The organism is Kitasatospora sp. NPDC043950 (assembly GCF_056435345.1).
Genome location: NZ_JBWKER010000008.1, coordinates 80,678 through 138,348 on the forward strand (window position 1 = coordinate 80,678; position 57,671 = coordinate 138,348).

A 57,671-nucleotide genomic window follows, 5' to 3' on the forward strand; every position below is an offset into this window, starting at 1 on the left:
TATCTCAGGGAGACCAACCACACCGACAACCAACCGAGGGAGGGACAAAAAAAGACAAGACAAAAAACCCCAGACCCCCCCCCCCCCCCCCCCCCCCCCCCCCCCCCCCCCCCCCCCCAGGACGGCGTCGTCCATCGCCCGGGCCGGCCACTGCGGTGGCGCGTTCGACGGGCGCGCTCGACGGTGCGCAGGTAGTCGGCGAGGACAGTTCCGCGGTCGGCGCCGACGGCGTGCGCGCAGCGGGCCGAACTCGTCGGTAATGACATGGTTCAGGCCATCACTGCACAGGGCCGCGGCGCCCGCCCGCCGACCGTCCAATAGCCGTCGGGATCACGGTCGTTGAGCGCACCGCGCAGTCCGGGACTGCGCCCGACCAGCGCCGTTCGACCGGTTCCGGCGCCGCTTTCCGCCCGGCCCCGATTGCACCGGACTCGGTCCGCCGATCGGCCGCACGAGCACCTCCATTGCATATTCGGACTGTCACATGGCACAGCGGTGCCCGATATTGCATGAACCTGCCCAAGGCGTCGGCAAGATGTGCAAGAGTGTCATGCGCGACGACGACAGTGTAGGTGTCCGGTGGTCCGCCCAAGCCGCACGGGCGGTAACCAGGTGTAGCTCTCAGCTTCCGCTTTTTCATTCTCAATTCATTATTTGCATGGCCGGTCCGGTTCCGGTCACAATCGGCGCCTTCATGGCTTCGCCATGAACGTTGGTAACAGGTTCGCTGCACTCTCGCCCAATTGGTCCCTCGCAGAGGCCCCCCTCGACCAGGATGGGCGCCGGGCAGCCTGCTGCCCGCGAACAGCTACAGGGCAGGCGAGCGCTGAGCAGCGAGGCGCCTACCCAAGGGGAGGATCACCATGGGTCGAGCGACCCGAAGAGTTGCCGCGTGCGCGGCGGCAGTTCTGCTGGCCAGCGGCCTGCAGACCACCCTGGCCCACGGCGACACGCCGCCCAGGATCGACCTCACCATCCTGGTCATCGACGACGGAGGCCCGTCGGTCGCGGCGATCACCGCCGAACTCAAGAACCAGGGCACCCCGTACAAGGTCGTCAACCTCAACGACACCAACCGTCCCATCATCAACTCCGCTTTCCTCAGCGACACGGTGAACGGCCAGCCCCGCGGGAAGTACCAGGGCATCGTCCTTCCCAACGAAAACCCCTTCCCCAACAGTGCGGCCGAGATGACGGCCATCGCGGGCTACGAAGCCGCATTCGGAATCCGGCAGATCGACGCGTACACGTTCGCCAGTCCTGCGGTGGGGCTGAACTACGCGGTGAATCCCGGTTACTACGGCACGCTGGACGGATTCCAGGGCGCCACCACCACGGCCGGCACTTCGGGCCCGTTCGGGTACCTGAAGGGCAGCGTTCCGTTCGAGGACAACGACCCGACCGTCAGCGAGAGTTACGGTTACCTGGCCACGCCACTGGCCAACCTGCCGGCCGGCGCCTCGTTCGTCCCGCTGGTCGACGCCGCGATCCCGAGCACCACCTCGCGCGGTTCGCTGGTCGGCGAGTACACCCACGACGGCCGCAAGGAACTGGTCGTCACGTTCGTCTACAACCAGTACCAGCAGCAGTACCGCCTGCTGGCCCGCGGCATGGTCGACTGGATCACCCAGGGCGTCCACCTCGGCTACGACCGCAACTACTTCGCGGCCCACGTGGACGACGTCTTCCTGGCCGACGACCGCTGGGACACCGTGCTCAAGTGCACCCCCGGCGACGTCACCTGCCCGCCCGGCACCCCGGACACGGCCAGCCCGATCCGGATGACGCCGGACGACGCCCAGCACCTCAAGCAGTGGCAGACCGCCAACAACTTCACCCTGGACATGGTGTTCAACGGTGGCGGCAGCGAGGACTGGAAGGCCGACCACCAGACCACGGTGGACCCCACGGCCAACCAGATGATCGCCGACCAGAACAGCTACCGCTGGGTCAACCACACCTACACCCACCCGTACCTGGGCTGCGTCCAGGACGTCACCGTGGTGCCGTGGCGCTGCACCAAGGACTCCTCGGGCAAGACCGTCTGGACCGACCAGAACACCATCTCGGGCCAGATCAAGGACAACTTCGACTGGGCCGCCAAGAACGGCCTGAAGGTCGACCCGCAGGCCCTGGTCACCGGCGAGCACTCCGGTCTGCTGACCGCCCCGCAGGAGACCAGCGACAACCCGAACCTGGCGCCGGCGCTGGCCGCCAACGGCATCAAGTTCACCGGCAGCGACGCCTCCCGCGAGCCCGCCCAGCGGACCGTCGGCTCGTCCACGCTGACTGTGCCGCGCTACCCGATGAACGTCTTCTACAACGCCGGCACGGCGAAGGAGGAGGCCGACGAGTACAACTGGATCTACACCAGCAAGGCCAACGGCGGCAGCGGCGTCTGTGAGAACAACGCCAACTCCACCTGCCTGACGCAGCCGCTGGACGTCAACACCGGATTCCAGTCGTACATCGTGCCGCTGGAGGCCCGGATCGACCTCGGGCACGTGCTGAGCAACGACCCGCGGCCACACTTCATCCACCAGTCGAACCTGTCCGAGGACCGGATCCTCTACCCGGTGCTGGAGAAGATCCTCGGCACCTACCGGTCGCTGCACGCCGACAACACCCCGATCGTGAACCTCGGCGAGCGCGAGATCGGCCTGGAGTTCCAGCGCCGCGCCGCCTGGAACTCGGCCATCTCGGCCGGCCAGGTCACCGGCTACCGGGTCGGCAACACCATCACGGTCAACGCTCCGGCCGGTGTTCAGGTCCAGGCCACCATGCCGACCGGAACTTCTCAGAAGCTGGTCATCGGATCGACCGCCTTCGGTTCGTCCTACGCCGGTACGCTCTCCGGTTGGGTGTCCCCGGGCACCCTGCAGAGCAGCGTCTCCCTGCAGCTCCCCTCGGCCGGCACCCCGGCCGCCCCGGCCGCCGTCGCCCCCGGCGTCGCGGCCAAGTCCGTCCCGGCCCCGGCCCCGGCGGACAAGAAGGTCGTCCCGCAGGGCGTCGCCACTCCCGTCCCGGTGGGCCCGAGCGACACCGGTCGTACCAGCGCCCCGACCCTGGTCCCCGGTAGCGGAACCCCGGTGCCCGGCAAGGGCGTCGCCACCGACGGCAGCGACGGCACCGCCGCTGCCGCCAAGAGCGGTAAGGCCACCGGGGGGGCGGCCTCGCTCGGCACCAGTACCACCGGACGCTCCGGCAACCGGTAGCCCGCAGCACCCGATGGCGGGGCCGGGCCGGTCGCCCGGTCCGGCCCTGCCTCGGGTCCCGTTCCGGCCACCCAGACCGGACACCGAAGCAAGGAACAGGAGGGGGGACAGGAGATGCGCGTCACCCTGCTCACCGAGGGGACGTATCCGCACCAGCACGGCGGTGTGAGTGTCTGGTGCGACCAGCTCGTTCAAGGCATGCCGGACGTCGACTTCGACGTCATCGCCGTCACTGGTACCGGCCAGGAACCGCTGGCCTGGGAACTGCCCGCCAACGTGCGGTCGGTCACGACCGCACCGCTGTGGGGTCCGGCCTCCGAGGCCGGACCGCCCCGCGGCAAGGAGATGCGGCGCTTCCTCAACGCGTACGAGCGCTTCCTCCACTCCATCCTCGATCCGGTCTACACCACCCACTTCGGCACCGAGCTGTACGGCTTCGCCGACCTCGCCCGGCGCGGGCTGCTCAGCCCGGCGCTGCGCAGCGAGCGCGCCCTGCGCACCCTCCAGCACGTCTGGACCCGTGACTACCTGCCCACCGCCGTCTCCCGGCCCACCATGCACGACGCCCTGAACGCCACCGACCTGCTGGAGCACGCCCTGCGGCCGCTCTCGGTCGAACCGCCCACCGGCGGCGTCGCGCACGCCGCCAGCGGCGGGCTGGCCACCCTGCCGGGGCTGATCGCCGCCCAGCAGTACGGCGTACCGTTTCTGCTCACCGAGCACGGCATCTACCTGCGCGAGCGCTACCTCGGCTACCGCACCGGCCCGTATCGCTGGCCGGTCAAGGCGCTGCTGCTCGGCTTCTACCGGATGCTGGCCGAGGAGAGCTACCGGCAGGCCGCGCTGGTCACCCCCGGCAACCGGTACAACCGGCGCTGGGAGGAGCGCGGCGGCACGCCGTCCGCCCACATCCGCACCGTCTACAACGGCGTGGACCCGGCGGCCTTCCCGCCCGCCGGGCCCGAACCCGAGACGCCGACCCTCAGCTGGGCCGGCCGGGTCGACCCGATCAAGGACCTGGAGACGCTGATCCGGGCCTTCGCCATCGTCCACCGTGAGATCCCCGAGGCGCGGCTGCGGCTCTTCGGCGGAACCCCCAAGGGCGGCGAGGCCTACCGGGACGGCTGCATAGCCCTGGCCGCCGAACTCGGCATCGCCGACTCGGTGGCCTTCGAGGGCCGCGTCGCCGACATCACCGACGCGTACGCGGCGGGCAACGTGGTCATGCTCTCCAGCATCAGCGAGGGCTTCCCGTTCACCCTGATCGAGGCGATGTCCTGCGGCCGCGCGACCGTCTCGACCGACGTCGGCGGCGTCCGCGAAGCCGTCGGCGACACCGGACTCGTCGTCCCTCCCCGCGAACCCGAACCGATGGCGGCCGCCGCGATCGAGCTGCTGCGCGACGCCGAACGGCGCGCCCGCCTGGGCGAACAGGCCCGGCTGCGGGTCATCGAACAGTTCACGCTCCGCCAGAACATCGACGGCTTCCGGGGCATCTACACCGAACTCCTCGGCACCGCCCGCTGGATGCCGGACGGCGTGGCGGCCGTCACCGACCAGACCCCCACCACCGACTGGGACCAGCAGCTCGCCGCCGCCCAGCCCCAGCACAGCGAGGTGGGCGCGTGAACGAGCGGAGCGAGAGAACCATCGACAGGCGCGTGTACCGCGAAGCGGCCGCCGAGCGCAGCGGGGGGCGCGTGAACGAGCGGAGCGAGAGAACCATCGAGAGGTGCGTGTACCGCGAAGCGGCCGCCGAGCGCAGCGAGGTGGCAGCATGAGTGGCCCCCTGCGGCTCGTGGAGGACGAGGGCGGCTCCGAGCGGACGATGCAGCTGCGCACCCTGCCGCTCAAGCGTCGCCGCCCCGCCCTGCCGGCCCAGCCCGAGCCCGAGGAGCAGCTCGACCTCTCCGCGGACCCGCTGGACGAGCTCGCCGAGCGGCTGCACGACATCTGCGCCGATGCCGTCCACCCGTACGAGATCGCCGCGTTCCTGGAGTCCGACGGCCTTTCCGACGAGCAGGCCGCCCTGCTGTACGGCCGCCCCGACTCGTTCACCCTCGCCGAGGAGCTGTTCGAGAAGGTCGAGCGCCGCTATCCCGGCCCGAGCTCCGAGTTCGCCAACCCGTGGCGGGCCGACCCCTGGCGCTGCGTCGTGCGCGGCCTGGTGTTCGCCCTGCCCGGGCTCGGCTACCTGCTCGGCGCCAACCTGTTCGCGGCCACCCGGATGCGGTTCGGCCTGCCCTCCGGCATGCTCGCGCTGTCCGTCGCGACGCTGGTCAGTTGGGGCTTCAACCAGGCGCTGGCACACCGCTCGTACCGCTGGCTCGGCCGGCTGCGGCGCCGCGAGGCCGCGATCTGCCTGGCCCTCGGGGCGCCGCTGGGCGCACTGGTCGCGTCCACCGCGGCGTACGTGGTCGGCGGGCCGCTGGGCGCGCTCTTCTTCGCCGCCGGGCAGTCGCTGTACCTGGGCGCGGCCACCGTCCTGCTGGTGCTGGGGCGGGAGAAGTTCCTGCTGCTGGCCCTGGTTCCGGCCTCGGTGGGCGCGGGCGTGGTGCTGGCCGCGGACGTCCCGCAGGTCGTGCGGACGGTCGTGCTGCTCGTCTCGCTGGTGCTGGCGGTCGGCCTGGCCGCCCGGGAGCTGCTGTTCTGCATCCGCGGCGGCGAGAAGGAGTCCGTCGAGCTGAAGCTGCCGATCCGCCAGGAGGTCCCGCACCTGCTGTTCGGCCTGGCCTGCGGCACCCTCACGCTGATCGCCGGCCTCGGCGAGACCATCCACCAGGCCGTGCAGACCGGCGCCGCGCACGGCGCGAAGGCCACCCCGACCGGACCGGCCATGATCGCGCTGACGCTCAGTCTCGGCCTCGCCGAGTGGCTGCTCTTCCGCTACCGGGCGATGGCCGTGGCCGCGCTGCGCACCAGTCACACCAGCGGACAGTTCACCCGCCGCACCGGCGGGATCCTGCTCGGCTGCCTGTTCATCTACCTCACCACCGTGGCCGCGCTGGACGCCGCCACGACCGTGCTGTGGCCCGGCGCCCCCGCGCTCGGCGTGCCGCAGCTCGGCGCGATGCTGCTCCTCGGCGGCTCGCTCTGGCTGGCGCTGCTGCTGAACGCCTTCGGGTTCAGCTGGAGCACCGCCCTCATCTGTCTGGCCGCCGCGGGTGCCGAGAGCGCCGGGCTGCTGACCGGTGCGGATCCGATCGTCCTGCAGCTGATCGGCTGCGGGGCGGCCGCCTTGCTCCTCACCGCCATCGCCGGGCCTGCGCTCGGCCGCACCACCCAGCACCGCTGAACACCGAAATCACGCACGCCCAATTCGCGTGCACCGCTGGACCCGCTCCACCTGAACACGCTCCACAACGCGCTTCACCGCAACACGCTTCACCCGCACACGCTTCACGGCACAGCTGAACCACCACCGGCCGGTCGCCACCGGGAGTCCGGCCGTTCCCAAAATCGAGAGAGCGAATCACGCATGAGCAGCGTCGCGGTCACCGGAGCCGAGGGCTTCATCGGCTCCCACCTCGTCGAGTCCCTGGTTGCCGACGGGCACCAGGTCCGGGCCATGGTCCAGTACAACTCCTTCTCGTCCTTCGGCTGGCTGGAGACCCTGCCCAAGGAGGTGCTGGACTCGGTCGAGATCGTCCTCGGCGACGTCCGGGACCCGGGCTCGGTCAACGGCCTGGTCAAGGGCACCGAGGCGGTCTACCACCTGGCCGCCCTGATAGCGATCCCGTACTCCTACCGGGCCCCGCACTCGTACGTCGACACCAACGTCACCGGCACCCTGAACGTGCTGGAGGCGGTGCGCCACCAGGAGATCCCGCGCCTGGTGCACACCTCCACCAGCGAGACGTACGGCACCGCGCAGACCGTGCCGATCACCGAGGACCACCCGATCAACACCCAGTCCCCGTACGCCGCCTCCAAGGCCGGCGGGGACCGGCTGGCCGACAGCTACCACGCCAGCTTCGAGACCCCGGTCGTCACCCTGCGCCCGTTCAACACCTTCGGCCCGCGTCAGTCGATGCGCGCCGTCATCCCGACCGTGATCGCCCAGGTCGCCGCCGGCGAGACCGAGATCACCCTCGGCGACCTGCGCCCGACCCGCGACTTCACGTTCGTCAAGGACACCGCGCACGCGTTCCGCACGGTCGGCACCGCTCCCGCCGAGACCGTGGTCGGCAGGACCTTCAACGCCGGCACCGGCGGCGAGATCTCGGTCGGCGACCTCGTCTCCCTGGTCGGCAAGCTGATGGGCGTCGACCTCCTGGTGAAGGAGGACGAGCAGCGCATCCGCCCGGCCAACTCCGAGGTCATGCGCCTGGTCGCGGACGCCACCCGGCTGCGCGAGGCCACCGGCTGGGCCCCCCAGTTCACCCTGGAGCAGGGCCTGGAGCAGACCATCGAGTTCTTCCGCGACCCGGCCAACCTGGCCCGCTACAAGACCGACATCTACAACGTCTGACCGCCGTAGCGATCAATGCCCGTCCTGGTAACCAAGGTTCGTGTCCTGCACATCCTTTCCGTGGGGGAAACACCATGCATGCAGTGATCCTGGCCGGCGGTAAGGGCGTCCGCCTCCGCCCGTACACCACCGCGCTTCCCAAGCCGCTCGTCCCGATCGGCGACCAGCACGCGATCCTGGAGATCGTGATGCGCCAGCTCGCCGCCGCGGGCTTCAAGACCGTCACCCTGGCCATCGGCCACCTCGGCCACATCATCCGCGCGTACGTCGGCAACGGCTCCCAGTGGGGGCTGCGGGTCGGCTACGCCGTCGAGGACAGCCCGCTCGGCACCATGGGCCCGCTGCTCACCATGCAGGACCGCCTGCCGGAGCACTTCCTGGTGATGAACGGCGACATCCTCACCGACCTGGACTTCGCCGGGGTGCTCAAGCACCACGAGGCGTCCGGGGCGCCGCTCACCATCGCCACCTACGCCCGTCAGGTGAAGATCGACTTCGGTGTGCTGACCGCCGAGTCCGGCAGCATCACCGGCTTCCAGGAGAAGCCGAGCATCGACTACCGCGTCTCGATGGGTGTGTACGGCGTGTCCCGTTCGGCACTCGCCAAGTACACCCCCGGCCTGCCGCTGGGCTTCGACGAGCTGGTGCTGGACCTGCTCGCCGCCAAGACCCCGCCCGCCGCGTACGACTTCGGCGGCTACTGGCTGGACATCGGCCGCCCGGACGACTACGACCGGGCGAACGCCGAGTTCTCGTCCATCCGACCGGTGCTGATGCCCTTCGAGTCGGCCGCCGCCGGCCAGGGCGTGGCGGAGCTGCCGATCCCGGCCGCCCGCACCGCCCCGGACGACACGGCCGAGGCTCCCGCCACCGCGGGCGCCCAGAGTGACGGACGGGCCGCGTGAGAATCCTGCTCCTCGGCGGCGACGGCTTCCTCGGCCGTCACGCCACCGCCGTCCTGCGGTCACTGCCCGGTGCCACCGTGCTGACCGCGGGCCGGCGGCCCGCCCACGACCTCCGGCTGGACCTGGCCACCGCCCAGGCCGGCCCGCTCGGCGAGGAACTCGCCGCGCTGGCACCCGACGTGGTGGTCAACTTCGCCGGCGCGGTGGCCGGCAGCGCGGTCAAGCTCGCCGAGGTGAACGCGCGCGGCCCGGCCGTGCTCTGCGAGGCGCTGCAGCTCGGCGCCCCGAAGACCCGGCTGGTGCACATCGGTTCGGCCGGCGAGTACGGCGTCTGTCCGGCGGGCAGCTCGCTGTCCGAGGACTCCGACGCCCGCCCGGTCGGCGTGTACGGCGCGACCAAGCTGGCCGGCTCCCTCGCGGTGGCCGGCTCGGCGCTGGACGCCGTGGTCCTGCGGGTGTTCAACCCGGTCGGCCCGGGGGCACCGGCGGGCTCGCTGCCCGGCCGGCTGGCCGCCGAGCTGCTCCGGGTGGCGCCCGAGGGCGCCGACGGCGTGATCACGGTCGGCGACCTCTCCGCCTACCGCGACTTCGTCGACGCCCGGGACATCGCCCGCGCGGTCGGCCTGGCCGCCGCCGCGGACCGTCCGCTCCCCCGGGTGCTCAACCTCGCCTCCGGGCAGGCCCGGCAGGTCCGGGCGATCGCGGACGGGCTGGCCGCCGCGGCCGGCTTCACCGGCCGGATCGACGAGAGCGGGGCGGGCTCCGAGCGCTCGGCCGCGGTCTCCTGGCAGCAGGCCGACGTGTCGGCCGCCGCCCGGGAGCTCGACTGGCACCCGGAGACGGACCTCGCCGACACCCTGCGCGACCTGTGGCTCAGCACCGCCGAGCCCGCCTCCCCACCGGTCGTCGCATGACCGGCGGGATCATCCCCGACGGCCGCCTGCTGGTGCCGCTGTACGTCCACCCCGCGGTGGACCCGGCGGCCTGGCAGGCGGTCGCCGCCGCCGACCCGGGCCGGATCGCCGCCGTCGTGCTCAACCTCGCCGACGGGCCCGGCGAGAACCCGGACAACGTCTTCGCCGAGGCCGCCGACCGACTCCGCGCGGCCGGAGTGCCGTTGGTCGGCTACACCGACACCGACTACGGCCGCCGACCGCACGCGGCGGTGGTCGCCGACATCCTGACCTACCGTCAACGCCACGACATCACCGGCGTCTACCTCGACCAGGTGGCCACCCACCCGGGCGCCCTCGCGCACTACCGGCGGCTGGCCACGGCCGCGCGCGCGGCCGGCTGCGGCACCGTGGTCTTCGGCCACGGCGAGCACCCCGACCCGGGGTACGCCGAAGTCGGCCTGGCCGACCTGCTGGTCACCTTCGAGGGCGACTGGGACACGTACCGCGCGATGACGCTCCCGCTGTGGACCGGCCGCCACGCGGCCTCCCGCTTCTGCCACCTGGTGTACGACGTCCCCGCCGAACACGCCGAGGACGCCACCGCGCTGATCGCCGCCCGCCGGGCCGGCGTCGGCTGCGCCGTACCGGGCGCCGGGGAGAACCCCTGGCGCACCCTGCCCTACGGCCTGACCGCTGCTGAACTGACCTGACCCGATCCGGAGTTCGACTACCGTGAACCGCCGTACCCGGCTCCTGCCGGCCGCCATCACCATCGCCGCCGCCCTGCTGGCGACCTCGTGCAGCAGCTCAGGCTCGGACGACGACGGCTCCTCGGCCGACGGCTCCCCGAGCAGCCCGCCCGCGGCCACCGCCCCGACCACCCCGGACGGCAGCGCAACCCCGGGCACCCCGTCGGACGCCGGCACCACACCCCCGGCCCCCGGCACGCCCAGCGCCCCCGGCTCGCCCACCGCGCCCGCCGCCACCACGCCCCCGGGCGCCACCACCGCCCCGGGCACCCCCGGGACCCCAGGCGGAACTCCCGGCGGCACCACCGCCCCGCAGCCCGCCGGCGCCCGCTGGCAGCCCACCCCGGGCCTCGCCTGGCAGTGGCAGCTCGGCGGCACCGTCGACCAGTCCGTGGACGTCCCGGTCTACGACATCGACGGCTTCGAGAACGACGCCTCGGTGGTGGCCGCGCTGCACGCCAAGGGCCGCAAGGTGATCTGCTACATCAACGCCGGCTCCTGGGAGAACTTCCGCCCCGACTCCGCGGCCTTCGCCAAGTCCTTGCAGGGCTCCGACACCGGCTGGAAGGGCGAGAAGTGGTTCGACATCCGCAAGCTCGACCAGCTCAAGCCGCTGATGGCGGCCCGCTTCGACATGTGCAAGAGCAAGGGCTTCGACGCCATCGAGCCGGACACCATCGAGGCCTACAACCAGAACAGCGGTTTCCCGCTCACTCCTGACGACCAGATCAAGTACAACCGCATGCTGGCCCAGCTCGCCCACGAACGCGGCCTGGCCATCGGTCTGAAGAACGACCTCGACCAGATCCCGGCGCTGCTGCCGGACTTCGACTTCGCGGTCAACGAGGAGTGCTCGCAGTTCGACGAGTGCGACCGGGTCGCGCCGTTCGTCAAGGCGGGCAAGGCGGTCTTCCACGTCGAGTACAAGCTCGGCACGGACCAGTTCTGCGCCAAGGCCAAGTCGCTCGGCTTCAGTTCGATGCAGAAGAAGCTCGACCTGGACGCCTGGCGCAAGCCCTGCTGAGCACCGGCGCACCGGTTCTCGGCGCACCGGTTTCCGTCGCGCGGGTGACCCTCGTCCGGGTCACCCGCGCGAGGATCACTTGACCGCCAGCCAGATGACGCCGCCCAACACGGCCAGCACGATGACGGCGACCAGCGCGATCACGCCGGTGCGGCCACCACCACCGCTGTTGCTGCGGCCGTAGGTGGAGACGGTGCCCGGCGCCTGCGGGGCCGCCGGGGTCTCGTCGACGAACGCCCGGAACATCTGGGTGCTGCCGGCGGGGTCGTAGTCGTTGTCAGCCATGGCACGGACTCTAACGAATCCGCCCACCTCACGGACACCCCGGACCCCTCCTGCGCGACCCCCACCACCCGGTCGCGCAACGGCGGTACGACATCCTCGTGAAGTCCGCCCGACACGCGGAATGCCGCCCAGTGCGATCCGGTTGAATCCGACCATGACCGGAAACCACAGCGACGCCCCGGGCCGGGTCCGCCTCGGCGCCTCCGACCTGTCCGTCTTCCCGCTCTCCCTCGGCGGCAACGTCTTCGGATGGACGGCCGACGAGCAGCAGTCCTTCGCCGTCCTGGACGCCTACGCCGCGGCCGGCGGCAACTTCGTCGACACCGCCGACGTCTACTCGGCCTGGGCCCCGGGCAACACCGGCGGCGAGTCCGAGACCGTCCTCGGCAACTGGCTGCGCAGCCGCGGCAACCGCGACGACGTCGTGATCGCCACCAAGGTCGGCATGCATCCCGAGGCCGGCGGTCTGGGCGCGGCCAACATCAAGGCCGCGGCCGAGGGTTCGCTGCGCCGCCTGGGCGTCGAGCGGATCGACCTGTACTACACCCACCGGGACGACGACACCCCGGTCGAGGAGTTCGTCACCGCACTGGACGAGCTGGTCCGCGAGGGCAAGGTCGCCGCGGTCGGCGCCTCCAACATCGGCGCCGAGCGGCTGTCCGAGGCGCTGGCCTTCGCCGACCGCGAGGGCCTGGCCAAGTACGTCGCCGTCCAGCCGCACTACAACCTGGTCTCGCGCGGCACCTTCGAGGGCCCGCTGGCCGACGTGGTCGCCGAGCACGGCCTCGCCACCGTCCCGTACTACGCGCTCGCCTCCGGGTTCCTCACCGGCAAGTACCGCCCCGGCGGCCCCGGCGTCGACAGCGCCCGCTCCGAGGGCGCCGCCCGCTACCTGGACGACCCGCGCGGCCCGAAGGTGCTGGCAGCCCTGGACACCGTCGCCGGGGAGCACGGCGTCGCCCTCGCCACGGTCGCCCTCTCCTGGCTGGACGGGCGGCCTACGGTCGCCGCCCCCATCGCCAGCGCCCGCACCGTCGAGCAGCTCCCGCCCCTGCTGGCAGCCACCACGCTCCGACTCACCCCCGAACAGACCGCCCTCCTCGACGCCGCCTCCGCCTGACCCCGCCCCACCCGCAGGCTGCGAACCCGCCCCCACCCGGGCCCGTTCGCAGCCTGCGCCCGTTCCCGGCGAACCCCGCCCGGTTGGGAACGCCGTCCGCAGTGATCAGACTTGGTCCACGAACGACCTGACGCGGAGCGGGACTTCAACGCCGAATCCACCACGGCGGCGGCATCGCCGGGAATCCCGCCCGGGACGGGCTCTTCGACGACGAGGACCGGAAGAAGTACGCGCGCCCGGCCCTCGATTCCGCAGACAATCCGGGCCCGGGCGGTAACACCCGCAGGATGACCGTCGGCCCCGCCGATCTGAGGGCCCGCGCCGGCACCGTCGACGAAATCCGGGCGATTTTCCGGGCGGTCGGCGAATCGGCCCGGAAAAGGACGGCCAACGCGCTTGGCGCACCGGCCCATTGGCAGATCGGGCCCGAACTGCGCACCCGATGTATCCGCGGGGACGACCAGGTGGCCACGGTCACGCTTCGGGCCCCCGACAGCGGCGTGCCGTCGGGGGCCCGGTGCGCCCCGGCGCTACGGCCGCCCGAAGTGGGTCGGGTAGTAGCCCGAGTTGAGAGTGGAGACCCGAACCGTCTTGCCGGGCCGGGGCGCCTCGACGAACTTGCCACCGCCCAGGTAGATCCCCACGTGGTGGATCCCGGAGGCCCGGCCGCTGTCCGACCAGAACACCAGGTCGCCGCGGCGCAGCTGCCCCGCGCTGATCGGCGTGGTGGCCGCGTACTGGTCGTCGGCCACCCGCGGCAGGCTGATCCCACTGCGCCGGTAGGCCTGCTGGACGAGCCCCGAGCAGTCGTAGCCTGACGGGCCGTTGCCGCCCCAGACGTACGGCTTGCCCAGCTGGGCGAGCGCGTAGTCGATGGCCGCCTCCATGCTGCCGGAGGCCGGTGCCTGGTCCGCCGACGGCGTGGCCGCGGGCCGGGCGGGAGCGGGATCAGCGCCGCCGCCGGACTGGCCGGTGCGGCTCGCGTAGACGTCGTAGTGGCTGGTCCACCGCCACTCGCCGCTGCCGTTCTTGAACCAGTACTTCGACCCGTCCCAGCCCTGGCGCAGTCCGGAGGAGGAAGCGGAGGAGGCCGAACCGTTGGACACGGCGGCCGCCTTGCCACTGGCACCGCCCGAGCCGCCCGAGCCGCCGGACTGGCCGGTGCGGCCCGCGTAGACGTCGTAGTGGCTGGTCCACCGCCACTCGCCGGCGCCGTTCTTGAACCAGTACTTCGACCCGTCCCAGCCCTGCTTCCCGGCCGCGGCGTGCGCGGACCCGGCACCGGCCGTCAGGCCGACCACGCCGGCGCCCGCCAGCACGGTGGTTGCCAGGCAGGTACTTCGCACGGCGCGGTGTATTCGGCTGCCGCCGGTCCCCGCCGCGGGGCGGGCGGTGCGCGGCCGGGCCGCGCAGTTCGGGCAGCCGCACCCCGCGATCGCGGGGATGCTGCCGGTGCTCTCCTCGAAGCCGATCAGGCCCCGGTCGAGGGCGGCGTCGAAATCGGCGTCGAGGTCGAGGCCGGGATCGGCGTACGCGCCGGTGGCTATCCTCATGCGGGTCGTCCTTCCTTCCGCCCGGCCCGTGCGGCCGGGGGCGGTACCGAGGCGGCCACTCCGGCCGGGGCGACGAAGGCGACCAGCAACTGCTCCATCAGCGCGCTGCGGGCGGCCTCGTCCAGTTCGTGGGCGGTGGCGCGCTCCAGCCGCCGGACGGCGAGCGCCGCCGCCTCGACCGCGTCGTCCACCAGCACCGTCCGCAGGCCCGCGTCCAGGTCGGCCAGCCGGCGGCGGCGCATCGACTCGGCGACCTCGGGCGCGTAGTCCAGCGCCAGCGGCTGCGCCGAGTAGACCTCCAGGCCCGCCGGGGCGACCTCGGCGGCCAGTGCTCTGGTCAGCTCGTCGGCGAACCACTGCCCGTCACGCAGCGCGGGCCCGGGCGCCGCGTTGCTGTCGCACGGCAGGATGGACGCGGTGCGGGTGAGTACCGCCTGGACCTGCTCGCGCAGGTAGCTCTCGTGGTCCTCGATCGCCAGCAGCGCCCGCGCGGTGTCCTTGACCCGCCAGACGATCAGCAGCCGGACGACGATCGGCGTGCCGGTCCGGTCGACCGCCTTGACCGGCTCGCTGCGCCAGTGCCGCAGTCGCACGTCCACCCGGCGCCGGCGCAGCAGCGGGTTGACCCAGACCAGGCCGGTGCGGCGGACGGTGCCCCGGTAGCGGCCCCAGCGGGTCAGCACCCGGGTCTCGCCGCCCGCGTTGGCCAGCAGCCCGGCAAGCGCGAACACCACGAGCAGGCCGACCGCGCTGACCGCGGCGACCGACTTGGCGTCCACCTCGGCCTGGCCGCTCGCCTGCGCGGCGGCGCTGCGCAGGTCGGGCAGCGCGTCCCAGTACGGGATGACGCCGTCGCGCAGCAGCATCAGCAGCACGCCGGCCACGCCGACCAGCACCACCAGCAGGGCGATCCAGCCGGGCAGGGCGGTGGCGCCGTGCTCGCGGACCGCCTGGTCGGCGCGCGGGGGGCGGCGGGAGGTGGCGGCCGCGGGGGCGCCGACCTGGATGGCTTCCGGGATCTCGGCGGTCTCCGGGGCGGCCGCCTCCAGCGGATCGCGCAGGTCGGCGGAGGCGCCGGAGGCCGGGCCGGGGACGACGACCAACGGAGTGGTCGCGGGGCCGCCGTCGACCGGGCCGAGCAGCTTGGCCGTCTTGGCGGCCGTGACGGTGGCTGTGGCGGTGGCCAGCGGGCTGGCGCCGGAGGCGGAACGTTCCGGCAAGGCCGGTGGGAGCGCCTTGGGCAGGTGGTCGGGTCGCTGCGAAGAATCGCGGGTGACGTCCATGCACGGATCCTCGGGGTCGGTGTGTCGCGCAACGGGCGGCCCGGATCTGACGGGCAGTGCCAAGATCAGGCTAAGTTCATACGTCATCAAATGCGACATTTGAGGTGAGGTGTGTCGACATTTGCTGACGAATCGTCCGAAGCCGACCTGACGCGCAGGCACATGAATGGATGGTCGGGATGGTTCAGCGCAGGTCAGCGCCGCCGGACACCGCCATCACGGGCGAACACCCGGCGGGTGATCAGCCCGATGGCGGCGAGCACCAGCAGGCCACCGGCGACCCCACCGCGCCAACCGCTCGCGGTGGACCGCGCGGCCGCCGCCTGCGAGGCCTCCGCGGCCGCCCCCACGGGCGACGCACTGGGCGGCGCCGGCAGCTGCCCGGCACTCTCCCCGGCGGACCCGAGCGGTTCGGCCGCCACCGGCGTCGATGACGGTGACAGTGACGGAGGCAATGACAGGGGCGGTGGCAGTGACGGTGACGGTGACGACGCCACGACGCCGACGGCCGCCCGGGACGGACTGGCGCCCAGGGACGGAACGGTACGGAGCGTCGGAGGGACGGAACCGGCGGAGGTGGTGGTGGGGGCGGTCGGGATGGTCGGGGTGACTGAAGCAGCGGACGGCCCGGCCGCTGCCGGAACGGCAATCGGCAGCACGCCCACCGGCACCGGCGCGAGCACGGACGCATCGGGCGCCGCCCCCACAACCGGGCTCGGCGACGAGGTGACCGGGATCGAAGGCGTGGACGGGAACGTGGACGTGGGCGTGGGCGACATCGCGGGACGGGACGGTACGGAGGAGGCCACCGGCGCGGAAGCACCGGCCGAGGGCAGCACCGGCACCGCCACGCTCGGACTCGGCCCGATCGGCACCGAAGCCGACGCCGACGGGCTCGGCACGGTTGCCACGGTCGACACCGAGGCCGCGGGGCTGGGCCGCACGGGAACCGACGCCCCCGAACTCGGCACCGCAGAAGTCGACGCCGCCGCCGATACCGACGGGCTCGGCGCCGCCGCGACGCGCACCGGCACCGCGTCCGCCGCCGCCCCGTTCCCCGCCAGGTCGGTCGCCGTGACGACCAGCCACTGCTGCCCGTCCGTCAGGTCCCGGTTGGCGGTGCAGGTCCAGCTGCCGTCGAGGGCCGCCGTCGCCCCGCACAGCACCGTCCGCTCGCCCGAGACCGAACCCAAGGCCGAACCCGAGGCCGAAGCCGGCCCCGAGGCCGCCGAGCCGCCCGCCCGCGCCGTGACCAGCACCTTCGAGCCCGGCTCGGCCCGCCCGGTGAACGTCGGCCGACTGACCCGCAGGGTCTCCCCGGCGGCCGGCGAGCCGAGCACCGGCTTGTCCGGCGGGACGGTGTCGACGACCAGCACGACCGCCTGCCCGGCCGTCCGGTTCCCGGCCGCGTCGACCGCGACGGGGGTGAGCAGGTGGCGCCCGTCCACCAGGTTCTCGACCGGCAGGCAGGACCACTGGCCGTCCGCCCGGACGGCGCTGCGGCACAGTTCGGCGGCCTGGTCGGTGACCGCGACGGTGCTGCCCGCCTCGCCGGTGCCGGTGAGCTGGATCCCCGGGTCGTTGGTGTACTCCGGGAGGGTGAGGACGGGCGCTGCGGGCGGCGCCGTCTTCACGGTGACCCGGACGGCCTCGCCGCGCAGCACCACACCACCGCTGGTGATCTCGACCGGGGTGAGGGAGTGCGGGCCCGCGGTGAGCGCTTCACCGGGCCGGCAGGACCAGCCGCCGCCGCGCTCGACCCGGGCCCGGCAGGCCGTGGCGTCACCGTCCCGGATCTCCACCGAGGCACCGTCGACCGCTCCGTCGCCGTGGACCCGCGGACGGGCTTCGGCGAGGACGGCGCCGTCGACGGGTTCGGCGATCTCGGGCCGGGCGGCGCCGACGGTCAGTTTGATCCGCTGGTCGGTGACCTGCCCGGAGTCGGCGAAGCCGCCGGAGGGGACGAGTTGGCTGGCGTCGCGGGCGATCCGCAGCCGGGCCCAGGTGTCGCCGGAGCCGGCGCCGGTCGGGACGGTCCATTCCAGGGTCGCGGTGTCGGCGCCGGCCGGGATCTCGGTCTGCACCCGCTCGGCGGGGTCGAAGCGCCCGCTGTGGTCGAAGTCGATCCAGCCGGCCAGGGTCGCGGGCTGGTCGCCGACCGCCACCGGGACGGTGAGCCGGTAGTAGCGGCCGATCGCGGCCTCGGTGGGGAAGCCGATCGACGGGTCGGCGCCCTGGTACTCGCCGCGGCCGGGCTGGAGCTTGGGGGGCGGCGGGCTGGCGAAGACGCTGCGCCGGCCGGCTCCGTGGTCGAGCTGGACCAGCGGCTCACCGGTCGGCCCGACCGTGCCCCGGTCGTCGGCGGACCGGGGGCGGGTGCGGTGCGCAGCGTTGGCGGCGTCCGCGCCGAGGAACAGGTCGGAGAGCACGTGCGAGGCGTTGCCGTAGTTCTGCGGGGCGGTGCCGAGGTCCTCGTCGACGGTGACGGTGTAGGCCTGGCGCAGGACGGGCGGGGCGGTGGTGCTGCCGGCCCGGGCGGTGGAGCGCTGCTCGATCCGGAAGACCGCGGTGCGCAGGGTGCCGACGAGTTCCAGGGTGCCCTCGGAGGCGGAGCCGGCCGCGCCGTCGGAGCTGCCGTCGGCTCCGACGGGCGCGAGGGCGTTGGCGTCGACCGTCCAGCCGGGCCAGTCGGTGCGGTTGACCAGGGTGGGGGCGGCGGGTGAGCCGCCGGTGAGGGTCAGCCGGGCCGCGGTGCTGGTGGTGCCCGACTTCCCGGTGGCGAGCGCGACCAATCCGCTGAGGTGCAGCCGGGGATTGCGGACCGGTCGGGAGAAGGCGAGCCGGAGCGTTCCGACGGTGCGCCAGGATCCGTCCGTCTGCGGGCGGTTCTCGGTGACGCTGAAGGTCTGCGCGGGGTTCCCGGGGTGCATTCCGTCCGTGTACGGCCCGGCCGCACGCCCCCCGCCGGGGCGGTCGGCCAGTTCGCCGGCCGCGGCGGCCACCTCGGTACCCGGGGTGGCGGTGAATTCGAGCTGGACGGAGAGGCCGGAGGGCAGGACCGCCCGGTGCTCCCCCGACCAGGCGTCAGGGGACTGCTGGGCCACCGAGCGTGGGGCGTTCCAGCCGGTCAGCAGCCCGGCCACGAGGACGGTCAGGGCGACGGCCGTGCGGGGAAACTGTCGGCCCATCCGGCTCTCCTTCGCGGTCGGCTGCCGGGGTGCCGGGCAGCCTGGGCACAAGATCTGACAAAAAGGAATCACGATCCTGAGCCGGTCATACTGCGACACCTGGGCTTATAGCCGGGTCCCACCCGTTTGGCGGTCATCCGAGCGACAGGACGGGATATACCCGAAACAGATGCATTTCATCCATTAGGCCCGCAATCCAGAACGGACCAGGCACCCGGCGCCCTGTCCGGGCCCGGAAACGGGAGAAGCCCCCGGCCGGTGGCCGGGGGCTTCTCGCTGGTGCGCTCAGCAGGATTCGAACCTGCAACCTCTTGATCCGTAGTCAAGTGCTCTATCCGTTGAGCTATGAGCGCAAGGAACGGGCGAACCCGATCTTGCGGAGATTGGTGCGCTCAGCAGGATTCGAACCTGCAACCTCTTGATCCGTAGTCAAGTGCTCTATCCGTTGAGCTATGAGCGCTCGCCCTGATGAACGGTGCCAGCGGGGCGGTGCGGGGACAACATTACATGACCTGCGACGCGGGACGAAATCGATTGCTCCCTCCCTCCGGGCCGACCCCCTGGAGGCCGCTCGGGGCCCCCGACGGGCCCGGCCCGCGGGACAGGTCGGGGAGGCGGGTGGCGGGGTGGGCCCGGAACCTCCCCGGGGATGGGGAAAGCCCCGCCGACAAGATCGTCGACGGGGCTTTCCGGCTGCGGAGGCTGAGGGATTTGAACCCTCGATCAGGAATAACCCCGAAACCGCATTAGCAGTGCGGCGCCATAGACCGGACTAGGCGAAGCCTCCTCCACAGGGACCACGTCCGCGTGAGCGGACCCGTTCCGTGTGCCTGAGATGATGCCACAACCGTGGGGCTCGGCACCAACCACCGCCCACGTTACTAGGCGGGTCGACCCCGCCGCAAAGAAGAATGAGATACTGCCGTCTCCGGAGGAGCTGCCCTGAGCCGAGGAGACCTGTCGACGTGAGCAGCAGGCCGATCCGAGGCGCTGCTCGCCTCGCCGCCATACTCGACGCCCTGCCCGACGCGTTGTTGCTGGTGAACAGCAACGGCACCGTCGTGGACGCCAACAGCGCAGCCGTCCAGGCGCTCCAGACGCCCGGCACCTCGCTGGTCGGCATGGGCGTGCTGGACCTCCTGCCCGAGTTCGACCCCAGCCGGATCCCCGGCTCGATGCGCCCGGCCGCCCGCGACGGCGACGAACCCGACCGCCCGGTCCGGATGACCGCCCGGCGCACCGACGGCACCAGCTTCCCGGTCGAGGTCTCCGGCAACGACTTCCCCGACGACGGCACCGGCGAGGACCGCGGCTACGGACTCACCTCGTACGACTCGTACCGCGAGCGCTCCCGCCCGTCCTCCGCGAGCGACCTGCTCCTGCTGCTGGTCCGCGACCTCTCCAGCCGGCTCGGCGTCGAGGCCGAGCTGCGCCGCCAGCACAAGCAGACCGAGATGATCCTGCGCGCCGCCGCCGAGGGCGTGCTCGGCGTCGACCTCGAAGGCCGCTGCGTGCTGGTCAACCCTGCCGCCGCGCACATCCTGGAGTACCGGGCGAGCGAGCTGGGCGGGCGCGAACTGCACCCGCTGATCCAGCACTCCCGGGCCGACGGCACACCGCTGGCGCTGGAGGAGTCCGCGCTGCTGGACACCCTGACCTCCGGACGCAAGCACCGGGTGCGCGGCACCGTGCTGTGGCGCAAAGACGGCCGCCCGGTCACCGTCGACCTCACCACCGCGCCGGTGCGGGACGGCGACCAACTGGTCGGCGCGGTGATGACCTTCACCGACCGCAGCCGCGAACTCGCCCTGGTCGCCCGCAACGAACACCTCACCGCCGTCCTGGAGAGCGAACTCGGCGGCGCGCTGACCGCGCTGAACCAGCGGCTGGACGCGCTCGCCGCCGACCCGGCCGGGCAGCTGTGGCCGGAGGCCAACTGGACGTTGCGCCGGCTCGCCGACGAGTGCCGCCGGTTCAGCCGGCTGATCGACGGCGTGCTCGCGCACCAGCGCTCCGAGGCCGGCGAAACCGGCGAGACCGCCCCGGCGGACGGCCCGGACGCGAAGGACGGCAAGGACGGCAAGGACCGCCGCAAGCCGACCGAGCGGCGGGTGCCGGTCGCCCTGGACAAGGTGGTCCGACGGGCCGTCGAGGCGGCCGGCGAGCTGGTCGGCCCGGGCCGGGTGCGGTTCTCGGTGCACGCCGCCGCCGTCGAGGTGATCGCCGACGAGCGCCGGCTCGCCCAGGCGCTGGCCCACCTGGTCGCCGACGTCAGCGGCATCGGCCTCGCCCTGGACGCCCCGACCGCCCCCTCCCCCGGCCTGGCCGCCCCCGGCGCGCCCGCCGCGCTGCCCTCCGGCGGCGAGCCGCCGACCGTCGTCCTGGCCGCCGCCCAGCGCGGCGAGGTCGCCCGGGTCGAGATCCGCGGGCCCGGCCTCGGCGGCAGCCCCGTCCACCTGCCGATAGCCCGCGCGGTGGTCGAGCGCCACGGTGGCGTGCTCCAGCCGCACGAGCTGCCCGGCAAGGCCGGCACCACGTACGTCGTCGAGCTGCCGTTGGACCCGGCCGCCGCGAAGGCCGCCGCCGAGCGCGCGGCCGCCGAGGGCCGCTCCGACCGGCCCAAGGAGGGCGACAGCGCCGTCCTGCCCGACCTGCCGGGCATCCCGCAGCTGCCCAGCAGCGACGAGGCCGCCGAGCCGGTCGCCGACGGCGGCGAGCAGCCCGACCGCGAGACCCCGGCCGCGGAGGCGGAGCAGCCCGCCGAGGAACCCACCGCCGAGCGGCGCGGCCGCCGGGGCCGCCCCGCCGCCGAGGAGCCGGCGCCGCCGGCCCGGACCGCCCCCAGCGCCCCCGCCGACCAGTGGCCGAACGCCCCCGCCCGGATCGAACGGGCCGTCCCCGAACAGTGGAACGGCACCGGCAACGACCCCGCGTACGGCCGCCAGGGCCTGGCCGGTCCGGACGGCGCGCAGCGCGACCCCTGGGGCAAGGACGACGGCCGCTCCGGCCCCGCCTACGCCGTCCCCGTCGAGGGCGAGCGCCCGCAGCAGCACCGGACCGGCGGGCGCGAACCGCTCGCGCTCGGCCCCGGCACCGGTGCCGCCCCCGCCGACGGCACCCCGGCGGGCGGCACGCCCGCCGCGGAAGGCGCCCCGGCCGCCGACGGCGCCGAGGCCAAGCCCCGCCGGCGCCGCGCCCTGCCCTCCACCGAGGACTCCTCCGGTGGCTTCGCCCTCCCCGGCGCCACCGACACCCCGGTGTACCCCGGCCTGGAGCACGCCCTGCCGACCGGCCCGGCACCCGCGCAGCCCGAGCCCGCCGCCGCACCGACCGGCCGCCGTCGCCGGCTGGCCGTGCCGCCCGGCCCCGGCCAGGAGGCCCCGGCCGCGCCGTCCGACCAGGCCCCGCAGGAGGACCGGCCCGCGCCCGGCGGCCCCGCCGCGCTGCCGGCCGCCCGCCCGGCGCTGCCCGCCGCCGAGGACCCGTCCGGCCCGCGCCCGGTCGGCACCGGTCTCGCCGAACTCGCGCCGCCGCGCCCGCTCGGCGGTTCGCCGACCCCCGCCGCCGGACCGCAGCCGCCCGTCCCGGCCGAGGCCAGGACCGCCCCGCGCCCGATGGCCGAACTGCCCGCCGCCGCCGGCGACCGGACCGAGGAGCAGCCGCCGGCCATGGCCGGCCCGAACGGCTCGACCGGCGAGGGCGGCAGCGCCCGTCGGCTGCTGGTCTGGCCCGAGCCCGATCCGGCCACCCGGCAGGCCCTCCAGGAACGCGGCTACCGCCCGGTGATCGTCCGCTCCCGCGAGGAGGTGGACGCCCAGGTCGCCGGCTTCCCCGCGGCGCTCTTCGTCGACCCGCTGACCAGCCCGATCACCCGCACCGCGTTGCAGTCGCTGCGCACCGCCGCGCTCAACAGCCGCGTCCCGGTGCTGGTCACCGCCGGTCTCGGCCAGGCCACCCGGGACGCCGCGTACGGCGCCGACCCGGCCGTGCTGCTGCGCGCCCTCGCGCCGCGCGACGGCGAGCACCACGCCCCGCGCGTCCTGCTGGTCGAGGGCGACCCGGACATCGCCGCCGCCATGATCAGCAGCCTGGAGCGGCGCGGCATGCACGTCGAGCACGCGGTGGACGAGAACGACGCCGTCGCCCGGGCCAGCAGCGTGCAGCCCAACCTGGTGGTGATGGACCTGCTCCAGATCCGCCGCCGCCGGGTCGGCCTGCTGGACTGGCTGCGCGCCAACGACCGGCTGCACCGCACCCCGCTGGTGGTCTACACCTCGGTGGACCTCGACCCGCGCGAACTGCCCCGGCTGCGCACCGGCGAGACGGTGCTGTTCCTCGCCGAGCGCTCGACCAGCGCCGACGTCCAGTCCCGGATCGTCGACCTGCTCGGGCGGATCGGCGCGATGGGCGAGGCGGGCGTCGCCGCGGCGGGCTGACCGCGCCCTGACGCCGAGGGCCCGGCGAGATCCACACGGCACGCGCCGAGGGCCGACCACCCCGCTGGAACGGGGGTGGCCGGCCCTCGGCGGTCGGGCGGGCGGCTACTCCTTGCCGAGCACCGTCACGTCCAGTTCGTCCGCCGCGTAGCTGGCGCGGATCACCTTCTTGTCGAACTTGCCGACCGAGGTCTTCGGCACCGACTCGACGATCGACCAGCGCTCCGGCAGCTGCCAGGAGGCGATCCGTCCGGCCAGGAAGGCCCGCAGCTCGCTCAGCCCGGCCGTGGCACCCGGGCGCAGCACGACCGTGGCCAGCGGGCGCTCGCCCCACTTCTCGTCCGGGACGGCGACCACGGCGGCCTCGGCCACCTCGGGGTGGGCCATCAACTGGTTCTCCAGTTCGACCGAGGAGATCCACTCGCCGCCGGACTTGATCACGTCCTTGGCCCGGTCGGTGAGGGTCAGGTAGCCGTCGGCGGTGATGGTGCCGACGTCGCCGGTGCGCAGCCAGCCGTCCTCGGAGAACTTGTCGTCCGGCCGGAGCGGGTCCTGCCCGGCACCGCCGTAGTAGGCCCCGGCGATCCACGGGCCGCGCACCTCCAGCTCGCCCGCCGCGACGCCGTCGTGCGGCATCCGCTCGCCGGACGGGCCGACCAGCCGGGCCTCGACGGAGGCCGGGAAGATGCCCTGGGTGACCCGGTAGGGCCACTCCTCCTCCGGGGTGAGGCCACCGGGCGGCTGGGCGAAGGAGCCGAGCGGCGAGGTCTCGGTCATGCCCCAGGCGTGCAGCACGCGGATGCCGTGGCGCTCCTCGAAGCCCTTCATCAGCGAGGGCGGGCAGGCGCTGCCGCCGATGACCACCATGCGCAGGCTGGAGGTGTCGTAGTCGCCCGCGTCGAGCTCGTCCAGCAGGCCGCTCCAGATGGTCGGGACGGCGGCGCCGACGGTGGGCCGGACGGCGGCGATCATCTCGGCCATCGGCTTGGGCTGGAGGAAACGATCCGGCATGAGCAGGTTGGCGCCGGACATGAAGGCGGCGTGCGGGATGCCCCAGGCGTTCACGTGGAACATCGGGACCACCGGCAGCGCGGTGTCACGCGGGGTGAAGGCGAAGTTGTCGCCGGTGTTGACCTGGAGGCAGTGCAGGTACACCGAGCGGTGGCTGTAGAGCACGCCCTTCGGGTCCCCGGTGGTGCCGGAGGTGTAGCAGAGCACGGCGGCCTCGCGCTCGTCGAGGTCGCCGCGCCACGGGTAGGCGGTGGGCCGGCCCGCGATCAGCTCCTCGTAGTCGTGCACGGTGCCCGGGAAGCCGGCCAGCAGCGAGCGGTCGCCGGGGCCGTTCACCACGATGTGCCGGAGCGTCGGGGCGAGGTCCGGCAGGACGGCGGCGAGCAGCGGGAGCACGCTGCCGTCCACGATCACCGCGTGGTCGGCGGCGTGGTTGACGATGAACGACAGCTGGTGGGCGGGCAGCCGCAGGTTGAGCGTGTGCAGCACGGACCCCATCGCGGGGACGGCGAGGTAGGCCTCCAGGTGGACCGAGTTATTCCACATCAGGGTCGCGACCCGGTCGTCCCCGGTCACCCCCAGTTCGTCGCGGAGCGCGTGGGCGAGCTGCGCGGCCCGCGCCCCCACCTCGGCGTACGTCCGCACGACCGGCCCGGTGCCGTCCCAGGTGGTGACGGTGGACCGGCCGTGGATGGTGGACCCGTGCTCAAGAATCCGGGCGACGGTGAGCGGGACGTCCTGCATCGTGCTGAACACGGGTCCTCCTTGACCTGGCGGCACTGGCGGCTGCGCCTGCGGCACCTACCGGGCGGTAATGCGCGCGGACGTGCCCGATTGTGCCGCCCCGCCCCGCCCGCTGTCAGTATCCCGGCCCCGTTGCCCGCATCACGGATCGGCGACGCGTCAGCCCGCGGTCGGGCCGTCGACGTGGTTGCGGTCGATCGTGAGGGCGGCGCCGCCGTAGGTCTCCTCGACGTTGCCGCGGTACTGGTGGACGCGCTGGTGGTAGCCCCAGAGGTCGGAGCCTAGGGCGCCGGAGTCGGCGGTGTCGGCCCGGTCGTCCCAGCGGGCGTACCAGAGGGCGTCGGGCAGCGGAAAGCTGCCGGCCCGGGCGGCGGCGGCCAGGTCGGCGATGCCGGAGTCGAGGCTGGAGTAGAAGCCGGAGCGGTAGCCGGCGGCGTGCAGGGCCTGGGTCCAGCCGACGGCGAAGTCGACCACCGCCTGGCCGCAGGCGGGGTCGCGCATCGGGTAGGCCTCGATGTCGAGGTAGACCGGGCCGCCCTTGCCGAATCCGAGCGAGCCCATCGCGTGGACGGCTTCGGTGGCCTCGTCCCGGCCCTGCTCGACCGCGTGGGCGGGGTCGATCCGGCGCGGCTTGTTGCCGAGTTCGCTGCACGGCGCCTGGAGCCCGACGTGGGCCGGCAGGAAGCGCCAGCCCAGTGCGCGGGCCTGGCGCACCCACTCGGCGGTGAGCCGGGGCTGGCCGCAGCCGCGCTGGGCGCCGCTGACGTAGATGCCGAGCGCGCCGTACGGGGAGACCCCGTGCCAGGCCCGCAGGGTGTCGAGGGGCGGCGCGGTGCAGACGTCGAAGGCGGGGCCGGTGAAGTCGTCGTGGATCCTGGGCGGGCCGAACCGGTCGGGCAGGGTGAGGGCCCGGATGCGTGGGAGGGCGGCGGCCCCGGCGCTCACGCCCGTCCCGTCGGTGGCCAGCAGGAGCACGAGGGAGGCGGCGAGCAGGGCCACGGGGCGGAGATAGCGCACCCGCCCTTGCTACTGACGGACCATCGGACGAATGCGGCAACCACGCCGGGCGCACCGGGAGAGCCCACCCTTTCGGCCGCACCCGTCCACATCCGTCCCGATAGTTGTAACGAGCTTGCCCGTTCATCACTCCTTACGGCAAACTCGCCCATATGCCCACCTCCCATCCCAGCGAAACCACCGCCCCGATGCCGGCTGCCGCCGTCGCCGAGGCGCTTGCCATGCCGCCCGCCCCCCAGGGCGAGCCCGCCGGCGAGCGGGGCAGCTGGCGACGAGGCGGGGCACCCGGCTCCACGGCACCGCCCGACGCGCCCCCCGGTCGGCCCACCGGCCGACTCCCGAAGGTCCTGCGGCGCCCGGAGAGGATCCCGGCGCCGCTTCTCTGTCTGACCGCGATGTTCCTGGTGCAGACCGGGATCGCCCTGTCCAAGCCGCTGTTCGGCCCGCTCGGGGTCAGCGGCACCACCTTCCTGCGGCTGGGCTTCGCGGCGGTCATCCTGCTCGCCGTCACCCGGCCCCGGCTGCGCGACAAGCGCCCGCGCGACCTCGCCGCGGCGGCCCTGCTGGGCGTGGCCTCGGCCGGGATGACCTTCCTGTTCGCCGGGGCGATCGACCGGCTGCCGATGGGCACCGCCGCGACCATCGAGTTCCTCGGCCCGCTCGCGGTCGCCCTGGTCTTCGCCCGGCGTGCCAGCCACCTGCTCTGGGCGCTGCTCGCCGCCGGCGGCGTCGTCCTGCTGACCCTGCTCGGCGAGGGCGGCGACGGGGGCGGGCTCGACCCGGTCGGACTGCTCTACGCCTTCGGGGCGGCCGCCTGCTACGCCGCGTACATCCTGTTCACCGACAAGGTCGGCGCCGCCTTCCAGGGCTTCCAGGGCCTGGCGGTGTCGATGACGGTCGGCGCGCTCGCCCTGGCGCCGTTCGGACTCGGCCAGGCCTGGGACGGGCTGACCGCGCCCGGCGCCTCGCCGCTGGGGCTGCTGGCCGCGGTGGCCGGGGTGTCGCTGCTGCTGCCGGTGATCCCGTACGCGCTGGAGATGACCGCGCTGCGGCGGATGCCGCAGCGGGTGTTCAGCGTGCTGGTCAGTCTGGAGCCGGCGGTCAGCGCGCTGGTCGGCCTGGTGGTGCTCGGCCAGCTGCTGGGCGTGCCGCAGCTGGCCGGGATCGGCTGTGTGGTGGCGGCCAGCGTGGGAGCCACGCTGACCGGGCGGCGGTAGGGCAGCACGGTCGGTCCAAGGGCCGGGCCCTTGGACCGTCAGGTCGTCACGGCCACAGCAGGGTGCGCGACCACTCCGGGGTCCGGACCGGTCCGGTGCGGGTGTAGCGCAGCCGGACGTGCCGGCGCTGCGCGTCGCCCTGCCAGTACTCCACCTCGTGCGCCCACAGGGTGTAGACCGCGTGCCCGGCCGCGACGGCGTCCGGGGTGGCCTCCAGGCGGCGGCGGGCGACGGCGACGGCCTCGTCGTACTCGGCGAGCGAGGCCATCGGCTCGCTCTGCCGCCCGACCAGCGCGCCGACCCGGGCGTCCGGGGAGCGGGTGGCGAACTCGGCGGCGGCGACCAGGTCGGCGGCCCGCTCGACGGTGCCGCGGACCCGTACCTGGCGGCCCAGCTGGGGCCAGTAGACGGTCAGCGCGGCGGCCGGGTGGTCGGCCAGCTGGCGGCCCTTGGGGCTGTCGGCGGCGGCGGAGAAGACCCAGCCGGTGCCGGCCGCGTCGACGTCGCGCAGCACCAGCACCCGGGCGTCCGGCAGGCCGTCCGCGTCGACCGTGGAGAGGGTGACCACCTGCGGGTCCGGCACGCCGGCGGCCAGCGCGGTGGCGAGCCAGTCCACGAACAGCGGGCCGGGCTCGGCGGGCGCGGCCTCGGCGTCGAAGGTCGGCAGCGGGCGGGCCATCGGCGGGCGGCCGAGCAGCAGCTCGGGCACGGACTTCGGCTCGGGCCGGTGCTCCGCCGGCTCCCGGCGGGCGTCCGGCCCGGATCGCGGAACCGGCTCCGGTGCAGGCCAGGCCTCGCCCGGGCCGGTCAGGCCCTCCTCCTCCGCCGCCATCGCGCGCCCTCTCCTCCGGTTGCCGCGGTCGCCGCCCCGGCCGGGCCGTCCTTCCCGGGCCCGGGCACGTGGTGCGCTGTCGGAGCGCAACCGTACCGCCGAACACCGACGGCTCCGGGCGCGGGCCCTCGCTGGACGCGTCCGGGCCGTCCGGGCCGGCCTCGACGGGCGGTCCCGGGCGGTGTCGGCGGCGACGGGCAGCCGGCGACGAGCGGGCCCGGGCGGTTCGCTCCCGGCTCCGGACGCACTCGTGGGCGGTGCCGATGGCGGCACCGCCCACGAGGCCGGCTTCACGGTGACCCTTTCCGCTGGCCGGTCATGCGCTGTTCTGATCCGCGCCCGGGCGGGAATTCCGCCCGGAGACTGGTTCGAGCCCCTCCGCGAGTGCTCAGCTCACCCGCGGCCGCCCACCTCCGGCGCCCCCGCCGTCGGTGGTGCCCGATCGGATCAGTGGAAGATCGGGGCGAACACGACGTTGATGTTCTTGTTGGACTGCCCGGCCAGGATGGTGCCCGCGTTGTCCTTCACCGCGAGGGTGTTGTTCTGGTTCGAGGCGCCCGTCCCGGTGGCGGTCTGCTGGGTGGAGATGTAGTTGCCGTCGACCCCGCCGAACACGTTGCCCGTGCCGACGTTGGACACCACGCCGGCGTTGGAGCCGGCACCGGCGCCCGCACCGTTGTCGGCGGCCGCAGCACCGGCACCGGCCAGCAGCAGGCCGGCCGCGAGCGGGGCGGCGAGCAGGAGTCCGGCCACCCGGCGGGTGTGGATGCGAGCCATGAGAGCCTCCAAGAAGCTGTAAATCGTGCAATTGTCGAGCAGGGGGTGCGGGAGTTCGCCGGCCAGACGAACACCTGCGGGCTGCGACGCCGAGAGACAGACTTCCGCAACAAATCGACAAAGCACTAGTCGGCGAAGCAGTTTTCGCCCGTTAGCGTGATATCCACCCGGGCTGCGCATAACGGACCGAAAATCGGACAGTGCGCCGACACGCCCCTACTGAGCTGGCACTTTGCCCGGGCGATGACCTCCTGGAAGGCCCTTCAGGCAGGGCGCTCCGCCGTCAAACGAACCACCAGGCGCACCACCCCGGCGCAGGGAAATCAGGAAACGCGCCCCCGAAAAGTTCGACCACCCTCCCATGTCGACTTTCCCAGCCATTCCCAGACCATCGGAAAGTCATACTGGAATATGGGAGAAATAACATCACACCATCTTGCCCGGGTTCATGATTCCCAGCGGATCGAAGACCGCCTTCAGCTGTCGCTGGAGGTCCAGCGCGACCGGCCCCAGCTCGCGCGCCAGCCAGTCCCGCTTGAGCAGCCCCACCCCGTGCTCCCCGGTGATCGTGCCGCCCAGCTCCAGCCCCAGCGCCATGATCTCGTCGAAGGAGCGCTGCGCCCGCGCCGCCTGCTCCTCGTCCGAGCCGTCGAAGATCACGATCGGGTGGGTGTTGCCGTCCCCGGCGTGGCTGACCACCCCGATGGTCAGCGCGTGCCGCTCGGCGATCAGCGCCACGCCGTTCAGCATCTCGGCCAGCCGGGAGCGCGGCACCGCCACGTCGTCGATCATCGTGGTGCCCAACCGGTCCAGCGCGGGCAGTGCCAGTCGCCGGGCCTCCAGCAGCAGCTGCGACTCCGCCTCGTCCTCGGCCGGCACCACCTCGGTCGCCCCGGCCGCCCGGCAGAGCTCCGCCACCCGCGCCAGCCCGGCCTCCCGGTCCGGCCCGTCGAAGGCCACCAGCAGCAGCGCCCGGGTCGTCTCCGGCAGCCCCATCCGCCCCAGGTCGTTGACCGCCCGCACGCTGACCGCGTCCATCAGCTCCATCAGCGACGGGGTCAGGCCGCACGCCATCACCTCGCAGACGGCCGCGCCCGCCGCGTCCGCGCTCGGGAACTCCGCCGCCAGCGCCAGCTGCGGCGCCGGCGCGGGCCGCAGCGCGAGCACCGCCCGGACCACCACGCCCAGCGTGCCCTCCGAGCCGACCAGCAGCCGGGTCAGGTCGTACCCGGCCACGCCCTTGGCCGTCCGACGCCCGGTGGACAGCAGCCGCCCGTCCGCCAGCACCACGTCCAGGCCGAGCACGTACTCGCTGGTGACGCCGTACTTCACGCAGCAGAGCCCGCCCGCGCCGGTGCCGATGTTGCCGCCGATCGTGCAGGACTCCCAGCTGGACGGGTCCGGCGGGTACGAAAGGCCCAACTCACCGGCTGCTCGCGAAAGTTCGGCGTTCACCACGCCGGGCTCGACCACCGCGATCCGGTTCACCGGGTCGAGCTCCAGGATCCGGTTCAACTTCACCATCGACAGCACGATGCAGCCGTCCACGGCGTTCGCCGCACCCGACAGCCCGGTCCGCGCCCCCTGCGGCACCACCGGCACCCGCAGCGCGGTGGCGATGCGCAGCACGTGCTGCACCTGCTCGACCGTCTCCGGGAACACCACCACGGCGGGCGCACCGGCGGCGCAGAAGCCGGCCATGTCGTGGCGGTAGGCGGCGGTCACGTCCGGATCCACCACCACCGCCCCGGCCGGAAGGCCCTGCGCCAGTCGGTCCGTCAGGTCACCCATCGCCGCCTCCACTCGCCGCCAGCCGCCTCCACCGCACTCTGCCCGCCCGCCGGAGGCCGGGCAAGTGGGCCCCCGGCGGATCTGCGGGCGTGGGCCCCGGCCGGACCGGGCCTACCGGCGGACCACCGGCTCCTGGAACTCCGTGACCCACCGCGCCGGGTCGTCCGGGCACTCCAGGTAGAGCTCCCGGGCGTAGCCGGCCGAGCGGTAGCCGTTCGCGTCGATGAAGCGGGCCAGCTCCTGGAAGCTCCCCATCGCCTCGTCCATCGAGCCGCGGTGCACGACCGTCGCCGCCTCCTCGATCGGCGGCAGGTCGAGCACCGCGAAGCCGTACCGGCCCGGCTCCACCGCCGGCCCGACCGGGACGGCCACCCGGATCAGCACCGTGCCCTCGCCCTCCGGCACGTCCTCGTACCGGGCGACGGACGGGCCCGCCTCGGCAATCCCGGCCTCGGCCAGCCGCCGGCACAGCTCCGCGAACAGCGGGCCGATCACCGGCCCGATGTCCTCCGGCTGGTAACTCGCGGCCACCGCGGTCAGTTCGGCCACCCGGACGGACGGCACCCGCTTCAGTACGACGTCGTGTGCGGACATGGTCCCCTCGCTCTCGATCGTCCGGAGCCTCGCCTCCACCCGGGTCAGCCGCTGCTCGTCCGCGGCGATCGCCTCGGCGAGTTGGGCCCGGCGCAGCCGCAGCATCCCGCGCAGTTCGGCCGCGTCCACCTGCTCGTCCAGGACGGCCCGCACCTGCTGCAGCGTGAAGCCGAGCTCCTTGAGCGCGATCACCCGGTTGAGCCGGGCGAGTTGGGACGCCTCGTAGGACCGGTACCCGCTGACCGGGTCCACCCTGGCGGGCCGCAGCAGCCCGATCGCGTCGTAGTGGCGCAGCATCCGCACCGACACCCGGCCGTGGCTGGCGAAGTCTCCGATGTTCAACATGGTGCCCCCACTCCACCCCCTGCCACCGTGTCAGGGTCAACCCCCGCCCGCCGAAAACGCGGAAGGCGGGTGCCGAGTGATCTCGGCACCCGCCCTGAGCAGGTGGTTCTCCAACCAGCGGAGAGCGTGGGATTCGAACCCACGGTACGGGGTCACCGCACGACAGTTTTCAAGACTGTTCCCTTAGGCCGCTCGGGCAGCTCTCCAGGCGGAGGTCAGCCTAACGGGTCCGGCGGGGTTCGGTGCACACCGTTTCGTGCGGGTGGGGGTCAGCTGTCGCCGTCCCGCTGGCCGAGGGTGACCTTGGTGTTGAACTGCTGGCCGTTGCGGGTGTACTCGACGTCGACGGTCTCGCCGGGCTTGTGCGTCCAGATCCGGCTGACCAGGGCGGGGCCGTTGTCGATCGGCACTCCGCCGAGCTTGGTGATGACGTCGCCCGGCTTGAGACCGGCCTTGTCGGCGGCGCCGCCGGGGGTGACGGCCGGCTGGCCCTGGATGTCGCGGGTCTGGATCTGCGCGCCGTCGCCCTTGTAGTCGTCGTTGCGCAGCACGTCGAGCTTGGCGTAGACCGGCTTGCCGGTCTTGATCAGGGTGTCGGCGACCCACTTGGCCTGGTTGATCGGGATGGCGAAGCCGAGGCCGATGCTGCCGGCCCGGCCGTTGGCGGAGGCGTTGGACTGGATCGCCGAGTTGATGCCGATCACCGAGCCGCTGGAGTCGAGCAGCGGGCCGCCGGAGTTGCCGGGGTTGATCGAGGCGTCGGTCTGCAGGGCGTTCATGTAGGAGGACTGGCCGCCGGTCTCGTCGCCGGAGGCGACCGGGCGGTCCTTGGCGCTGACGATGCCGCTGGTGACGGTGGACTCCAGGCCGTACGGCGCACCGATCGCGACGGTGGCGTCACCGACGTTGACCTTGTCGGAGTCGGCCAGCGGAAGCGGGGCCAGCTTGCTCTTCGGCGGGTTTTCGATCTTGACCACGGCGACGTCGTAGCCCTCGGCGTGGCCCAGCACGGACGCGTTGTAGGACGTGCCGTCGGCGAACTTGACGGTCAGTTTGCCGCCGTTGAGGGTCGGCGCGACCACGTGGTTGTTGGTGAGGATGTGGCCCTCGGTGTCGAAGACGAAGCCGGTGCCGGTGCCGGACTCGCCGTTGCCCTGCGCCTTGATGGTGACGACGCTGGGCAGCGCCTTCTGCGCGATGCCGGCGATCGAGCCGGGAGCGGGCTCGTTCTTCTGGGTGTTGCTGGCCTGGACGGTGGTGCTGCGGTGGTCGTCGGCGCTGCTGGTGCTGTCGTTGCGGTCCGCGACGGTCACGCCGAGCGCACCGCCGGCCACGCCGGCGACCAGCGCGACGGCGGCGATCAGGGCGACCAGGCCGCCGCGCTTCTTGCGCGGGCCGCCGGGGCCGCCGGGGTAGTCGGCCGGGTAGCCGAGCGGTCCGGCCGGGCCACCCGGGTAGCCCGCGCCGCCGCCGGCGTCGTGGGAGGCACCCCAGCCGCCGAGCGGCTGGCCGGCGCCGAACGGGTGGTGGCCGGGCGCGGGGTGCGCGGCGGGCGCGCCGGGGGCGGCCGGGGTGCCGTACGGGTCGTGCGGGCCGGCGGCGGGGACGCCGTGGGCCGGGGTGGCGTACGGGTTGGCACCCGGCGGCAGGGCCGGGCTCTCGGCGACGGGTGCGGCGGGTGCCGCCGGCGCGGCCGGGACCGGCGGGGCGGGCGGCAGGACCGGCGGCGGCGCGTCGATGTAGCCGGTGGCGGCGTCGACCGGGGCGGCCGGTGCGTCGACGACCGGCGCGGCCGGGGTCTGCGGGGGCGCCTCCGGCGCGGGGACCTTGGTGAAGGCCACGGTGGGCTGGTACCCGCCCTCGGCCGGAACACCATCGGCCGCAACGCCCTCCGTCGGCGCGGCCTCAGCCGGTGCGGCCTCGGCGGCCGGAGCGGCCCCGGGCTCGGGGACCCGGCCGAAGGCCAGTGTCGGCTGGTGCCCGCCCGAGGCGTGGCCGTCGGAAGCGGGAACAGCCGCCGCCTGGCCGCCCGAGGGCTGCTCCCCCTGCGGCCCGGTGGGCCCAACCTCGCGCTCGGTGCTCACGAACGACCTCCATAGCTGACAGAACCAAGGACCATAGTTTTTCGTACTGCCGATTCGTTTGCCGTAAGGACCCCTCTGAATAACTCATAAGAATCCTTAGCCGCAGCCGACAGCCGGGCCGCCGACCAGGCTGTCCTACGCCGACGACCGAGCGACGACCGAGCGATGACCGAGCCGACGAGCAAGTCGACGGCCGAACCGAAGACCAGGCCGACGACCGGAGGCTCCCCCACCTCCGCCGGGCGTCCCGCGATGCGGGCCGCACACCCCGTGGCCTTGGCGTTCACCCCCGGGCCGGTTAGCCTGTCGCTCACAACTGACACGCGGGAGCTTGGACCATCCAGGCTGAGAGTGCGCTGGTCGACCGTACGCCACGGGATCGTGGGCGGACCGTCGAGGGGGCGCAGACCGCCGGAACCTGTCCGGGTAATGCCGGCGTAGGGAGTATCGGCCATGTCGCCTGCTTCGCCATCCTCTTCTTCGGACGCGCCCGCGTCCAAGGGTTTCCCCGAACCGTCCCCGACCGCTCACGGCGGTGACAGCGGTCACGCGGGCCCCACCGGCACGGCGACCGCCGTCCTGGAGCGCCCGGAGCGTGCCGAGGCGCCGCTCGTGCTGGACACCGAGCCGCCGCGCACGCTGCGCTTCCGGGACCACTTCGCGCTCTGGATGAACCTGGGCGTCAGCCTGATCGGCTTCTCCACCGCCGCGACCGTGCTCGGCGCCAAGGGCAGCGAGCTGTCGCTGGCCGCCGCGGTGACCGCGATCGTGGCCGGCACCGTGGTCGGCACCGCGATGCTCGGCGTGGCCGCGCTGATCGGAGCCCGTACCGGCGCGCCCGCGATGGCGAACCTGCGCGGGCTGTTCGGCACCCGGCTGTCGTATGTCCCGACGGTGCTGAACATCGTCCAGTGCGTCGGCTGGGGCGTGTTCGAGCTGCTGACGATCGCGGCGGGCGCGCAGACCGTCGCCCACACCGACGGCTACCGCTGGCTGTTCGTGCTCCTGGCGGGCGCGCTGACCACCGCGCTGACCATCTGGCCGCTGGGCTCGATCGCGGTGCTGCGCCGCTTCGTGGCCGGTGCGGTCGCCGTCGCGATGGTGTACTTCACCGTCCAGCTGGGCCGCCAGGGGGTGCCCGACCCGGGCGCCGGCAACTGGCACGGCTTCCTGGGCGCCACCGACGCGATGATCGCGGTGTCGATCTCCTTCGTCCCGCTGGCCGCCGACTACACCCGGCACTCGCGCACCGCACGCTCGGCGTTCTGGGGCAGCTTCTCCGGCTACACGATCGCCCAGGTCTGGTGCTACGTGCTCGGCCTGATGGCCCTGCTGCAGTCCGACGGCGACCCGAACAGGATCTTCGACTCCTTCCTCGGCGTCTGGGCCGGCTGGCTGTTCCTGCTGGTGCTGGTGCTGCGCGAGACGGACCAGTCCTTCGCCAACGTGTACTCGACCGCGATGTCGGTGCAGAACCTGCTGCCGAAGGTGGACCGCCGGGTGCTGACCGGCGGGATCGGCCTGCTGATCACCGTGCTGGCACTGCAGATCGACAAGTTCACCGACACCTACACCAACTTCCTCGGTCTGATCGGCTCGGTCTTCGTGCCGCTGCTGGCGGTGCTGGCGGTGGACTACTTCTTCGGCGCCGGCCGGTACGGCTGGAACCTCTCCGCCGACGCGCCCTCGCGCCGCCTGATGCTGCTGCCCTGGGTGCTGGGCTTCGCGGTCTACCAGTTCATCGCGCCGACCGCGGTGGCCGGCTGGTGGACGGACTTCTGGACCTCCGCCCAGGACGCCCTGCACTTCACCCCGCAGGAGTGGACGTCCGCCTCGCTGTTCGCCTTCCTGGTGCCCGCGCTGGTCACCTGGGCGCTCACCCCGCTGACCCGCAGGACGGCGCCGAGCTGACCGACCGACACCGAAGACGGCCCCGCAGATTGGGGCCGTCTTCGCCTGCGCGTCACTTCCGCCGCCTATCGTGGGGCCCGTGACCAGCACAGACCCGTCCTCGACGGCGGCGCGCACCACGCCGCCCGTCCAGGTGATCGCCCACCGCGGTTCCTCGCACGCCCTGCCCGAGCACACCCTGGCGGCGTACCGGCGCGCGCTCGACGAGGGCGCGGACGCGGTCGAGTGCGACGTCCGGCTGACCGCCGACGGCGAGCTGGTCTGCGTGCACGACCGCCGGATCGGCCGGGTCTCCAACGGCCAGGGCACCGTCTCGGCGATGACGCTGGCCGAGCTGGAGGCGTACGACTTCGGCGCCTGGAAGACCGGCCGCCCCAGCACCGACCCCGAGCTGCGCGGCGTGCTGCGGCTGGAGCGGCTGCTGGAGCTGGTGGTGGACTGCGGCCGCCCGGTGGACCTGGCGATCGAGACCAAGCACCCGGTGCGCTACCGCGGCCGGGTGGAGGCCGAACTGCTGCGGACGCTCGAACGCTTCAAGATCGGCGCGAGCCGGGAGGGCGAGCGCCCTTCGGCCCGGATCATGAGCTTCTCCTCGGTGGGGCTGAACCGGGTGGCGGCCTCGGCGCCGGAGTACCGGCGGGTGTTCCTGTTCGAACGGACCCTGCCGCTGCTCGGCCGGCTGCGCCCGGGCTCCCCGCTGCCGGGCGGGGCTCGGATCGCCGGACCGGGCATCGACCTGGTGCGGGCCCGCCCGCAGCTGGTGACGCGGCTGCGCGAGCTGGGGCACGAGGTGCACGTGTGGACCGTGGACGAACCGGCCGACGTGGAACTGTGCCTGGAGCTCGGGGTGTCCGCGATCATCACCAACCGGCCCGCCGAGGTCCTGGCGCAGCTCGGCCGGTGATCCGGCGTCGGACGGCGGGCCGCCCGCAAATCCACCCGCAAAGCCCGGACACAACCTGATCGTTCTGGTCGGCAGTCAAACCTTCCGGGCCCGTTATTGCCGGAATTCATGCGCCGGGGCGACGCACGGTGAGCACGGAATGACCTCAGGTCCACCCTCGGTCGCAATCGCTTGAAATGTCCTCGCGGGATCGTCCGGCGGTCGTTTCCGACGCATTACCAAGGGGCATCTCTCCCTCGGCATACGCTGAAGGAGGTCCGGGGGTGGCGTTGATGGTGGCGCGTGAAGTGCCGGCTTCATCGACCATGGCAGTGCCGCACGGCCCGGCGAGTGTCGGGGTCGCACGGCGCCGACTGCGTCGAGATCTCGGCGACCGGGAGATACCGGAGCCGGTCGTTGATGATGCCGTACTGATCCTTTCCGAACTGCTGAGCAACGCCTGTCGGTACGCCCGTCCGCTCGGCCCGCTGCGGGCCCTGGGGCGCGGCGCCCGGGCCGAGGTGGTGGACCAACTGCTGGTCGGCGTCCCCTCCGGGGCGCATTCCGCCACGGGCGGCCGGGAGCGCGAGGAGCACGGGAGCGGAACGGACGGCGGCGTGCTGGTCCGCTGGCAGCTGCACGCCGACGGCGTGCTCACCCTGGAGGTCACCGACGGCGGCGCGACCACCCGGCCGCTGCCCGCCGGCCCCTCGCTGACCTCGCGCGGCGGTCGCGGCCTGAACATCGTCGACCAGCTGGCCAGCGACTGGGGCGTGCGCGACGCGCCCGGCGAGGTGACGGTCTGGGCGGCGCTGCCCGCCCGGGCCCGGCACGCCCGGCGCACCGGTGGTGACGCCCGCAGCGCCTGAACCGACGCGCGCTCCCCACCCGTCCGCCCGGCGTGTGCCCGCGCGCCGGGGGAACGTCAGTAGGCTGCCCGGAGCAAAGGACCACCGTTCCCGGGAGAGCCGCACCATGGGCAAGAAGGCCGCCAAGAAGGCGCCGCAGCGTCAGTCCACCACCGCCGTCGCGGGCGAGGTCCCCGTGGTGGGGGCCCGCGAGAACTGCCCCTGCGGTTCGGGCCGCCGGTACAAGGCCTGTCACGGCCGGGAGGCCTCGCACGCGGTGCAGGAGCTGGTGCACCGCCCGTTCGAGGGCCTGTCGGGCGAGGCCGACTGGGTCGCGCTGCGCGAGCTGGTGCCCGCCGCCACGGTGCCGCTGACGCTGGCCGCCGGGGTGGCCGAGGGCGCCACCGGCGAGGTCCCGTCGGTGACCCTGGCCACCGTGCTGCCGCTGGCCTGGCCGGCCCTGCGCCGCCAGGACGGCTCCATCCTGCTCGGCCTGCAGACCCAGTCCTCCTCCGGCGACCTCAGCCGCGACCTCGCGGACGCCCTGGAGCTGGCGCTGGCCACCGAGCCGGGCAACCCGGTGCCGTCCCGCCGGACCGAGGCGGGCGGACGCCGGCTCCAGGACCTGCTGGACGTCACCGCCGCGTTCACGCCCGCCGTGCACACCGGCTTCGAGTTCTGGCTGGAGGACGCCGAGACCGCGACCGGCGAGGTCGCCGCCTCCCTGGAGCGCGCCAACGCCTCGGCCATCCCGACCGAGAAGCTGGCGAGCGCCGACGCCGCCTACTGGTGCGGCACCCCCGACAAGAACCACCTGCGCTGGGTGATGACCGTGCCCGAGGAGCGGCTGCTGGACGCGCTGGCCCGGCTCAGCGCCGCCGACCAGTCCTCGCTCGGCCCGGACACCCGCCTGGTCGGCTCGTTCCGCGCGCACGGCCTGACCGTCCCGGTCTGGGACCTCCCGCTCGCCATGACCGCCGCCGACTGCGAGAAGCCGGCCGCCGAGTTCGCCGAGCGGCTGGCCTCGGTGCTCGCCGACGAGACCCCGTTGACCGCCGAGGAGCGGCGCGCCCGCGCGAACCTGGTGAACCGTCAGGTCACCTTGAACTAAAGCGCCCGGGATCCGGGTGATACGCGTCACATTGTCGCCATGAAGCCGCAATTTCCGGGCTGGCAGGGCGTCTTGGAAATTGGCGCGGGCGCGGATCCTTGTTACTGTCTAAAGAGTCCGGCCGCTGGTGCATCCCCCGTCGCCAGCGGCCGGATCTTTTGTTTTCCGCGGGGCCCCGACGAGCGGCCCGGGAACGGACCGGCGGATCAGTACGCCGAGCGACCGCTGTCCAGCCGGACCGTCGCCTCCACCAACTCGCCCAGCAGCGGCCCGACCTGCGGCAGCCACACCCCGCCGTCGGCGTCCGCGCGCGGGGCCAGCACCCAACGCACCCGGCCAGCCGCTCCACCGGGCGGCAGCGGCAGGAAGCCGTCCACCCCGTGATAGCGCAACGAGCCTGGCACCCAAGGGAGTTGAGAGAGCATCTCGCCGAGCGCGTCCAGCGAGTACGGGGCCACCAGCAGCGCGTACCGGCCCGGCATCGCCAGCACCGGACCGAGCGGCAGCCGCAGCGCGCCCAGGTAGACCAGCGCCCGGGCCCCGGCCGCCGCCGGCAGGCTGACCGCCGAGACCACCGAACCGGTGGCGGCCAGCACCGGAGCGTCCGGGCTCTGCCGCTCCCACCACCAGCGCACCATCCGGGCGTCCGTGGTGGCGGCCAGCAGCGACGGGTCGTGCGGGTGCGCGCCCGGCACGACGCAGTCCTGGTCGCCGCAGGAGCACTGACCGCCGCGCAGGACGGCCCCGGGCACCACGGGCCAGCGGTGGTCGACGGCGGCCGTCAGGGCCGCGGCGAGCCGGGCAGGGCGCTGACGTGCGACGTCGTCCTGGACGGGGTGGTGGGGAGTGGCGGGCGGACACGGATCTTTCGGGTTCTCACGCATGGCGCTCGTTCCTTTCCCTGACCGCTCGGTTCGCTCCGGCCCGTCGGCACCGCCGGGACTCGTCACGCGGACCCGCGGTGGCACGGCCCCGGCGGCGCGAAGGGGGGCGGGCGGCATGGCGGGCGGCGCGGCGACGACGTGGATCACGGTGTGGAGCACGACATGAGAAGGGCCGCGCACTGAAACAGCCCCTGGAACGAGAATCCCGTATGCGACCGGATGGACGCCGCCCGGGCGCGCTTGGTTCCACCGTACGAGTGAGAGACTTCCGGCCAGCCCGGGTCCCGGGCGGCGCGGGCATACGATCCGGACGGCCGCCGGGTCCGTCCCCTCCGTTCTGCCCGCTCCCGGTCCCCTCCATGCCTCCCGACCGGACCGGCGCGCGCCCAGGCCGTATGCGCCCCCCGACCGGGTCTCGCGGATGTGGAACAGGCCACCGCGTCGTCCTGGATCTGGACATGCCCCAAATGGCCTGTGTAGAAGTGGTGGCATTGCTGTCGATCAATGACGAGTAGTAGCGAATCGAGGCGAAACGCGCCCTTTGGCCGTCATCGCTCCACACCGGCCGTACCTGGGGGTTCCGCATGGCACGTAGCACGTCAGGAGTGGCGGCATGACCGAGTCCCACCCGTCGTCATCGACACCCTCCGAGCCGGGCGAGCCCGGCAGCGCCGGCGGGCTGACCGTCCTCGACCCACCGGGCTTCCCCGGCCCCGCCGACGCGCAGGACGGCGCGGCGGACGTCCGCACGGCACCGGCCGCCGGAGTGCAGGACCGTTTGGCCGGACGACTGTCCGATTTCGCCAGCCTGCACCGGCACACCGAACAGCTCGCCCGCGCCCGCGGCCTCGCCGCCACCCTGGACACCGTCCTCGCCTCCGGCGCCGCCCTGCTCGGCGCCCGACGCGGCGTCCTGGTCACCCGGATGCCCGGCGGCAGGCCCGGCCAGCCCGTCGGCCTCGGCCTCGACCGCGCCAGCCTCGGCGCGCTGGAGACCGTCCCGCCCGAGCAGAGCCTGCTCGCCAGGCTGCTGCGCGAACAGGACCGGCCCGAACGGCTGCACTCCCCCGACCTCGCCGAGGACCCGGCCACCGGCGCCCGGCTGCGCGAACTCGCCACCCAGCTCGGCCTCGGCGGCTGCTACGGCCTGCCGCTCGCCACCGAGGAGGACGACCCGCTCGCCGCCGCCCTCTGGTTCTACGACGAGCCCGCCGAACCCACCGAGCGCCAGCGCGAGCTCGCCCACCGCTACGCCGCGATCGCCGCCCCGCTGCTCGCCAAACAGCTGGAGGCGGACAAGGTCCGGCGCACCACCGAGGCGCTGCGCCGCGGCCTGCTGCCCGACCGGCTCCCCCAGCCCGTCGGCCTGCGGCTGGCCGCCCGGATCCTCCCGGCCGGCCTGGACCGCTCCTGCGGCAGCGACTGGTACGACGCCATCCCGCTGCCGGACGGCACCGTCGGCCTCACCGTCGGCTCCGTCTCCGGCGACGGCCCCGGCGCGGGCCCCGGCTCCGCCCCCGGCGCGGCCGCCGCAATGGGCAGGATCCGGGCCGCGCTGCGCGCCTACGCCGTCCTGGAGGGCGAGGACCCGGTGTCCGTCCTCGGCGACCTGGAACTGCTACTCAAGACCACCGAGCCGGCCCGCACCGCCACCGCCGTCTACGCCTGGGTGGAACCCGAGGAGCGCCGGATCACCCTGGCCGGCGCCGGCCACTGCCCGCCCGTCCTGGTCGGCCGGCACGGCGCCGAGTTCGTGGAGACCTCGCTCTCCGCCCCGCTCGGCATGCTGGCCTGCTGGGAGGCCCCCGGCGTCGAGCTCACCGCCGACCGCGGCGACACCCTGCTGCTCTACACCGAGGGGCTGGCCCGCCGCTGCGGCCCGACCCTGCACGCCGGCCAGGCCAACCTGCGCCGGGCCGCCGCCGACGCCCCGCGCGACGTGCGGATCGACCCGGACCGGCTCTGCGCCCACCTGCTGGCCGTCTGCCCCGACCCCGGGCCCGGACCGGCCACCGACGACCTGCTGCTGCTCGCGGCCCGCTTCGAATAGCCGCCCCGAACAGTCGCCCCGACCCCGAACGGGCGAGCGGCCGGGCGTCCGTACCATGGACGCACGGCCGCCCGCGCGTGTCGCGATCCGACACTCCCCCGAGGGGCGGCGGTACCACCCCAAGGAGGCGTTACACGTGACCGAGGACCGCACGCCCGCAGTGGCCGAGAACCCCGAAGCCGACGGCGGCGACGAGCCGCAGCAGTTCAAGGGCCGCAAGAACGGCCTGTACGGCGAGGTCTCCGACGAGCTGGCCGCCTCGATGAAGACCGGCTGGGCCGACACCGAGCTGCACGGCCTCGTCCCGGTCGCCCAGGCCCCGTACGCGGCCGAGCGCCGCGCCCGGCTCTCCGCCGCCTACCCCGGCGAGCGGCTGGTCGTCCCGGCCGGCAACCTGCGGGTGCGCTCCAACGACACCGACTACAGCTTCCGCGCCGCCAGCGAGTACGTGCACCTCACCGGCGACCAGACCGAGGACGCCGTGCTCGTCGCCGAGCCCACCGGCGACGCCGGCCACGAGTTCGCCCTCTACCTGCTGCCCCGCTCCGACCGCGAGAACGGCGAGTTCTGGCTGGACGGCTACGGCGAGCTGTGGGTCGGCCGCCGGAACAGCCTGGGCGAGCAGGAGCAGCTGCTCGGCCTGCCGGCGCGCGACGTGCGCAAGGCCGCCGAGGAACTGGCCGGGCGCACCAAGGACTCCGCGGTGCCCACCCGGATCGTCCGCGGCTACGACGCCGGCCTGGAGGACACCCTGGCCGACGTGCTGGACGCCGACCGGGACGCCGAGTTCAAGGAGTTCCTGAGCGGCCTGCGGCTGGTCAAGGACGAGTGGGAGGTCGGCGAGCTGCGCGCCGCCTGCGACGCCACCGTCAACGGCTTCACCGACGTGGTCCGCGAGCTCGGCCAGGCCGTCGCCACCTCCGAGCGCTGGATCGAGGGCACCTTCTGGCGCCGCGCCCGGGTCGAGGGCAACGACGTCGGCTACGGCACCATCGCCGCCGCCGGCCCGCACGCCACCACGCTGCACTGGGTCCGCAACGACGGCGACGTCCGCCCCGGCGAGCTGCTGCTGCTGGACGCCGGCGTCGAGACCCACACCCTCTACACCGCCGACGTCACCCGCACCCTGCCGATCGACGGCCGCTTCAACGACCTCCAGCGCAAGATCTACGACGCCGTGTACGACGCCCAGGAGGCCGGCATCGCCGCGGTGAAGCCCGGCGCCCGCTTCCGCGACTTCCACGACGCCTCGCAGCGCGTGCTCGCCGAGCGCCTGCTCGCCTGGGGCCTGCTGGACGCCTCGGCCTACGACGTCGAGAAGGTCCTGGAGCTGGGCCTCCAGCGCCGCTGGACCCTGCACGGCACCGGCCACATGCTCGGCCTCGACGTCCACGACTGCGCCCACTCGCGCCGCGAGGAGCACGCCGACGCGCTGCTGGTGCCCGGCATGGTCCTCACCGTCGAGCCCGGCCTGTACTTCCAGCAGGACGACCTGACCGTGCCGCAGGAGTACCGCGGCATCGGCGTCCGGATCGAGGACGACATCCTGGTCACCGCCGACGGCAACGAGAACCTCTCGGCCGGCCTGCCGCGCCGCGCCGACGAGGTCGAGGCCTGGATGGCCTCGCTGGCCTGAGCCACCCTCCGGGGGCCCGGCCTCCCCGTGGCGGGGAGGCCGGGCCCCCGTGTCACTTGGTGATCTTGAGCGAGACAACCTCGTTGCCGAGACCCGTGAGGGTTCCTCCCGTGTAGGGAAGGACGGCCCGCGTCATCACCCACAGTGGCCCGAGGCCGTGTCCGGCATCGATCGTCATCCGGTACTTGACCGTTCGGCTCTGCCCTGGAGCCAGGGGGAAGAGCGACTCGGGATCCGCCATCGCGTAGTCCATCGCGCTTCCTCGCGTGAGCGGCTTTTCCTTCCAGGTGGCACCGTCGAGACGCTCGAGCTTGCCCGCGTTCAGCGACACCACATCCACCGGCGTGTCCATGGGCCACTCGGTGTAGACCAAGGGCTCCACCTGGGCGAAATTCGTCGGACTGTTGTTCTTGTAGGTCACCGAGAAGGTGACGGCCGGACTTCCCGCCTTCAGCTCCTGAACGCCCGTGAAGCCGCCCACGGTGATATCGATGTCGTTCTCGTGGTACTTCACCGGTGGCGCCTGGCGGCCGCTCAGGTCGAGGGTGTTGACGATCGTCATCAGTCCGGGCTGGTAGTCGGCCTTGAGGCCGATCGCCGAGACGGACACGAAGTCCTTCGGCAGGGCCCACATCTGGGCCGTGAAGGCGTCGCCGCCGCAGTTGATCTGCCACTGCGACTTGCGTGCGGCACGGCCTGCCACGGTGGGTGTGCTCCTGGTCGGGCCGACACTGTCGATCTGTCCGTTCCTGGTGAGCGTGGGGAAATAGGACCACGCCGGGCACCAGGGCTGCGTGGACCAGCCGCTCTCGGAATCCAGGTCGGGCAGCCTCGGCCAGAGCTGCGACTCCTGGTCCGTGACCGTCAGAAGCACGCCGTGCGGCAGGCAGTCCCCGGCCGTCGCGTCCTGCGGAGCGCTCGGGCTCAGGATGCAGAGGGTGTTGGCGGAAGGATCCGGATTGACGGCCCGCCAACCTGGCGGGATCTTGAACTTGATGCCCCGGAAGGGGTAGGTCGTCCCGGCCGGCGCGGTGGTGGCCGGGGTGGTGGCGGGGGTGGTGGGCGGCGCCGTCGTCCGGGTGCCGGCCGACGTCGGGTCGGAGAGGGGGGCCCCGGTCTCCGGGTCGGCGGCGGGGCTGCCGGTGTCCGGCGAGGTGGCCGTGGGGGTCGGGGCGGCGGTCGGCTCGGGGGTCGGGCTCGGCGAGGTCGTCATGGTGGCGGCCGGTGGGGGGACGTCCTTCCTGGCCAGCGGGTCGCCGTGGAAGGTGAGCAGGCCGATCGCCAGGGAGGCGGCCAGCGCGAAGACCGGCACGGCGGTCAGGTAGACCGGGCGCAATCGCCACACCCGGCCGCGCGGCGGTTGCGCCGGGCGCAGGTCGTGCGCGGTGATCAGCGAGGCGCGGGCGTTCATCGCCTCGCGTAGCAGCCGTTCGGTCGCCGTCTCGGCCGGCCCGTCACCGTCTCGGCCTCCGCTCTCGCGGCCGGGGAGCTTGTCGGTCATCGAACCTTCTCCAGATGCTTTTCCAAGGCGTCCAGGGCCCGGCTGGCGGTGGACTTCACGGCGCCCCGGGACAGCCCCAGGGTCTCGGCGATCCGCGCCTCCGACAGGTCGGACCAGTAGCGCAGCACCAGCACCTCGCGCTGGCGGGAGGTCAGCTCCTGCATGGCCGCGAGCACCCGCCGGTGCTCGTCGTTGAGCACCGCGTGGTCCTCCGCGGAGGCGGCGTCGGGCTCGTGCGGCGGGACGTACTCGCGGGCGGTCTTCCGGCGGCGCAGCATCGACCGGGCGCCGTTGACCACCGCGGTGCGCAGGTAGCCGAGCGCGTTGTCGAGGTCGTCCAGGTGCTCGCCGTACCGCTGGTAGAGCTGGGTGAAGGCCTCCTGGACGACGTCCTCGGCCAGGTCCTGGTGGTCGACCAGGAGGACGGCCATCCGCACCAGGCCCAGCCGGTGGACGTGGTACAGGTCGGTCAGGGTGGGCCGGTCCTCCGTGGGCTTGCGCCCGCCGCGCAGCAGCCGGAAGCCGGAGCGGCGCTGCGCCGCCTGCTCGTCGCCCGGGCCGGCGGGCACCTCGCCGGCCTCCTGCGCGCCGAACAGCACGGCGACCACTCCGCGAACGGAGAAACCGCGCCCCCTCGTCGGCCCGGCGATCGGCCCGATGGCCATGGACATGCGCGTTTCCGCTTTCCCCCGGGACGGTGGCGGCTCTCGCCGGACCGTCAGGACTCCTGATCAAGATCGTGACCGGGGAGATCCTGACAGCCGCCCTCGGCCCGCCTCTCTCCGCCCCCGTACCAATGGACGTGTGGCCGGGGTGGAGGTTGCAGGTGGATCCGAGGAAGATTCCCGGCCGGCCGGAACGGCTACACTCACCGCCATCCCGCCACCCGTCAGCAGGGGGTCCGCATGACCGAGCAGCACGTCGAGGGCCCGGTCGGCACCGGGTCGGGCCCGGTGCCCGTCGTCATCGGCCCCCGCCCGGAACCGGTGCACCACGTCGCGGTGTACGCCTTCGCGGGCATGGCGCCGTTCGAACTCGGCGTGGTGGTGGAGGTGTTCGGACTGGCCCGGCCCGAACTGGGCGGCCTGCTGGCAGCGCCCTGGTACGGGCTGAAGGTGTGCGCCGACCGGCCCGGGACGGCGCTGGACGCGGTGGGCGGGTTCGCGCTGACCGCCCGGCACGGGCTGGACGAACTGGCCTCGGCCGACACGGTGGTGGTCCCCGGGGTGCCGAACGCGTTCAGCGGCGCGGTCTCCCCCGGGCTGGTCGCCGCGCTGCGGACGGCGCACGAGCGCGGCGCCCGGATCGTCTCGATCTGCTCGGGCGCCTTCGCGCTGGCCGCCGCCGGACTGCTCGACGGGCGGGAGGCAACCACCCACTGGCGGTACGCCGACCTGCTCCAGCAGCGCCACCCGGACGTGCGGGTCAACCCGGACGTGCTGTACGTCGACAACGGGAACGTGCTCACCAGCGCGGGCAGTGCCGCCGGGATCGACCTCTGCCTGCACCTGGTCCGCCGCGACCACGGCGCCAAGGTGGCCAACAGCGTGGCCCGCCGCTTCGTGGTGGCGCCGCACCGGGACGGCGGGCAGGCCCAGTTCATCGAGGCCGCCGTCCGCCCGGTCGAGGAGGAGGACGACGGGGTCGCCCGCAGCATGCAGTGGGCGATGGGCCACCTGGCGTCCCCGCTGACCATCTCGCTGCTGGCCCGCGCCGCCCGGATGTCGGACCGCTCGTACCTGCGGCACTTCACCGCCCGCAACGGCACCAGCCCGATGCGCTGGGTCGTCACCCAGCGCATCGCGGCCAGCCTGCCGTTGCTGGAGTCACCGGAGGGGACGGTGGAGGAGATCGCGGCGGCGGTCGGCTTCGAGAGCGCCGCGACCTTCCGCCACCACTTCGGCCGGGTGATGCGCACCTCCCCGACCGCCTACCGGCGCTCCTTCGGGCGCGGGGTCGCGTAGCCCCCCGGCCACGTGGCCCGGCATCCGGCATCCGGCATCCGGCATCCGGCATCCGGCGGCGACTATGCCTTCTCGTGCCGGTCCGCGTTGGCGAGGATGGCGTCGTGCAGCCACTGCGCCAGGCCCGGGGCGAGGTTCTCGTAGGTGGTGGTCCACCTCGGGTCCGAGACGTACAGCCCGGCCAGGCCGCGGTGGATGGTGAACGTGCAGTCGTAGAAGTTCTGGCAGATGTGCTGCCGGTGCGCCTCGGCGAGGTCCGTGGCGGCGGCGCCGTCGGCGGGTTCGCCGGCGGTGAGCGCCTCGACCAGGCGGGTGTTGAGGTCGGCCATCTCCGCCTGGATCCGCTGCCAGTCGGCCTTGTCGTAGCCGCCGGTGCGGCGCTGCGACTCGGCCCAGGCCGCGGTGTCGCCCCAGCGCTGTTCGGCCTCCTGCTCCCACTCCTCCTGGTAGCCCTCGCCGAAGATCTCGAACTTCTCCTCCGGGCTCAGCTGAATGCCCATTCTTCGTGCCTCCATGGCGTGTTCGACGGCTGTGGCGAGGTCCTGGAGGTGCCTGATCCGGTCGGTCAGCAGTTGGTGCTGCCGACGGAGGTGCTCGCTCGGACTGACCGAGTCGTCGTCCAGGATCGCCGCGATCTCTTCCAGGGGGAACCCGAGTTCGCGGTAGAAGAGGATCTGCTGCAACCGGTCGAGGTCGGCGTCCTGGTAGCGGCGGTAGCCGGTCCGGGTGCGGCCCGCAGGGGACAACAGGCCGATCTCGTCGTAGTGGTGCAGGGTGCGGACGGTCACCTTGGCGATCTTGGCCACGGCTCCGACCGAGTAGCCCTCGCTGCTCATCCGGGTCCTCCCTTCGTGCTGACCACCAGCCTCCGCTCTCACGCCGCGTGAGGGTCAAGCCGTCCTCGGGAGGGAGGGCCCCGGTCAGGCTCGGGCTCCGGGGCCGGGGCCGGGGCCGGGGCCGGTCAGGCTCCGGTGCCGGTCAGGCTCCGGTGCCGGTCAGCACGCGCTCGCGCCGCCGGGAGGAACGGCGCCGCCCCTCGCCGTCCGCCGGGGACCGCGGGCGGCGCGTCTGCTGGGTGGGCCAGAACAGCACGTACGCGGCGGAGACCACCACGAAGGCCAGCCGGACGAAGCCGCGGCCCGCGTCGGACGGGATGAACAGCGTCCCGCCATACAGCGCGGCCAGCGCTATCCAACTCCACCACGGGACGAGCCGCTTCTGCCCGACCGCGTCCCAGAGCAGGGTGCCGAGCAGGATCGAGGCCGTGTAGTAGGTGTAGACGCTCGGATCGAGCAGGATCCGGGCGTCCGCGCCGAGCAGCACCACGGCCGGCCAGCGGCCGCGCCAGACCGCGATGGTGCCGAGGCCGAGGCCGAGGGCGAACTGGGTCGGACGGTCCCACCAGGGGGTGGCCGGGTCGGTCACCCCGAACCAGCGCAGTGCGGAGGCCGGCTGGTTGGGGATGGTGAACTTGGCGGCGGCCAGGGTGTCCAGATTGCCCAGGTAGAACGGCAGCCAGGCGATCGCCACCAGTCCGACGAACCAGATCGCGCTGCGCAGCCAGGCGGGCCTGGGCAGCGCCAGGATCAGCGGGGCGAAGGCGATCGCCCAGGGCTTGGAGTCCACCCCCAGCGCCAGGTAGACACCGACCATGGTGGGCTTGCCGCGGGCCAGGGCGTGCGCGGCGAGGGTGGTGAAGAACAGCGCCAGGACGTCGTCCAGGTGCGCGAATCGGACCGAGACCTCGACCCACATCGGGATGAACGCCAGTCCGGCGATCAGCAGGCGCTGCTGGAGCCGGCGGTGGTTGGTGCCGGTGCCCAGGTAGTACAGGGCGGCGGTGCGACCGATCAGGACCAGCATCACCAGGCCGAGCCCGGACATCGCCGCCTCGGCGATCAGCTGGCCGGTGTGGGCCGAGAACGGGGCCGTGAGCCGGGCCACGGCCAGGCTGACCGGGCCGATCTGCAGCTCCGGGTGGTGGGCGTAGAGCGCCAGCCCGCCGTCCGGGTGGTCGCTGAAGAGCAGCTGCTCACCCTGGCGCAGGTAGTGCCAGGAGAAGCCGCCGCTGGGCTCGACCAGGAAGAACCAGAGCACCGTCCAGGCCACCAGCAGAACGTGGTGTCTGCGCAGCGGCAGCCCCGCGATCCGCCCGGTCGCCGACTCGTAGTCGGTGGCCGTCCGTGCCGTGCGTGATCCCCGCACCTGTCCCTCTCCCCGCCGGTTCCGCCCCCCTCCGGCCGGACATCCTATGTGACGGAGGTGTCCCGCCCGCGCCGCCCGGAGGTCCGTCGAACGGACGGCCGGGCGGCGCGGGCGGTTGTCAGGCGGGTACCGCCTCGGTGTAACGGCTGGAGCGTGCCTTGCGGCCGCGGTCAGCCCTGCTGGGCCGACTTGCGGCGGCGCAGCACCACGAGGGTGCCGACACCGGCGAGCAGCACGGCGCCGCCGGCCACGGCGATGGCGGTGGTGTCGTCACCGCCACCGGTCTGGGCCAGGGCCTTGTCCCCGTTGTCGGCGGCGGCCTTGGCCTTGGTGACGGCGGCCGGGGTGAGCGGCGGCGGGGTGAGGGTCGGGACGGCCACCGGGAAGTCGATCGGGCCGGCGGTGTCGCCGTTGCCGTCGACCGGGGCCGGGGCGGAGGTCGACGCGGAGGCGGAGCCGGACGGCTCGCCCGTGGTCGGGGTGGTCGGCGGGACCGACGGCGACGGCGTGGTCGGCTCGGCGCTCGGGGTGGCCGAGGTGGAGGGGGTGGCCGTGGCGGAGGTGGAGGCGGTCGGCGACGTGCTCGCGGTCGCCGAGTGGGAGGCCGTCGGCGAGGTGGAGGCGGTCGCCGAGTGGGAGGCCGTCGGCGAGGTACTCGCGGTCGGGCTGGGCTTGCCGGTGTGGCTCGGGCTGATGGTCGGGCTCGGCTTGCCGCCGCCGCCCGCCTTGATCACGAAGCCCGCGCCGCGGACGCCGTCGCAGCTGAGGTGGCCCCCGTCGACCGGCGCGTGGGTCTCGTCGTCGAGCTCGGCGGAGAACACCACCGGGACGACGCCGGCCCGGCCGAGCGGCGCCTCCGAGGTGAAGGAGACCCGGACCTTGATCGAGAAGCTCTTGCCGCGGTTCACGACGAGCAGGTCGTCGTCGGTGGGGTTGCCGTCCTGGCCGAGGCCACCGAGCAGGGTGAGGACGGACTTGTCCTTGTCCTCGCCGCCGTCGGCGGCGACCGAACCGGTCTGCCACTGGCCGCCGGGCAGCTGGTACTGGACCTTGAGGTCCTTCGCCTTGAGCGAGCCCGCCTTGTTCTTGAACTTGAGCAGCGGGAGGAAGAGGAAGTCGTGCTTCGTCGAGTTGTCGATCTTGAAGGTGAAGTCGCGGGCGTCGCCGCCGGCGATGAAGGTGCCGGGCACGCCGTTCACCGAGAGGTCGAGGCTCTGGTGGGAGGCCTTGCCGGCCGCCTGGGCGGCGGCGGACGGGGAACCGGTGGTGCCGACGGCCATGGCGCCCTGGGCGCCGGACAGCACGAGCGAGGACGCGAGCGCGGCGACGCCGGCAAGGGCAAGACTGCGACGTATGGGCAAGGGAGACCTCACGGAAGAGTCCGGGCGAGGCCCGGGGCGCGGCGGGGCGGGCGGCCGTGGACGCCTCTGACCCCTCGCGAAGCTTGAAAGTCCGACGGAGATTACCGAAGGATCCGGCCACTCCGGAAGGCGGGTGTCACGCTGGGGACCGCTCACGGGACGGGAGTGCCCGAATCGCCCAATTCCGTCCTGCGGTAAGGCTTTTGCGCTTTGCAGAAAGATGACCGGAGAGTGACGGGTACACGCCCGGGGGGCCGTATCGCACCACCTCGCGTGGCGTGAAGCGATCGGTCGTGTGAACGTCCGGCGAATGCCCGGGTGAATGTCCTGTGAGGGTCGGTGCGAACGCCTTGCGCGCGCCGGTGCGAACGCCCTGCGGACGTCCACGCGAGCGCCCGCGTCAACGTCCGCGTGAGCGCCCGCCGGAACGGGTGCGCGGGCTCAGCCCGCGAAGAAGGACTTGGCCGCGATCAGCGCCCGCTCGTCGCGCAGCACGTCCCCGGGGCGGGTGCCGTTGCCGAGCAGCGCGCCGCCCCAGCGCATCCCCATGTACTCGGCCGTCAGCCGGAGCGTGCCGATCAGCGGTTCGGCCTTGTCGTCCTCGGTGGCGAGGGCGGTGACGCCCCAGATGGTGCCGCCGCGCATCCGGGCACGGAAGTCAGCCCCTGGCTGCCGGAGCCAGGACGACCAGTGGTCGAGGTAGAGCTTCGCGCTGGTCGGCAGCGAGTACCAGTACAGCGGTGCGACGAAGACCAGGTCGGTGGCCGCCAACGTGGCGTCCAGCAAGGTCCGTTCGTGGCCGACCGGCTCGGGGTGGCGGCCTCCCTCGACGTGCCGCAGGTCCTCGAAGGGCGGCAGCGGGTGCTCGCTCAGCCGCAGCCAGCGCTGCTCCGACCCGGCCGGCAGGCTCGCCTCGGCGGCCAGCCGGGCGAGTTGCTCGGAGTTGCCGCCGGCCCGCGCACTGGCGTTGAGGAACAGAAAGGTGCGCGGCGCCTCGGCGCCCGTCGGCTGGTCGGCCATCGGGACTCCCCCGGTCGGTGGTGCGGATGAAGGTGCGAGCACCCCCCGCCCCCCGGTTGTTCCACGTCCGGCGCCCGGGAGTTCGCCCGGGAGTTCGCTCAGGCGGGCAGGCCGGCCCGGCGCCGGGCGACGGCCGCGACCGCCGCCCAGTCCTTGTCCGCGTCACCGTGGGCCAGCGCGTCCAGGAAGGCGTCCCGCAGGATGCCGCCGAACGGGAGCGGGACGTTCCGCGCGGCCCCGGCCTCCAGGGCCAGGCCGACGTCCTTGAGGCCCAGCGGCAGCCTGAACCCGGCCGGCTCGTAGCGGCGTTCGGCCACCATCGCGCCGTAGCCGGAGTAGACCGGCCCCGGGAACAGCGTGCCGGTGAACATCTCGACCAGGTCGGTCGGCCGGACGCCGTGGGCCTCAGCCAGGCTGCACGCCTCGGCCATCGACTCGATCGCGCAGGCCAGCAGGAAGTTGGTGCTGATCTTGGCGGTGTTGGCCTGTCGCGGGCTCGCACCGAAGTGCCAGGTGCGCTCCCCCATCGCGGCGAACAGCGGCTCCGCGCGGGCCAGCAGCTCCGGCGCGCCGGCGGTCAGGATGTTCAACCGGCCGGCCGCCGCGACCGGCGGACGGCCGAGGACCGGGGCGGCCAGGTAGCCGATGCCGTGCTCGGCGTGCAGTGCCTCGGCGCGCTCGGCGAGTCCGACGGAGATGCTGGCCATGTTGACGTGCAGGGTCGTCGCGGCGCCCGCGAGCAGGGCGGGGTCGAGCAGCAGCCGTTCGACCGCCTCGTCGTTGGCGAGCATGGAGACCACGGTGTCGGCGGCGTACACCTCGGCGAGTGTGCCCGCCGCCTCGGCGCCCTCGGCCACCAGGGTGGCCACCGGCTCGGGCGAGCGGTTCCAGACCCGGACGGTGTGGCCGGCCCGCAACAGGCTGCCGGCCATGCCCCGCCCCATCGCACCCAGCCCCACGAAGCCGATCGTCGCCCCGGTCATCCCGCACTCCCGTCGCCGTCACCGTCACTGTCACCGCATCTGCGGATGACTGTACGTCAGGAGACGGTGGCCTCCTGCGTACTGGACGGACTCACGCACAGGCGCGCTCCGGTAGCCGGACGCGGCCGCGCTCCAGCTCGGTGACCACCCGGCGGCTCAGCAGCTCGTACTGGGCCTGGAGCCGGCCGGGGCGGGCCGGGCGGGCGACCGGACGGCCGGGGCCGACCAGTTCGTCCGGCCCGAACTGCTCGCGGGTGAGGTCGATCTCGATGCCGGTGGCGAAGCGGTTCCACCAGTGCAGATCCGTCCGGACCCCGCCGACGTGCACCTCGCCCATCATCAGCTCGCCGCCGAGCAGGTCGTGCACCACCATCGCCGTCACCCCGCACTGTCCGCGGGCGGGATTGTCGGGACGCCAGTGGGCCAGATCCTCGGGCGCACAGGTGTCGACACCCCAGGAGGAGCGGATCGCACGTTCGATGTCGTTGAGGGTCCACGCCGTCATACCGGGAAGCCTGCCATGCACCACTGACAGCGGCACCGGCTTTTCAGAGGGCCACCCCGTGTTCTGCGGAGACCTTCTCGATCTTCACCCGAACGAGCAGTTCCCCCGGCACGCCGTTCCGGGCCCCGTACTGCTCCGCGACGTCCTCCCCCATGTACCGGGCGGCGATCCGGGTGGCCCAGGCGCGCACCTCGGCCAGGTCCTCGCTCAGCCGGGCGGTGCCCTGCACGAGAACGTACGCGAAGGGCGGCCGGTCGTCGTCCACGCAGATCATCACCCGGCCGTCGCGGGCCAGGGTGCGGCCCTTGACGGTGCCCGCACCGGTGTTGAAGACGAGCTCGTCGCCGTCCAGCAGGAACCAGACCGGCGCGACGTGCGGACGGCCGTCGGCCCGGGTGGTGGCGAGCTTGGCGGTGCGGGTGCCCTCGGAGAGGAACGCCCGCCACTGGTCATCGGTCATCGTCGGCATACCGCCCATCCTGGCCGGTCGGCCCGCCCCGCGCATCAGGGGACGGGCAACCGGCCAGGGGATCACTTCGCCAGTGCGGCGACACCCGCCTGCGCGAACTGCTCGTCCAGGTCGCCGCTCGGCGCGCCCGCGACACCGATCGCCGCGACCGGGGCGCCCTTGGACTGCACCGGGGCGCCGCCGGCCAGGAACAGCGTGCCCGGGATGTCCTTGAGGGTCGGGGCCTGGGCCAGTCGCTTGGTCAGCTCCGAGGTCGGCGCGTTCCAGGAGACCGCCGTGAACGCCTTGCGCTGCGCCGACTCCGGAGACTGCGGGCCGGCACCGTCGCCCTTGAGCAGCACCCGGGTGACACCGTCCCGGTCGACGACCGCGACCGAGACGTGCTGGCCGGCCTTGGCCGCCGCGTCCAGGGTGGCCTGGGCGGCGCGGGTCGCGGCGTCGATGGTCAGGCCGGTGCTCTGGGCGAGGTTCTTGTTCTGGGTGTCGACCTTCACCGCGGCCGGCGCGGCCGGGGTCCCTGAGGTCTCGGCGCTGGCCGAGACGGCGCCCACGGTGGCGGCGAGCGCGGCGGCGGCGAGAGTGCCGGTCAGCACCCGGGTGCGCACGGAGATCTTCTTCATGGTCCAGCTCCTCAGCGGATCGGCGAACGGGATCGGGGCCGCCGGGCGGCAGGGGGTCCGCCCGGCTCCACCCCGATCCTCCGGCCGGGGCGAGGCTCGCCACATCGACGCTCCGGCGCGACCGCGCGGGCATGATGGAGGACAGCCCCGTCAACCGATCGGCTGATGCGGGACCGGGTCGACCGGGCCACCATCGAGGGATCGGTGCAGGTCGGTGCGCCGGGCGCACCGGGCGCACCGGGCACGCGGTCGAGGCGGCCGGTGCCCGTCCGGATGCCGACCGCCCACCGAGGCGCCCAGGTGCCGATCGCCCGTCCAGCCAGGAGCCACCCGTGCAGCAGCCCCGCCCCGCCGCCGGTCACGACGCCGGCGACCCGGACGCGGGCCGCCTGGCGGTGCTGCTCGACTCCGCCTTCCTGCTGCTGCTCGCCGCCTCGCTCAGCCGCTACCTCACCCACCATCCCGGCAACCCCCGGATCCCCTGGGTGATCGGGCTCAGCATCGCCCTCGCCCTCGCCCAGCCGGCCGGCTCCTGGCTCGCGCACTGCCACCCGCCACCGCCACCGCCACCAGCGCCCGCGCCCACGCCCACGCCCACGCCCGGGGCTGAAGCTGCGCCCGGCGACCGGGTTCCGCGTCGGCGCCGGTGGCCGCTGGCCCTGGTGGTCGCGCTCTGGGTGGTGCTGGTGCTGCTCGCGCCGAGCTTCGCCTGGTGCGCCGTCCCGCTGGTCTACACCGCGCTGCGCACGCTCCCCGCGCGGGCGGCGATCCCGCTCGTGGCGGCCCTGACGCTGCTGGTGGTGATCGCCGAGCTCCGGCTGGCCGGCGGGGCGGACGCCACTCTCGTCCTGCTGCCGTTCGCGGTGGCCGCGCTCGCCACCGGCGTGTTCCTCTTCATGGACCGGCAGGACGCCCGGCAGCGCGCCCTGATCACCGACCTGGTCCGCACCCGGCGCGAACTCGCCGCCACCGAACGGCGGGAGGGCACCCACGCGGAGCGCGAGCGGCTCGCCATGGAGATCCACGACACCCTGGCCCAGGGGCTGTCCAGCCAGCAGATGCTGTTGCAGGCCGCCGAGCGCACCTGGGACACCGAGCCGACGACCGCCCGCACCCACGTCCGGACCGCCGCCGAGGTGGCGGCCCGCAACCTGGCCGAGGCCCGCCGCTTCGTCCACGACCTCGCACCGGCCGAACTCGCCGACGGCCGTCCGCTCGACCAGGCGCTGCGCGCGCTCGCCGGACGGGAGGCCGCCGAGAGCGGTCTGCCGGTCCGCTTCCACCTGGACGGCACGCCCGTCCCGCTGCCCGCCGCCGCGCAGTCCGCGCTGCTGCGGATCGCCCAGGGCGCGCTGGCCAACGTCCGGGAGCACGCCGGTGCTTCGGCCGCGGCGATCACCCTGTCCTACCTCGGCGACCAGGCCGTCCTGGACGTCGCCGACGACGGGCGGGGCTTCGACCCGGGCGCGGTCGGGTCGGCCGGCGGCCGCGGGTACGGGCTGCCCGCGATGCGCGCCCGGCTGCGGCAGTTCGGTGGCACGCTGACCGTGGAGAGCACCCCCGGCGAGGGCACCGTCGTCTCCGCCGCGATCCCCCTGGAGCACCGATGAGCGAACGAACCGGACCCGCCCCCGTCCGGCTGCTGGTCTGCGACGACCACGCGGTGGTCCGGGCCGGCCTGCTGGCGCTGCTCGCCAGCGCGGGCGACATCGAGGTGGTCGGCGAGGCGAGCACCGGGGAGGAGGCGGTCGCGCTGGCCACCGGGCTGGCGCCGCAGGTGGTGCTGATGGACCTCCAACTCGGCGACGGCATCGACGGGGTGGAGGCCACCCGGCGGATCACCGCCGCGCCGGGCGGTCCGCACGTGCTCGTGCTCACCACCTACGACACCGACGCCGACATCACCCGGGCGATCGCCGCGGGCGCCACCGGCTACCTGCTGAAGGCCGAGCGGCCGGAGGAGTTGTTCGCCGCCGTGCACGCCGCCGCCCGGGGCCGTACGGTGCTCTCGCCGCCGGTCGCCTCCCGGGTGATGGCGCAGATGCGGGCGCCCGCACCGCAGCTCACCGAGCGCGAGCAGGACATCCTCGCGCAGCTGGGGCAGGGGCTGGGCAACCGGGAGATCGCCCGGGCACTGTTCATCAGCGAGGCCACCGTGAAGACCCATCTCGGCCGGATCTACGACAAGTTGGGGGTGGACACCCGGTCCGGCGCGGTGGCCGTGGCCAAGGAGCGCCGACTGCTGCGCTGACGGGCCCTCACGTACGGCCGGGCCGTCCCGCCGGTGAACTCACTCCGCATCAGCCTGCCATAGCACCACAGGACGCATCCGCTGCGCTCAGCGCTCGCGCGGTGTCACTGCGTGCTGCCATGATGCTCGGAATGTCGGATTCCAGCGCGGCCCGCCGCACGGCCTGCCGCCCGTACCGGAGCCCGTCGCGCGCCCGTCGAAGGGTCGCCGGGCGTCCTGCCGGGCCTCAACCCGCTGGTCCAGCGCCTGGCGGGACCTTACGGACCGACCGTCACGTTTGTGGATTTTTCGTGGATCCCACTATTGACAAACCAACCACGCGGTTTGTTACCGTGATACCAACGACGTCCCCGGGGGTGGGGGCTCGCCGGGGCCTGTGCGGACCGCTCTCGCCGGAGGGTGCTGCCAGGGGGGAACGGCGGGGCTGCCGGGGAGTCGGGGGGAGCGGCAGCGCGAAGCCGCGCGACGAGGCGGTGCGGAGCGAGTCCGGGGGGACTCGCTCCGCGCCTCCCCTGCGTCCACGAACCTCCGCCGCCCCCAGCGCCTTCCGGTTCGTCCGGTTCCCCGGTTCTTCCGGCTCCCTGGTTCTTCCGCAGCCGGACAGGGCCTGGCTAGCCCATCGCGCTCCAGTACGGGCAGCACACGTTCGGCAACGGTGCCGGGCCGCGACCGCCGGCGCCCTGCAGTGACGGCAGCCGCTCCGAGCGGGCCACGCCGGGCGAGCTCGCGGTCAGTCCAGCCTCGCCCAACTCACCGAATGTCAGAGCCAGTCGATAACCGTCCAGAGTGGCGGCGGCGACTCCGGGGCGGCTCCGGCCGGCGTTCAGCGAAGTGATCGTCCAGCCTCGCCGCCGCCAGTGCCGCTCGACCGCGTCCACCAGTGCCGCCCGCCGGACCGCCGAGACGATGGTGAGGATGTCCCGCCCCCGGGTGACGTACCAGCGCAGGTCCGGGTCCCGCCCCGGCAACGGCAGCCGCGCGCCCGCTCTGGGCGCCGCCCCCTGCCAGACCGGCGCCGGCCGGACAGCGTCCAGGGTGTCCTGCAGCAGTGTCTCGCAGCGCTCGGCCGCTTCGAGCTGATCGACCGCCGGCGTCGGGCCGAGCCACCGGGCGGGCGGCACGACCGGCACACCGCCTCGGCTTCCACTCGGGAATCCGACATTCAGTTCGGCACCACCTGGCTGCACTGGTCCCCTCCACGCTCCTCCCGGCGTTCAGACCGGGCCGGGATTCCGTCACTGCTTGGACGGTGGACGTGGACGGACAGTTCCGCCTCTTACCGTTCCCACACCCTCTTCCGCACCCCTCTCGCACGCCCCTTTCGCACACCCCTCCCGAGCCCCCGCATCCCCCGCATCCCCCGCCTCCCCCGCATCCCCCGCATCCCGCAGTTCGCTCAGGCGCCGGACCTCGGTGGTGAGTTCGTCGATGCGCCGGTTCAGGGCCTGGATGCAGACCAGGGCGATGCCGTTGGCGTCGACGACGGGGATCACGCGGGTGTTCTCATGGTGGAAGTCGAAGGAGGCGTGCCAGTCCTGGGCCATCGGTCCGATGTGCCGCACCTGCTCGGGCTCCCACAGGTAGCGCCAGGTGCTGATGGGCAGGGCGACGACCGTCTCCAGCACCTGATGGCCGTTGACCGCCCCGGCCGGGGCGACCGCGGCGGTGTCAGCGGTCTCGGTGCGATCCGGGGCGGTCCGAGCCGCCTTCCCGGAGCGTCGGAACAGACCCATGCTCAGCGGCTCCAGTCGATCGGGACGCCCATCCCACCCGAGCGCCCCGCCCGCCCACGTCCGACAATCGGGACATAGGGGACCCCGCCGCCACGCTTCCCCCCATCGAGTGAAGCCCCCGCCCGGACCCGCATTCGACCGCCGCACCACCTGTACGAGCCGCCGTCCGGTCCGTCGAGAGCCGATCATCGCGAAGCCC

Annotated in this window: 44 protein-coding genes, 4 tRNA genes and 1 pseudogene; 21 read left to right on the forward strand and 28 right to left on the reverse strand. The window is 73.5% G+C overall.

Features of this window, described 5'->3' with window-relative positions; all coding sequences use genetic code 11:
- Nucleotides 1-863: 863 nt before the first annotated feature.
- From AC07BF_RS07855 to AC07BF_RS07895, 9 genes and pseudogenes are all read left to right on the forward strand, one after another.
- On the forward strand, nt 864-3,215 hold the full coding sequence (locus AC07BF_RS07855) for a hypothetical protein (protein ID WP_363627842.1): 2,352 nt from the start codon (nt 864-866) through the stop codon (nt 3,213-3,215).
- 114 nt (nt 3,216-3,329) lie between these two features.
- Complete coding sequence (pelF, locus tag AC07BF_RS07860) at nt 3,330-4,844, forward strand: GT4 family glycosyltransferase PelF (protein ID WP_478333082.1); 1,515 nt, start codon at nt 3,330-3,332, stop codon at nt 4,842-4,844.
- On the forward strand, nt 4,841-4,996 hold the full coding sequence (locus AC07BF_RS07865) for a hypothetical protein (protein ID WP_478333083.1): 156 nt from the start codon (nt 4,841-4,843) through the stop codon (nt 4,994-4,996). Before pelF ends, AC07BF_RS07865 begins: the two co-directional genes overlap by 4 nt.
- A complete protein-coding gene (locus AC07BF_RS07870) occupies nt 4,993-6,510 on the forward strand; it encodes a hypothetical protein (RefSeq protein WP_363579762.1) in 1,518 nt (505 codons plus the stop codon). The genes AC07BF_RS07865 and AC07BF_RS07870 overlap by 4 nt, the downstream gene beginning before the upstream one ends.
- A gap of 183 nt (nt 6,511-6,693) precedes the next feature.
- Nucleotides 6,694-7,686, forward strand: a complete 993-nt coding sequence (locus AC07BF_RS07875) for an SDR family NAD(P)-dependent oxidoreductase (protein ID WP_363579763.1) — start codon at nt 6,694-6,696, stop codon at nt 7,684-7,686.
- A 74-nt stretch (nt 7,687-7,760) separates the two neighbouring features.
- Nucleotides 7,761-8,462 (forward strand): annotated as a pseudogene (locus tag AC07BF_RS07880) (nucleotidyltransferase family protein); the annotation flags it as partial.
- Nucleotides 8,463-8,587: 125 nt separating this feature from the next.
- Nucleotides 8,588-9,505: an NAD-dependent epimerase/dehydratase family protein gene (locus tag AC07BF_RS07885; protein WP_478333084.1), complete on the forward strand. Its 918-nt coding sequence runs from the start codon at nt 8,588-8,590 to the stop codon at nt 9,503-9,505.
- Nucleotides 9,502-10,197, forward strand: a complete 696-nt coding sequence (locus AC07BF_RS07890) for a spherulation-specific family 4 protein (protein ID WP_363579765.1) — start codon at nt 9,502-9,504, stop codon at nt 10,195-10,197. The genes AC07BF_RS07885 and AC07BF_RS07890 overlap by 4 nt, the downstream gene beginning before the upstream one ends.
- Nucleotides 10,198-10,219: 22 nt before the next feature.
- The gene (locus AC07BF_RS07895; RefSeq protein WP_363579766.1) at nt 10,220-11,260 is read left to right on the forward strand and encodes an endo alpha-1,4 polygalactosaminidase; all 1,041 of its coding nucleotides are present in this window, start codon (nt 10,220-10,222) and stop codon (nt 11,258-11,260) included.
- A 75-nt stretch (nt 11,261-11,335) separates the two neighbouring features.
- Here the strand turns inward: AC07BF_RS07895 and AC07BF_RS07900 are convergent, their stop codons facing one another.
- On the reverse strand, nt 11,336-11,545 hold the full coding sequence (locus AC07BF_RS07900) for a hypothetical protein (RefSeq protein ID WP_350876437.1): 210 nt from the start codon (nt 11,543-11,545) through the stop codon (nt 11,336-11,338).
- A 154-nt stretch (nt 11,546-11,699) separates the two neighbouring features.
- Between AC07BF_RS07900 and AC07BF_RS07905 the strand changes: the two genes are divergently transcribed.
- Nucleotides 11,700-12,665 (forward strand): aldo/keto reductase, encoded by a 966-nt coding sequence (locus tag AC07BF_RS07905; RefSeq protein ID WP_478333085.1) that lies wholly within the window; start codon nt 11,700-11,702, stop codon nt 12,663-12,665.
- A 530-nt stretch (nt 12,666-13,195) separates the two neighbouring features.
- Here AC07BF_RS07905 and AC07BF_RS07910 read toward each other — a convergent pair.
- The 6 genes from AC07BF_RS07910 to AC07BF_RS07935 form a co-directional block, all read right to left on the reverse strand.
- Nucleotides 13,196-14,218, reverse strand: a complete 1,023-nt coding sequence (locus AC07BF_RS07910) for a C40 family peptidase (protein WP_478333086.1) — start codon at nt 14,216-14,218, stop codon at nt 13,196-13,198.
- Nucleotides 14,215-15,501 carry an SPFH domain-containing protein gene (locus AC07BF_RS07915; protein ID WP_363627847.1) on the reverse strand — a complete coding sequence of 429 codons (1,287 nt, stop codon included), beginning with the start codon at nt 15,499-15,501 and terminating at the stop codon, nt 14,215-14,217. The genes AC07BF_RS07910 and AC07BF_RS07915 overlap by 4 nt, the downstream gene beginning before the upstream one ends.
- 194 nt (nt 15,502-15,695) lie before the next feature.
- On the reverse strand, nt 15,696-18,689 hold the full coding sequence (locus tag AC07BF_RS07920) for an Ig-like domain-containing protein (RefSeq protein ID WP_478333087.1): 2,994 nt from the start codon (nt 18,687-18,689) through the stop codon (nt 15,696-15,698).
- A 277-nt stretch (nt 18,690-18,966) separates the two neighbouring features.
- Nucleotides 18,967-19,042, reverse strand: a tRNA-Arg gene (locus tag AC07BF_RS07925).
- A gap of 31 nt (nt 19,043-19,073) precedes the next feature.
- Nucleotides 19,074-19,149, reverse strand: a tRNA-Arg gene (locus tag AC07BF_RS07930).
- 236 nt (nt 19,150-19,385) lie between these two features.
- A tRNA-Ser gene (locus AC07BF_RS07935) sits at nt 19,386-19,476 on the reverse strand.
- Between the two features lie 178 nt (nt 19,477-19,654).
- On the opposite strand from AC07BF_RS07935, the gene AC07BF_RS07940 reads away from it, so the two are divergent.
- On the forward strand, nt 19,655-23,125 hold the full coding sequence (locus AC07BF_RS07940; protein ID WP_478333088.1) for a hybrid sensor histidine kinase/response regulator: 3,471 nt from the start codon (nt 19,655-19,657) through the stop codon (nt 23,123-23,125).
- A 105-nt stretch (nt 23,126-23,230) separates the two neighbouring features.
- On the opposite strand, the gene AC07BF_RS07945 is transcribed toward AC07BF_RS07940, so the two are convergent.
- Both AC07BF_RS07945 and AC07BF_RS07950 read right to left on the reverse strand, forming a co-directional pair.
- On the reverse strand, nt 23,231-24,892 hold the full coding sequence (locus AC07BF_RS07945; protein ID WP_363627850.1) for a long-chain fatty acid--CoA ligase: 1,662 nt from the start codon (nt 24,890-24,892) through the stop codon (nt 23,231-23,233).
- A gap of 147 nt (nt 24,893-25,039) precedes the next feature.
- The gene (locus AC07BF_RS07950; protein WP_363579774.1) at nt 25,040-25,897 is read right to left on the reverse strand and encodes a glycoside hydrolase domain-containing protein; all 858 of its coding nucleotides are present in this window, start codon (nt 25,895-25,897) and stop codon (nt 25,040-25,042) included.
- A gap of 152 nt (nt 25,898-26,049) precedes the next feature.
- Here AC07BF_RS07950 and AC07BF_RS07955 point away from each other — a divergent pair, with 152 nt between their 5' ends.
- A complete protein-coding gene (locus AC07BF_RS07955) occupies nt 26,050-27,114 on the forward strand; it encodes an EamA family transporter (RefSeq protein ID WP_363579775.1) in 1,065 nt (354 codons plus the stop codon).
- A 46-nt stretch (nt 27,115-27,160) separates the two neighbouring features.
- On the opposite strand, the gene AC07BF_RS07960 is transcribed toward AC07BF_RS07955, so the two are convergent.
- The 6 genes from AC07BF_RS07960 to AC07BF_RS07985 all read right to left on the reverse strand — a co-directional run bounded on the left by AC07BF_RS07960 (nt 27,161) and on the right by AC07BF_RS07985 (nt 33,537).
- Nucleotides 27,161-27,946: a pyridoxine/pyridoxamine 5'-phosphate oxidase gene (locus AC07BF_RS07960; protein ID WP_363579776.1), complete on the reverse strand. Its 786-nt coding sequence runs from the start codon at nt 27,944-27,946 to the stop codon at nt 27,161-27,163.
- A gap of 447 nt (nt 27,947-28,393) precedes the next feature.
- The gene (locus AC07BF_RS07965) at nt 28,394-28,723 is read right to left on the reverse strand and encodes a hypothetical protein (protein WP_363579777.1); all 330 of its coding nucleotides are present in this window, start codon (nt 28,721-28,723) and stop codon (nt 28,394-28,396) included.
- A gap of 426 nt (nt 28,724-29,149) precedes the next feature.
- A complete protein-coding gene (locus AC07BF_RS07970; RefSeq protein WP_363579778.1) occupies nt 29,150-30,514 on the reverse strand; it encodes an FAD-binding oxidoreductase in 1,365 nt (454 codons plus the stop codon).
- 111 nt (nt 30,515-30,625) lie between these two features.
- Nucleotides 30,626-31,453, reverse strand: a complete 828-nt coding sequence (locus AC07BF_RS07975; RefSeq protein ID WP_363627853.1) for a MerR family transcriptional regulator — start codon at nt 31,451-31,453, stop codon at nt 30,626-30,628.
- A 118-nt stretch (nt 31,454-31,571) separates the two neighbouring features.
- A tRNA-Ser gene (locus AC07BF_RS07980) sits at nt 31,572-31,659 on the reverse strand.
- Nucleotides 31,660-31,722: 63 nt separating this feature from the next.
- On the reverse strand, nt 31,723-33,537 hold the full coding sequence (locus AC07BF_RS07985; RefSeq protein WP_400804082.1) for a S1C family serine protease: 1,815 nt from the start codon (nt 33,535-33,537) through the stop codon (nt 31,723-31,725).
- A gap of 453 nt (nt 33,538-33,990) precedes the next feature.
- Between AC07BF_RS07985 and AC07BF_RS07990 the strand changes: the two genes are divergently transcribed.
- The 4 genes from AC07BF_RS07990 to AC07BF_RS08005 all read left to right on the forward strand — a co-directional run bounded on the left by AC07BF_RS07990 (nt 33,991) and on the right by AC07BF_RS08005 (nt 38,290).
- Nucleotides 33,991-35,448: a purine-cytosine permease family protein gene (locus AC07BF_RS07990; protein ID WP_363579781.1), complete on the forward strand. Its 1,458-nt coding sequence runs from the start codon at nt 33,991-33,993 to the stop codon at nt 35,446-35,448.
- Between the two features lie 79 nt (nt 35,449-35,527).
- A complete protein-coding gene (locus AC07BF_RS07995; RefSeq protein WP_363627855.1) occupies nt 35,528-36,352 on the forward strand; it encodes a glycerophosphodiester phosphodiesterase family protein in 825 nt (274 codons plus the stop codon).
- Nucleotides 36,353-36,657: 305 nt separating this feature from the next.
- Nucleotides 36,658-37,200, forward strand: a complete 543-nt coding sequence (locus AC07BF_RS08000) for an ATP-binding protein (RefSeq protein ID WP_363579783.1) — start codon at nt 36,658-36,660, stop codon at nt 37,198-37,200.
- A gap of 106 nt (nt 37,201-37,306) precedes the next feature.
- Nucleotides 37,307-38,290 (forward strand): DUF5926 family protein, encoded by a 984-nt coding sequence (locus AC07BF_RS08005; RefSeq protein ID WP_363579784.1) that lies wholly within the window; start codon nt 37,307-37,309, stop codon nt 38,288-38,290.
- 206 nt (nt 38,291-38,496) lie between these two features.
- Here AC07BF_RS08005 and AC07BF_RS08010 read toward each other — a convergent pair whose 3' ends face one another.
- Complete coding sequence (locus AC07BF_RS08010) at nt 38,497-39,174, reverse strand: bifunctional DNA primase/polymerase (protein WP_363579785.1); 678 nt, start codon at nt 39,172-39,174, stop codon at nt 38,497-38,499.
- 613 nt (nt 39,175-39,787) lie between these two features.
- On the opposite strand from AC07BF_RS08010, the gene AC07BF_RS08015 reads away from it, so the two are divergent.
- Both AC07BF_RS08015 and AC07BF_RS08020 read left to right on the forward strand, forming a co-directional pair.
- Entirely contained in the window at nt 39,788-41,224 is a 1,437-nt protein-coding gene (locus AC07BF_RS08015; RefSeq protein WP_478333089.1) for a PP2C family protein-serine/threonine phosphatase, read from the forward strand.
- Between the two features lie 136 nt (nt 41,225-41,360).
- Nucleotides 41,361-42,860: an aminopeptidase P family protein gene (locus AC07BF_RS08020; protein ID WP_363579787.1), complete on the forward strand. Its 1,500-nt coding sequence runs from the start codon at nt 41,361-41,363 to the stop codon at nt 42,858-42,860.
- A 52-nt stretch (nt 42,861-42,912) separates the two neighbouring features.
- Here the strand turns inward: AC07BF_RS08020 and AC07BF_RS08025 are convergent, their stop codons facing one another.
- Both AC07BF_RS08025 and AC07BF_RS08030 read right to left on the reverse strand, forming a co-directional pair.
- Nucleotides 42,913-44,361 carry a hypothetical protein gene (locus AC07BF_RS08025; RefSeq protein WP_400804091.1) on the reverse strand — a complete coding sequence of 483 codons (1,449 nt, stop codon included), beginning with the start codon at nt 44,359-44,361 and terminating at the stop codon, nt 42,913-42,915.
- Entirely contained in the window at nt 44,358-45,032 is a 675-nt protein-coding gene (locus AC07BF_RS08030) for an RNA polymerase sigma factor (RefSeq protein WP_400804094.1), read from the reverse strand. The genes AC07BF_RS08025 and AC07BF_RS08030 overlap by 4 nt, the downstream gene beginning before the upstream one ends.
- A 234-nt stretch (nt 45,033-45,266) precedes the next feature.
- Between AC07BF_RS08030 and AC07BF_RS08035 the strand changes: the two genes are divergently transcribed.
- Complete coding sequence (locus tag AC07BF_RS08035) at nt 45,267-46,325, forward strand: helix-turn-helix domain-containing protein (protein WP_400804097.1); 1,059 nt, start codon at nt 45,267-45,269, stop codon at nt 46,323-46,325.
- A gap of 62 nt (nt 46,326-46,387) precedes the next feature.
- Here AC07BF_RS08035 and AC07BF_RS08040 read toward each other — a convergent pair whose 3' ends face one another.
- The 8 genes from AC07BF_RS08040 to AC07BF_RS08075 all read right to left on the reverse strand — a co-directional run bounded on the left by AC07BF_RS08040 (nt 46,388) and on the right by AC07BF_RS08075 (nt 53,488).
- Nucleotides 46,388-47,161, reverse strand: coding sequence for a MerR family transcriptional regulator (locus AC07BF_RS08040; RefSeq protein ID WP_363579791.1), 774 nt, complete (start codon nt 47,159-47,161; stop codon nt 46,388-46,390).
- 142 nt (nt 47,162-47,303) lie between these two features.
- Nucleotides 47,304-48,530 carry a hypothetical protein gene (locus tag AC07BF_RS08045; RefSeq protein ID WP_400804101.1) on the reverse strand — a complete coding sequence of 409 codons (1,227 nt, stop codon included), beginning with the start codon at nt 48,528-48,530 and terminating at the stop codon, nt 47,304-47,306.
- A gap of 170 nt (nt 48,531-48,700) precedes the next feature.
- Nucleotides 48,701-49,891: an LPXTG cell wall anchor domain-containing protein gene (locus tag AC07BF_RS08050; protein ID WP_400804104.1), complete on the reverse strand. Its 1,191-nt coding sequence runs from the start codon at nt 49,889-49,891 to the stop codon at nt 48,701-48,703.
- A gap of 441 nt (nt 49,892-50,332) precedes the next feature.
- Nucleotides 50,333-50,911: a flavodoxin family protein gene (locus AC07BF_RS08055; RefSeq protein WP_363579793.1), complete on the reverse strand. Its 579-nt coding sequence runs from the start codon at nt 50,909-50,911 to the stop codon at nt 50,333-50,335.
- A 98-nt stretch (nt 50,912-51,009) separates the two neighbouring features.
- Nucleotides 51,010-51,894, reverse strand: a complete 885-nt coding sequence (locus AC07BF_RS08060; RefSeq protein ID WP_363579794.1) for an NAD(P)-dependent oxidoreductase — start codon at nt 51,892-51,894, stop codon at nt 51,010-51,012.
- Nucleotides 51,895-51,985: 91 nt separating this feature from the next.
- On the reverse strand, nt 51,986-52,399 hold the full coding sequence (locus tag AC07BF_RS08065; protein ID WP_363579795.1) for a YunG family protein: 414 nt from the start codon (nt 52,397-52,399) through the stop codon (nt 51,986-51,988).
- Between the two features lie 43 nt (nt 52,400-52,442).
- Nucleotides 52,443-52,859: a PPOX class F420-dependent oxidoreductase gene (locus AC07BF_RS08070; RefSeq protein WP_107453052.1), complete on the reverse strand. Its 417-nt coding sequence runs from the start codon at nt 52,857-52,859 to the stop codon at nt 52,443-52,445.
- Nucleotides 52,860-52,930: 71 nt separating this feature from the next.
- Nucleotides 52,931-53,488, reverse strand: a complete 558-nt coding sequence (locus AC07BF_RS08075; protein ID WP_363579796.1) for a GlcG/HbpS family heme-binding protein — start codon at nt 53,486-53,488, stop codon at nt 52,931-52,933.
- Between the two features lie 332 nt (nt 53,489-53,820).
- On the opposite strand from AC07BF_RS08075, the gene AC07BF_RS08080 reads away from it, so the two are divergent.
- Both AC07BF_RS08080 and AC07BF_RS08085 read left to right on the forward strand, forming a co-directional pair.
- Nucleotides 53,821-55,098, forward strand: a complete 1,278-nt coding sequence (locus AC07BF_RS08080) for a sensor histidine kinase (RefSeq protein ID WP_478333090.1) — start codon at nt 53,821-53,823, stop codon at nt 55,096-55,098.
- Complete coding sequence (locus tag AC07BF_RS08085) at nt 55,095-55,739, forward strand: response regulator transcription factor (RefSeq protein ID WP_363579798.1); 645 nt, start codon at nt 55,095-55,097, stop codon at nt 55,737-55,739. The genes AC07BF_RS08080 and AC07BF_RS08085 overlap by 4 nt, the downstream gene beginning before the upstream one ends.
- Before the next feature lie 611 nt (nt 55,740-56,350).
- Here the strand turns inward: AC07BF_RS08085 and AC07BF_RS08090 are convergent.
- Together AC07BF_RS08090 and AC07BF_RS08095 are read right to left on the reverse strand one after the other, a co-directional pair.
- Nucleotides 56,351-56,869 carry a hypothetical protein gene (locus AC07BF_RS08090; protein ID WP_363579799.1) on the reverse strand — a complete coding sequence of 173 codons (519 nt, stop codon included), beginning with the start codon at nt 56,867-56,869 and terminating at the stop codon, nt 56,351-56,353.
- Between the two features lie 105 nt (nt 56,870-56,974).
- Nucleotides 56,975-57,472 carry a tail fiber domain-containing protein gene (locus tag AC07BF_RS08095; RefSeq protein ID WP_478333091.1) on the reverse strand — a complete coding sequence of 166 codons (498 nt, stop codon included), beginning with the start codon at nt 57,470-57,472 and terminating at the stop codon, nt 56,975-56,977.
- Nucleotides 57,473-57,671 lie beyond the last annotated feature (199 nt).

Coding starts and splice junctions, on each gene's coding strand:
- AC07BF_RS07855 (WP_363627842.1), top strand. CDS start 864: ATGGGTCGAGCGACCCGAAGAGTTGCCGCGTGCGCGGCGGCAGTTCTG.
- pelF (WP_478333082.1), top strand. CDS start 3,330: ATGCGCGTCACCCTGCTCACCGAGGGGACGTATCCGCACCAGCACGGC.
- AC07BF_RS07870 (WP_363579762.1), top strand. CDS start 4,993: ATGAGTGGCCCCCTGCGGCTCGTGGAGGACGAGGGCGGCTCCGAGCGG.
- AC07BF_RS07875 (WP_363579763.1), top strand. CDS start 6,694: ATGAGCAGCGTCGCGGTCACCGGAGCCGAGGGCTTCATCGGCTCCCAC.
- AC07BF_RS07890 (WP_363579765.1), top strand. CDS start 9,502: ATGACCGGCGGGATCATCCCCGACGGCCGCCTGCTGGTGCCGCTGTAC.
- AC07BF_RS07900 (WP_350876437.1), bottom strand. CDS start 11,545: ATGGCTGACAACGACTACGACCCCGCCGGCAGCACCCAGATGTTCCGG.
- AC07BF_RS07905 (WP_478333085.1), top strand. CDS start 11,700: ATGACCGGAAACCACAGCGACGCCCCGGGCCGGGTCCGCCTCGGCGCC.
- AC07BF_RS07910 (WP_478333086.1), bottom strand. CDS start 14,218: ATGAGGATAGCCACCGGCGCGTACGCCGATCCCGGCCTCGACCTCGAC.
- AC07BF_RS07915 (WP_363627847.1), bottom strand. CDS start 15,501: ATGGACGTCACCCGCGATTCTTCGCAGCGACCCGACCACCTGCCCAAG.
- AC07BF_RS07920 (WP_478333087.1), bottom strand. CDS start 18,689: ATGGGCCGACAGTTTCCCCGCACGGCCGTCGCCCTGACCGTCCTCGTG.
- AC07BF_RS07955 (WP_363579775.1), top strand. CDS start 26,050: ATGCCCACCTCCCATCCCAGCGAAACCACCGCCCCGATGCCGGCTGCC.
- AC07BF_RS07960 (WP_363579776.1), bottom strand. CDS start 27,946: ATGGCGGCGGAGGAGGAGGGCCTGACCGGCCCGGGCGAGGCCTGGCCT.
- AC07BF_RS07965 (WP_363579777.1), bottom strand. CDS start 28,723: ATGGCTCGCATCCACACCCGCCGGGTGGCCGGACTCCTGCTCGCCGCC.
- AC07BF_RS07970 (WP_363579778.1), bottom strand. CDS start 30,514: ATGGGTGACCTGACGGACCGACTGGCGCAGGGCCTTCCGGCCGGGGCG.
- AC07BF_RS07975 (WP_363627853.1), bottom strand. CDS start 31,453: ATGTTGAACATCGGAGACTTCGCCAGCCACGGCCGGGTGTCGGTGCGG.
- AC07BF_RS07990 (WP_363579781.1), top strand. CDS start 33,991: ATGTCGCCTGCTTCGCCATCCTCTTCTTCGGACGCGCCCGCGTCCAAG.
- AC07BF_RS08000 (WP_363579783.1), top strand. CDS start 36,658: ATGGCAGTGCCGCACGGCCCGGCGAGTGTCGGGGTCGCACGGCGCCGA.
- AC07BF_RS08005 (WP_363579784.1), top strand. CDS start 37,307: ATGGGCAAGAAGGCCGCCAAGAAGGCGCCGCAGCGTCAGTCCACCACC.
- AC07BF_RS08010 (WP_363579785.1), bottom strand. CDS start 39,174: ATGCGTGAGAACCCGAAAGATCCGTGTCCGCCCGCCACTCCCCACCAC.
- AC07BF_RS08015 (WP_478333089.1), top strand. CDS start 39,788: ATGACCGAGTCCCACCCGTCGTCATCGACACCCTCCGAGCCGGGCGAG.
- AC07BF_RS08025 (WP_400804091.1), bottom strand. CDS start 44,361: ATGACCGACAAGCTCCCCGGCCGCGAGAGCGGAGGCCGAGACGGTGAC.
- AC07BF_RS08030 (WP_400804094.1), bottom strand. CDS start 45,032: ATGTCCATGGCCATCGGGCCGATCGCCGGGCCGACGAGGGGGCGCGGT.
- AC07BF_RS08035 (WP_400804097.1), top strand. CDS start 45,267: ATGACCGAGCAGCACGTCGAGGGCCCGGTCGGCACCGGGTCGGGCCCG.
- AC07BF_RS08040 (WP_363579791.1), bottom strand. CDS start 47,161: ATGAGCAGCGAGGGCTACTCGGTCGGAGCCGTGGCCAAGATCGCCAAG.
- AC07BF_RS08055 (WP_363579793.1), bottom strand. CDS start 50,911: ATGGCCGACCAGCCGACGGGCGCCGAGGCGCCGCGCACCTTTCTGTTC.
- AC07BF_RS08060 (WP_363579794.1), bottom strand. CDS start 51,894: ATGACCGGGGCGACGATCGGCTTCGTGGGGCTGGGTGCGATGGGGCGG.
- AC07BF_RS08065 (WP_363579795.1), bottom strand. CDS start 52,399: ATGACGGCGTGGACCCTCAACGACATCGAACGTGCGATCCGCTCCTCC.
- AC07BF_RS08070 (WP_107453052.1), bottom strand. CDS start 52,859: ATGACCGATGACCAGTGGCGGGCGTTCCTCTCCGAGGGCACCCGCACC.
- AC07BF_RS08075 (WP_363579796.1), bottom strand. CDS start 53,488: ATGAAGAAGATCTCCGTGCGCACCCGGGTGCTGACCGGCACTCTCGCC.
- AC07BF_RS08085 (WP_363579798.1), top strand. CDS start 55,095: ATGAGCGAACGAACCGGACCCGCCCCCGTCCGGCTGCTGGTCTGCGAC.
- AC07BF_RS08095 (WP_478333091.1), bottom strand. CDS start 57,472: ATGGGTCTGTTCCGACGCTCCGGGAAGGCGGCTCGGACCGCCCCGGAT.